This is a genomic window from Planotetraspora silvatica, from assembly GCF_016863315.1.
Classification (GTDB): domain Bacteria; phylum Actinomycetota; class Actinomycetes; order Streptosporangiales; family Streptosporangiaceae; genus Planotetraspora; species Planotetraspora silvatica.
Genome location: NZ_BOOQ01000002.1, coordinates 115,344 through 173,014, shown reverse-complemented (window position 1 = coordinate 173,014; position 57,671 = coordinate 115,344). Strand labels below are relative to the sequence as shown.

Sequence of the window (57,671 nt, the reverse complement as noted above, 5' to 3'; positions counted from 1 at the left end):
GTGATCGCGTCCGACGGATGGGAACGCGGCTCCCCGGAGATCCTGGGCGCGCAGATGGCGCGGTTGTCGCGGCTGGCCCACCGGGTGGTCTGGGTGAACCCGCACAAGGGAGATCCGGCGTACCGGCCGCTCACCGCGGGAATCATGGCCGCGTTGCCGTACATCACGGACTTCGTGGCCGGCCACAGCCTGGCCGCGTTCGAGGATCTGTCCGCCCTGCTGGCGGCCGGGCCCCGCGGATCGACCCGCAGAGGGAGGCGTAGTCATGCGTGACGTCCTGTCGCAGATCGTGCGCTGGTGGGAGGCGGGAGAGCGGTTCGGGCTGGCCACGGTCGTCGGCACCTTCCGCAGCGCGCCCCGGCCTCCGGGCGCCTCCATGGCCGTCCTCGGCACCGAGGCCGTCGGCAGTGTGTCGGGGGGGTGCGTCGAGGGAGCCGTCTACGAGCTCGCCCACGAGGTCGTCGACGCGGGGGGGCCGGTCCTCCAGCGATACGGCGTGAGCGACGATGACGCCTACTCGGTCGGCCTGACCTGCGGTGGGATCATCGACGTGTTCGTCGAGGACGTCTCCCGGGAGACCTATCCCGAGCTGGGGGAGATCGCCGCGTCGATCGAGCGGCGCCGCCCGGTCGCCGTGGCCACGATCCTGTCCGGGCCGGGGACGGTGGGGGCGCGCCGCGTCATCTGGCCGGACCGGCCCCCGGGTTCCGCTTCCGGGTCACTGGGCTCGGCCCGGCTCGACGCGGCGGTGGACGACGACGTCCGGGGGATGCTGGCCCAGGGGATCACGGGCATCCGCCGTTACGGGGCCCGGGGAGAAAGGCGGCTGGACGACCTCCAGGTGTTCGTCCAGTCCTTCGCGCCCGCCCCGCGCATGCTGGTGTTCGGCGCCATCGACTTCGCGGCGGCCGTCGCGCGGATCGGCAAGTTCCTCGGCTACCACGTCGTCGTCTGCGACGCGCGCCCGGTTTTCGCCACGACCAAGCGCTTCCCGGACGCGGACGAGGTCGTCGTCAAGTGGCCGCACGACTATCTGTCGACGGTGCAGGTCGACGAGCGGACGGTCATCTGCGTCCTCACGCACGACCCCAAGTTCGACGTCCCCCTGCTGGAGGTGGCCCTGCGCACCCCGGCCGCGTACGTGGGGGCGATGGGGTCGCGCCGCACGCACGAGGACCGGCTGGCGCGGCTGCGCGAGGCCGGCCTGAAGGACGAGGACCTCGCCCGGCTGAGGTCGCCGATCGGCCTCGACCTCGGCGCCCGTACGCCGGAGGAGACCGCCGTGTCGATCGCCGCCGAGCTGATCCAGCTCCGGTGGGGCGGCACCGGGCGCTCGCTGACGGACACCAGCGGCCGCATCCACGGCGACTCCATCACATGACCACGGACACGCGGGTCGCGGGGGTCCTGCTCGCCGCCGGCGCGGGGAGCCGCTTCGGGGCGCCCAAGGCCCTGGTCGAGTTCGGGGGAGAGCGGCTGGTCGATCGGGGTGTGCGCCTGCTTCGCGACGGCGGTTGCGATCCCGTCGTCGTCGTCCTGGGCGCGGCCGCGGCCGACGTTCCCGATGTCACGGTGGTCCACAACCCCGACTGGGCCGGTGGGATGGGGTCCTCGTTGCGCGTGGGGCTGGGCGCGCTGCCCGCCTCCGCGCAAGCCGTGGTGATCGCCCTGGTCGACCAGCCGCTGATCACGCCGGAGGCCGTACGACGGCTCGCCGGGGCGTTCGAGGCGGGCGCGGCCGTCGCCGTGGCGACCTACGGCGATGCGCCGAGGAATCCCGTCCTCATCGCGCGGGCCCACTTCGCGGAGGTCGTCCGGATGGCCGAGGGTGACGTCGGGGCGCGGCCGTTCCTCCGGGCGCATCCCGATCTCGTCACCGCGGTGCCCTGCGACGACGTGGGCGACCCCGCCGACATCGACGTCCCCGCCGACCTGAGGTCGCTCGACGGCCGATGATCCCTCCCGCGCGGGTGGAGTAACCTCTCAATGCCGCATGAAACGGAACAACATTCGGTATTCGGTCCGGGAAGGATGTCGGGATGCGCATCGGGATGGCACTCAACTATGCCGGGGGCTTCAAGGAGACCGTCGCCGAGCTCGGCGACTACGAGAAGGCCGGGCTCGACATCGTGTTCGTCGCCGAGGCGTACAGCTTCGACGCGGTCAGCCAGATGGGCTACATCGCCGCCCGCACCGAGCGCCTCCAGATCGCCTCGGGCATCCTGCCGATCTACTCGCGCACGCCCACGCTGCTCGCCATGACCGCGGCGGGCATGGACTACGTCTCCGACGGCCGGTTCACGTTGGGGCTCGGGGCCAGCGGACCGCAGGTCGTCGAGGGTTTCCACGGCGTCCCCTACACCGCTCCGCTGGGCCGTACCCGCGAGATCATCGAGATCTGCCGCAAGGTGTGGAGACGGGAGAGGCTGGAGTACGCGGGCAAGCACTACACGATGCCCCTCCCGGGCGGAACAGGTCTGGGCAAGCCGCTCAAGCTGATCAACCACCCGGTCCGGGAGCGGATCCCGATCGTGGTCGCGGCCATCGGCCCGCAGAACGTCGAGCTCACCGCGGAGCTGGCGGAGGGCTGGGAGCCGATCTTCTTCATGCCGGAGAAGGCGGGCGAGGTGTGGGGCCCCTCGCTGGCGGCCGGCCGGGCGCGCAGGGACCCCGAGCTGGGCGAGCTGGACGTCATCGCCCAGGCCGTGCTGGCGATCGGCGACGACGTCGGCGACGTCATGGAGCTGGGCCGCCCGATGGCCGCCCTCTACATCGGGGGCATGGGCGCCAAGGGCAAGAACTTCTACAACGACCTCGCCCGCCGCTACGGCTACGAGAAGGAGGCCGAGCGGATCCAGGACCTCTACCTCGAGGGCAGGAAGGACGAGGCGGCCGCCCTGGTGCCGCGGGAACTGCTGGAGAAGATGTCGCTGGTCGGGCCGGAGGGCCATGTCAGGGAGCGGCTCGCGGCCATGCGGGAGGCCGGGGTGACGACGCTCAACGTGACCCCCTTCGCCCGCACGCACGAGGAGCGGCTGAAACTCATCGAGAAGATCAAGACACTCACCGCCTGACCCGGTGTCACGGCCCGGGCCGGCGGAGGGTCACCCGCCGGCGGGGGCCAGGCAGGCCCGGAACGCCGTCTCGAGCCGCGCCTCCAGCACGGTGAGGTCGGCGTCGTGGAGACCCTCGGGGCCCAGCAGCCGGCGGAGCGACCCCGCGCCGAGGATGATCACCGTTGCGAGCAGTGCCCGTTCCCGTGCCTGCGGCCCCGGCAGCCGGGCGCTGATCGCGTCGACGAGCCCGGTCTCGACCCGTGCGGCCAGGACGGCCCGGATCTCCGGGCTGGTCCCGGCCCGATCGAGCATCCGCACGAGCGGTTCGGAGGCGCCGGTGCGCAGCCGGTGGGCGACGTGCTCCGCCAGCCGGGACGGCATCTCCGCTGGGTCGCCCTCGATCGCGGCCGTCACCGTGGACGCCGTGATCAGCACCGTCGCGAAGAGGTTCGCCTTCGACCCGAAGTAACGGTTCACCAGGGCGACGTTGGCCCCGGCCGCCGACGCGATCATCCGGACGGTCACCTGGTCGTAGCCGTGCTCCGCGAACAACTCCGCGGCGGCGGCCAGGATCCGCTCGCCGGTCGCCTCACGGTCTCGTGTCACGAGCCGCACACTAGCGTGACACGATAGTAAACAAGCGTATACTTGAAAAGGAAACTAAAGGGCAATCCGGACGAATGCGTCTCGGTGGAACCAGTGATTGAGGGGAATCCGTGGCGCAGGAGACCGTCCGCGAGGACGCGCGGCGCACCTACACGCACCGCGAGATCTTGAAGATCCTTTCCGGGTTGCTGCTCGCCCTGCTCACCTCGATGATCTCGACCTCCGTGGTCGGCACGGCCCTGCCGACGATCGTGGGGGACCTCGGGGGCCAGGAGCAGTTGTCGTGGGTCGCGAGCGCGACCCTCCTGACGCTGACCGTCTCCACCCCTCTGTGGGGCAAGCTCTCCGACATCTTCGGGCGCAAGCTGATGTTCCAGGTCGCGCTCGGCCTGTTCGTGGCGGCCTCGATGCTCGCCGGCCTGTCGCAGAACATCGGCATGCTCATCGCCGCGAGAGCCGTACAGGGTCTGGGGACCGGAGGTCTGTCCGCGCTGGTCCAGGTCATCCTGGGCGACGTGGTCCAGCCCCGCGAGCGCGGCCGCTACTCCGGCTACGTGGGCGCGGTCTTCGGCGTGTCCACCGTCGCGGGGCCGCTCCTCGGCGGGTTCCTGGTGGACGCCGACGGGCTCGGCTGGCGCTGGTGCTTCTACGTGTGCGTGCCGCTCGCGATCGTGGCGTTCGCCGTCATCCAGAGGGTGCTGAGGCTGGAGCACGTGAAGCGGGACACGCGCATCGACTGGTGGGGCGCCGCCACCCTGACCGGCGGAGCGACCTCGCTCATGCTCCTGCTGTCGCTCGGCGGGCACGAGTTCGACTGGAACTCGTCCTGGACGTACGTCCTGGGCGCCCTCACGGTGGCGTTCTGCGGTCTCGCCGTCGTGGCGGAGCGGAAGGCCGCCGAACCGATCCTCCCGCCACGCCTGTTCCGCGACCGCACGTTCCTCCTGGCCAGTACGGCCTCGCTCTTCGTCGGCCTCGCACTGTACGGCGTGCTGATCTACCTGCCGCAGTTCCTGCAGATCGTCAAGGGGCTCATGCCGGCCAGGTCGGGCCTCATGACGCTGCCCCTGGTGCTCGGCCTCTTCGTGGCCTCGATCATCTCCGGGCGCGTCGTCAGCCGTACGGGCAAGTGGAAGCTCTTCCCCCTCGTCGGCATGCTCCTCGTGGCCGCGGGCCTCGGCCTGCTCTCGCGGCTCCAGCCGGACTCCACCTTCCCGGTGATCGGCGTGGACATCGCGATCCTCGGCGTCGGGCTCGGCATGAGCATGCAGATGCTGATCCTCGCGGTGCAGAACTCGGCCGAGCGCAGGGACCTGGCGGTGAGCACCTCGGGCGTGTCCTTCTTCCGCAGCCTCGGCGGCGCGGTGGGCGTGGCCGCCTTCGGCGCCATCCTCACCAACGGGGTCAAGTCGGAGATCTCCGCGAAGCTCGGGACCACGACCGCTCCGGCCGCGAAGCTCGACCTGGGCACGCCGGAGGCCATCCGCGCCCTGCCGGCAGCGGTGCACGACATCGTGATCCAGGCGTACTCGTCGGCGATGCACACGGTGTTCCTCGTCGGCGTGCCCGTGGCCGTCCTCGGCTTCGTCGCGGTGATCTTCCTGCGCGAGGTCCCGCTGCGCTCGGCCGACCGGCTCCCGGCGGCCGGCGGCCAGGACCGCCACGACCATCACGACGGCCACCCCCGGCACGCCAAGACCTCCTGACCGTCGCGTCGTCCCGCGGGCGCGCCCCGGAGGCCCGCCCCGGGCGGCGGACCGCGGCCGCGGGGCGGGGCGGCGGCCGGATCCGGCGTAGGCTCCATGCGTGCCTCATGCCTCCCGCCGCGCCCGCCTGGCCGCGGAGCTCCCCGAACACGGCGCCTCGGCGATCCTCGTCACGTGGCCCGTCAACGTCCGCTACCTGACCGGCCTGTCGAGCTCCAACGCCGCCGTGCTCGTGGACTCCTCGGGCGGCGCCGTCCTCGCCACCGACTCCCGGTACATCGAGACCGCCCGGCGCCGGTGCCCCGACATCGAGCTGATCCAGGACCGCGACGTGGCCGGAGTCCTGGCCGCGCGGGCCGGAGGCTCCCCGGGCGGCCTGCTCGTCGAGGCCGACCACATGCCGGTCGCGCAGTTCAGGGCACTCGGCGGCGACGACCGCCTGACGCCGGTCAGCGGCGTCGTCGAATCCGTGCGCCGGATCAAGGACGACGGGGAGATCGAGTCGCTCCGGCGCGCCTGCGCGATCACCGACGAGGCGTTCTCCCTGGTGATCGGCCGTATCCGGCCAGGTGTGACCGAGCGGGAGATCGCCCGCTGGCTGGAGTTCCGCATGATGGAGCTCGGGGCGGAGAAGCCGGCCTTCGACTCGATCGTCGCCTCAGGCCCCAACGGCTCCATCCCGCATCATTCGCCCTCGGACCGCCCGATCGAGGTCGGCGACCTCGTCACGATGGACTTCGGCGCGCTCTTCGACGGCTACCACGCGGACATGACCCGCACGGTCGCCGTCGGCGAGCCCGCCGGCTGGCAGCGGGACCTCTACGAGCTCGTACGGCAGGCCCAGCGCGCCGGCCGCCACGCCCTGCGGCCGGGGGCCACGGCACACGATGTGGACGCGGCCGCACGCGAGCTGATCACCGAAGCGGGCCACGGTGGACATTTCGGGCATGGGCTCGGTCACGGAGTGGGACTGGAGATCCACGAGCTCCCGTTCCTCGGCCCGGACAAGACCGGTAGACTAGAGGATCGAGTTCCGATCACCGTCGAGCCCGGGGTCTATCTGCCGGGCAGGGGCGGGGTGCGCATCGAGGACACGCTGGTGACGCGTGACGATGGGCCGGAGCTCCTCACACTGACGACCAAGGAGCTGCTCGTCCTGTAAGGGCAGCCGCACGCGGGAGAGACCACACGTGGCGACGACGAACGACCTGAAGAACGGTCTGGTGCTCAAACTCGACGGCGGTGACCTCTGGACCGTCGTGGAGTTCCAGCACGTCAAGCCCGGCAAGGGCGGAGCGTTCGTCCGCACCAAGCTGAAGAACATCATGTCCGGCAAGGTCGTGGACAAGACCTTCAACGCCGGCGTCAAGGTCGACGTGGCCAACGTCGACAAGCGGGAGATGCAGTACTCGTATCTCGACGGTGAGGACTACGTCTTCATGGACACCGAGACCTACGACATGCTGCACGTCTCCCCGGCTGCCGTCGGCGACACCGCCAACTACCTGCTCGAGAACATGACGGCCACGATCGCGATCAATGAGGGCAACGTCCTCTACATCGAACTGCCCGCGGCCGTCGAGCTCACCATCGCGGAGACCGAGCCCGGTCTCCAGGGCGACCGGTCCACCGGCGGCACCAAGCCCGCCAAGCTGGAGACCGGCGCGGAGATCAAGGTCCCGCTCTTCATCACCACCGGCGAAAAGGTCAAGGTCGACACTCGCAGCGGCGAGTACCTCGGTCGGGCCTGAGGTGTCGGCTCGGGGCAAAGCCCGACGGCGTGCGCTGGACATCCTGTTCGAGGCCGAGGCCCGGAGCGAGAACCCGCTCAGCGTGCTCGCCGAGCGGGTCGAACGATCGGATCCACCGGTCAACGAGTACACCTCAGCCCTGGTCGAGGGTGTGACCAGGCACCAGGGCCGGATCGACGAGCTGATCTCCACCTACTCCGAGGGCTGGACGCTCGAGCGCATGCCGGCGGTCGACCGGAACATCCTGCGAGGGGGCACCTTCGAGATGCTCTCCTCGGAGGAGGTGCCCGAGGGCGTGGTCATCAGCGAATGGGTGCACCTGGCGGCCGAGTTGTCGACCGACGAGTCGCCGCAGTTCGTCAACGGCCTGCTCGCCCGGTTCAAGCAGCTCAAACCGTCGCTCTCGCTCTGAGGGCGCTCCGGACGTCGTGCCATGGCCGGGCCGTCGGCGCGGCCCGGCACGGCGCACGCGACAATGCGAGTAACAAGGGCACTGCTGGAGTAGGGAGGGCCGGGCGTGCGTGACGCACCACGGCAGACCGTCGCGTGGAGGGCGCTCCGCGCGGTCCTGGCGGACCGGGTGGCGGCGACCGGGCGCGAGTCGCTCGACATCGTGGACGCCGGGGGCGGCACGGGCGGCTTCGCCGTACCGCTCGCGAAGCTCGGGCACGCCGTCACGGTGGTGGACCCGACCCTCGACTCGCTGGCCGCTCTGGAGCGCCGCGCCGCCGAGACCGGCGTGGGCGTCAAGGGCCTGCAGGGGGACGCGGCCGATCTCGGCGAGATCCTGAAGCCGGACAGCGCCGACCTCGTGCTGTGCCACAGCGTCCTCGAGTACGTCGAGGACCCGGCGGGCGCGCTCCGTGCGGTCAGGGGCATCCTGCGCGCGGGCGGCGTGGTGAGCGTGCTCGCGGCCAACCCGTTCGCGACGGCGATCCATCGCTCGCTGGCGGGCCACTTCGACGAGGCCCGCCAGGTGCTCGCCGACCCCTCGGGCCGCTGGGGGGACCGCGACCCGACTCCCCGGAGGTTCTCCCGCGACGCCCTGTCGGGCCTGCTCGCCGAGGCCGGGTTCACCGTGGGCGAGGTCCACGGCGTGAGGATCTTCGCCGACCTCGTGCCGGGGATGCTGGCCGAGAACGACCAGGAGGCGCTGATCGCGCTGGAGCAGGCGGCGGCCACCCACCCCGTGCTGCGCGACATCGCCACCCAGCTCCACGCCATCGCCTACCGGTGAGGCGCCTGCGGCGATCATTGCCGCATATCGAACCGGCTCACACGAACCCGAGTTGTCGCAACAATGTTCGGGTATGGTGGCGGGGTGTCCCGGAACCAGCTGCTACCTCGGGAGCCCTCACCCCGGGGTCCCGCCGACGACAGCGGCTGCCCGATCCTCCATGTGGACATGGACGCCTTCTTCGCCAGCGTGGAGCTGCTCGACCGTCCTGAGCTGAAGGGCACCCCGGTCATCGTCGGCGCGCCCGGCGCCCGTGGCGTGGTCCTCAGCGCCACCTACGAGGCCAGGCGGTTCGGCGTCCACTCGGCGATGCCGATGACGCGGGCCCGCCGCATCTGCCCGCAGGCGACGATCATCCCGCCCAGCCACGGGAAGTACTCTGAGGTCTCCAAGGGAGTCATGGAGATCTTTCAGACGATCACCCCCGAGGTGGAGCCGATCTCCTCCGACGAGGCGTTCCTCGACGTCAGCGGCGCCCGACGCAGGCTCGGCACGTCCACGGCCATCGCCGAGCTGATCCGCGGGCAGGTGGCGGAGCGCTACGGCATCACCTGCTCGGTCGGGGTCGCGAGCAGCAAGTTCGTGGCCAAGCTCGCCTCCCGCCAGTGCAAGCCCGACGGCCTGCTGGTCGTCCCGGCCTCGGCGGTGGTGGAGTTCCTCCACCCGCTTCCCGTCGCCGCCCTGTGGGGTGTGGGGGAGCGCACGGAGCAGGCCCTGGTACGGCTCGGCATCAGGACGGTGGGGGATCTGGCCCAGGTGCCGGTTTCCACGCTCCAGCGCGAGTTCGGGGCCGCCGGGGCCCATCTGGCGGCGCTCTCCTGGGGGCGTGACGAGCGTCCCGTGGTGCCCCATTCGCCCGACAAGAGCATCGGCAACGAGGAGACGTTCTCCCATGACGTGGACGACCCCGAGGCGATCAAGCGGGAGTTGCTGCGGCTGTCCGAGCGGGTCGCGGCCCGGCTCAGGGCGGCCGGCCACGTCGGCCGCACGGTCAGCGTGAAGCTGCGCCGCTCCGACTTCACCACCATCACCCGGTCGCGCACGCTCCGTGAGCCGACGGACGTCGCGAAGGAGATTTACGCCACATCTTGTGAGCTCTACGAGGCCGCCGGCCTGGATCGCGTGCGTCTCAGACTGGTCGGAGTCCGGATGGAGAACCTCCGGCCGGCGGCCACGGCGACCCGTCAGCTGGGTCTCGGAGACAGGGAGACGGGCTGGCGTGAGGCCGAACAGGCGATGGACAAGGCGATTCGGAGATTCGGGCCAGAAGCAGTCCGCCCGGCCTCGCTAGTTCAGCGCCCGTTTGGTCCAATGGATCTATGACGTCACCTCCGGTTTGGACCGCGTTGGACGTTTTCTTTCGCCTACGTCTACAGCCTCGTATTCTGGGGATAACCGACCGCGAGGTTCGGACACCCCGTGTCGTCCGTTGCCGTCTTCCCCTAACTGGGGCTGTCCTTGGGAGGCGCCGTGCCGCTGTCTGAGCACGAGCAGCGCTTGCTCGACCAGATCGAGCAGGCCCTCTATGCCGAGGACCCGAAGTGGGCCAATACCGTCCGGATCAGTGACCCGCGCAGCCATTACAAGCGGCGCCTGGTGAAGGCCTCCGTCGGCTTCGCACTGGGTGTCGTCCTGCTGATGGTGGGCGCCGTGGCGAACCAGATCCCGCTCGGCGTGGCCGGGTTCGTGGTCATGCTCGCCACCTGCTTGTGGGGCCTGTCCGCCTGGAAGCGCATGAGCGGGTTCGGAGGCGATGGCGCGGCCGCGACGCAGAACCGCGGCCGTCGTCCTCAACGTCAGGGCTTCATGGAGCGCATGGAGGAACGCTGGCGCCGTCGTCACGACGAACGCTGAGCGCTCCCCCCGCACTCCGGGCGCGCCCCTGTCCGGGGGCCGCGCCCGCGGGCCCCGGACAGACCGGGTGTCCGGTCCGGGACCCGGCCAGGCGCCCCCGCTAGCTCCGGGACCCGGTGAGGCTCCGCTCCTGGCTTGAGCCATTCTCCTGAACGTCTCGCACCGTCACCGCGCGATTCCCCGCCGTGTCGTCCGCCATATCGCCCGCCCCGCCCCGCGACCTTCCCGCCACGAGCCGGATGTTCTCCAGCCGGTCGAAACCGTCCAGCGCCTTCTCTCCGAGCGCCCGCAGACGCAGCAGCGTGGACAGCGGCGCGAGGGCCGCGCCCAGACGCCGCTTCCTCGACGCGGCGGCCGCGAGCGCCTGCCTCACCCGCTTGAGATCGACGGCCACGGGGGCCGGTCCGTGAACCGTGCGGGCGTACCTCCGCCGCTCCTCGGCCGAGGTGATCGCGGTGATCGAGGCGGTGGTCCCGGGGTCCGGCCTCAGGGTCTCCGTCACCCGCCGCCCGAGGGCGCGCGGGCTCTCACCCGGTCTCCGCGCCCTGCCGAAGTCGATCAGCAGGTCGCACAGTTCGGCCCACGCCGCCTCCACCGCCGGGGCGACCCGCACCGGTGCGTCCGCGGTGACGGCCCGCCGCCTCTTCCTCGCGGAGGCCTCTCCGGACGCGATCAGGTCCGCGTCGGAATCGCCTACCCGGGGATCGGGTACGTCGGGATCGGGTACGGCGAAGGCGACCTTGTCCAGGATCCTGCGGCGCCGGTATCGGGACGAAAGCCGTACTGCGGCGGGGATCAGCAGGATCAGCAGCGCCGCCGCCACCCCGATGGCGATCTTGACCAGCAGGGGCATGCCAGGATCGGCGACGATCGGCACGCCGCCGAGGTCGCGGTCGATCTCCCGAGGGTTGCGCGGGGCGGGGGCGGCGTCGCCGGTGGCGTCGTCCGCGCCGGCCGACGCGCCCGGCGAGGCGCCGGGGGACGGGCTCGCCGTGGGGGTCACCGGCAGGGTGTACTGCGGCACCTGGGCCGTTCCCTGACCGGCGCCGCCTCCCGGAGTCGGCTCGAAGCGGAGCCAGCCGACTCCCGCGAAGTAGAGTTCCGGCCACGCGTGGGCGTCATGGGTGCGCACCGTCCACACGTCACCGATCTTCGTGCCGCCGGTGAAGCCGATCGACACCTTGGCCGGGATGCCGAGCATCCGCGCCATGACCGCCATCGCGCTCGCGAACTGCTCGCAGTACCCCGAGCGGTCGGTCAGGATGAACTGCGACAGGGCGTCGCCGCCCGAACCGCTCGCCTTCAGGCTGTAGGTGAACGCGCCGCTCTTGGTGAACCACTCCTGGAGCTTCACGGCCTGCTGGTAGTGGGTCTCCGCTCCCTCCGTGACCCGCTGAGCCAGGCCGGCCACCCGGGGGTCGAGCCCGGGAGGCAGGTCGAGGTAGCGCCGGCCGCTCGAATCAGGTGCCGCCAGGTCCAACTGCTGGGGTGTCGGCTCCGGCTCGCCCGTCACGACGCGGTAGTCGAGCCCGGCCGCCTCGTCGTCGGTGGAGAAGACCATGAGGGAGTTGCGGTCGGCCCGCCAGTCCCCGTCGGCGGCGACCTGCGTCGCCGGGTAGGGCAGCGGCAGGAACCTCAGCGTGCGGATGTCGTCACTGATCGCGATGTGCGTCTCGGCCCGTTTCACCGGCATCGTCGGGTCGAGTCCCGGGGCGGGGGGCAACGGCCCCTCCGACACCCGGTCCTCCGGGCGTCCCCTGAGCGGGTTGACCGTCCACTTCGTCCCGTCGAAGACGTCGAGCGAGTAGATCCGCAGGTAGCGGGGCAGGTCGTCGCTGCTGGTGTACGTCAGGACGGTGTCGTTGGCCTCCTGCCGCAGCTCGCCTCCGAGCTCGGCGATCGCGTCGGGGATGCCGATGTTGCCGCCGCCCGGGCCCAGGCCGTTGCCCACGCCGAAGCTGAACAGGGGAGCGGGGGCCAGGTTCGGCAGCAGCGCCGGCACCAGGACGGCGAGTCCGATGGCCGTCACACCGATCCGCCGGCCCGACAGCGCCAGCCTCCCGGTGTCGGGCGCCGCGTCCGCGGTCACGGTCCTCGCCCGGCGCACGAACACGGCCCGGCCCCACTTGCCGAGCCGTTCGCGCCCGTCCGCGACCAGGAGGCCGATGTATCCGAAGGCCCCGATCACGAAGGCGGGCCAGCTGATCGGGTCAGTCAGCACCGCCGCCGGCACGGTGAACAGCGCCAGCAGCGGGAGTCCCGCGAGCGCGGCCCGGCGCAGCCGTACGGTGAAGAGATCGACGAGGATCGCCATCAGCCCCACGCCGCCGGCCGTGAGGAGGGTGATCCCCGTGTTGGCCGGCACGGGCGGGGCGAACCGCTGGATGTCGTCGAACCCGCCGCCGAGCAGCTCGCCGAGCAGCGCCACCGAGTCCTTCGTGGGGATGAACCCGATCCACGCCTTGCTCCCCGTGAACGCGGCCGTCAGATAGACGCCGAGTGCGAGGACCATGGCGGGCGGCGCGGCCCACGGTGGCGCCGCGAGGCGGGAGGCGCCCATTCCGATGGCGGCGGTGACGACGATCGCCCCCATGCTCGCCCAGAACCAGGCGCCCCCCTCGAACAGCGGGTAGAGCGTGAGCGAAACCGCGGCCGTGGCCAGCCCGGCGGCGATCGGGAGTCTCATGCCGCACTCCTCTTGTAGGCCGCCTCCGGCCAGACGGTGGCGAGCGACGTGCCCGCGGGAAGGTTGAGGACCCGCCATCCCGCACCGGAGAGCAGGGCGCGTGCGGACTCCGCCGCCTCGTCGGGGAACTGGTCCCACGTGGCCACGTCGAGCATGACCGCGACGCCGGTCACTCCGGGATGCCTCAGCCTGGCGAGCGCGCGGGCCTCCTCCGCGTCGATCGAGCCCAGGACCGCCACGATCAGCCCGTCGCCCGCACCCTGGCGGAGCGCCGTGACCCCGTGCTCGAGAGAACGCGTGGAGCTCTGCCGTACGACGGAGAGGGTGTCGACCAGCGACCAGGAGGCCCCCGAGTCGGCGAGATGTTGCGCGCCCTGGTCGGTGACCAGGCGCAGGCCCAGCCCCTCACGGGACAGGTGCACCCCGATCGAGGCCGCCGCGGAGACCGCGACCTCGAAGGACGACGACGGTCCCGTTCCGCGGTGGGCGTGCCTGCGCGTGTCGAGCAGGAGCGCGCCCCTGCTCTGCCACTGCTGCTCCTCGCGCCGGACCATCAGCTCGCCGTGCCGCGCGGTGGAGCGCCAGTGCACACGTCGCAGATCGTCGCCCTGGCGGTACTCGCGTGGCGCCACGTCGTCGTCGCCCGCCGCGGCCACCGACCGTGTACGGCTGTCGCCTCCGCCCGTCCACTCTCCCGAGAGGCGTACGGCCGGCAGCGGAATCACCTGGGGGGTCACGACCAGTGTGTCGGTGACCGTGAACGACCGGGCGAGCTCCACCAGCCCGAAGGGGTCGGTGATCCGCACAGAGAGGGGGCCGATCGGGAAGCGCCCGCGCAGATCGGACCGCACCCTGTAGTCGATCTCCCGGATGCCGCGGGACTCCATCCGGTCCAGGACGAACCGCTGCCGGCTGCCCAGCGTGTACTGCAGGTTGTCCTCGACCAGCAGCAGACCCGTCGGCAGGCGCGTGACGTTCTCCAGCCGCAGGGTCACGATGCTGTCGTTGCCCACCTCCACGCGCGAAGGACTGAGCCGCCTCGTGCTCCGCAGCCGGTAGCGAGTCCGCGACACGACCATCGAGGCGAGCAGCGGCATCGCGATGATCAGGACGGCGACCCGTAGCAGGTCGCTCTCGCCCAGAATGAAGGCGCACAGCAGTGCCGCGACGCCCGACGCGAGGAACGAACGCCCCCGCGAGGTCAGAGCCTTCAACCCCGTCATCGGGCCTCCGTTACTTGATGTCCGGCACCGGGACGCGGCGGATCAGTTCGTCGATCACCTGCTCGGGGCGGCGATGCTGACCCTGGGCCTCCATGCTCGGCAGCAGTCGGTGCGCGAGGACGGGCACCGCCAGATCCTGCAGGTCGTCCGGGATCACGTAATCGCGGCCGGAGAGCGCGGCGTGCGCCCGGGCACTGCGCACCAGGTGGAGAGTGGCGCGGGGGGAGGCGCCGAGCAGCAGGTCGGGGGACTGCCGGGTCGCCGCGACGACGTCGATGGCGTATTTCTTGACCGGCTGCGACACGTACACGGCGCGGATCGCCTCGATCAGCGCGCGGACCTCGGCCGTCGTGGCGACGGGATCGAGCTTGTCGAGCGGCTGGGAGGCCCCGTGGACGTCGAGCATCTCCAGTTCGGCGGCCGGCTCGGGGTATCCCATCGCGATCTTCGCGGTGAAGCGGTCACGCTGCGCCTCCGGCAACGCGTAGGTGCCCTCCATCTCGATCGGGTTCTGCGTCGCGATGACCATGAAGGGCGATTCCAGCCGGTAGGTCTCGCCGTCGACGGTGACCTGGCGCTCTTCCATGCACTCCAGGAGGGCGGACTGCGTTTTGGGCGAGGCCCGGTTGATCTCGTCGCCGACCACGATGTTGGCGAAGACGGGGCCGGGCTTGAACTCGAACTCACCGGTCTGCTGGTTGTAGGCGCTCACGCCGGTGATGTCGCTCGGTAACAGGTCGGGGGTGAACTGCACACGTCTGACGGGGCAGTCGATGGAGCGCGCCAGCGCCTTGGCGAGCATGGTCTTTCCGACACCTGGCACGTCCTCGATCAAGAGGTGGCCTTCGGCGAGGAGAACGGTGACGGTGAGGCGGATGACGTCGCTCTTGCCTTCGATCACGGATTCGATCGCGTTGCGGATCCGGTCGGCCGTGTCGACCAGAGTCTCGAGCCGGGTTTCCGCGTCGGTGACGTCGGGGGTTGCTGCCACCAGGCCTCCATGAAAGGTGCGTCCCTGAGAATGGGCGTTAAAGGTTGCTATTCCATTCTGTGTACTGACCTTATGACTGCTGGGGTTCCCGGTCGACTTTGTCTAGAAATCCGGATGAACCGGTGACGGGGCGTCGGTGCGAGTTCTCCTTCTTGGCCGACTTTCGTGTGAATCCCCGGACAATGGCGCGCTCCACTTTCCTCCACCGAACTCGCGCGGGCGCGCGAAATCGGCTTCCGGGGAGCCGCTTCCGGGATGTGGACACGCCCACGGCGGGGTGAGGGGCGTCCAGGGTGCCCCACTTCGCACCACCCTCCCTGAACTGCGGAAACGCGGCGCGAAACCGATGCCGACACGGTCTGAATCTGTTGACGGTGGGGAGAAGTGGAGTATGGTGGTGCGCAGTGGAGGGCAGGGGCTACAGCGCTGAGCGCTCCGCAAGGCACGGGAGGTGGGTCCGGTGTTCCTCGGCACCCATCAACCGCGCCTCGACGACAAAGGACGGCTGTTCCTGCCGGCGAAGTATCGTGAGGAGCTGGCGGAGGGTCTTGTGATCACCAAAGGCCAGGAGCGCTGCCTCTACGTCTTCCCCGTAGAGGAGTTCCAGCGCATCACCGAAGCCCTGCGCACCGCGCCGGTGACCGCCAAGGCGGTTCGTGACTACAGCCGTGTCTTCTTCGCCAGTGCCTCCGACGAGACTCCTGACAAGCAGGGGCGCATCACCATCCCGCCGAGCCTGCGGCAGTACGCGGGGCTGGAGCGCGACTGCGTGGTGATCGGAGCCAACACCAGGCTGGAGATCTGGGACTCCCAGGCATGGGACACCTACCTGGAAGCCCAGGAGCAGGCCTTCTCCGATCTGTCCGAGGAGGTGTTGCCCGGGATCCTGTGACCGTTTGACGTCAGACCCGTCGGTGACGTTCGGCGAGGTCTCCACCCGCTCCCCGCGGCAGCTGATGCACCTTCCCCGGTGTCAGATGTCCCGGCAGGCGATGCGGATGGGGACCTGGCCGGACGGGTCGGTCCCGCGAGGGGGGACCGGCATGGGTGGGGACCCTGAGGGTGATTCACCGGCGGCAGCCGCATATCCGCGAGCATCGAAGCGGCCAAGTTGGGGGTGGAAACGTTGTCGGCAGAACTCGGGCACACGGGCGGTCACGTTCCGGTCATGCTCGATCGCGTGCTGGAGTTGCTGGCTCCGGCATTCACCGGGCCCGACCCGGTCGTTGTCGACGCCAACCTCGGCCTCGGCGGTCACGCCGAGGCGTTGCTCGCCGCTCATCCGGACCTCCACCTCGTGGGGATCGACCGCGACCCGACCGCCATCGAGCGGTCCACGCGGCGGCTCGCGCCGTACGCCGGGCGCGTGACCATCGTTCGCGCCGTCTCGGACGAGTTGCCGGCCGTGCTGGCGGCCGCGGGGCGCCCGCGGATCAACGGCGTCCTCTTCGACCTCGGCGTCTCCTCTCCTCAGCTCGACGAGGCGGAGCGCGGTTTCGCGTACTCCTACGACGCCCCGCTGGACATGCGGATGGACCCCGAACAGGAGCTGACGGCGGAGCGCGTCGTCAACACCTACTCCGTGGCCGAGCTGACCCGCATCCTGCGCGACTACGGCGAGGAGCGGTTCGCCTCGCGCGTGGCGGGCTTCATCGCCAAGGAACGTGTCGCCAACCCGATCGACACCACCAAACGACTTGCCGATCTCGTCCGCACGGCGATCCCCGCCGCGACGAGACGGACCGGGGGGAACCCCGCCAAGAGAACGTTCCAGGCACTGCGCATCGAGGTGAACGGAGAGCTCACGGCGCTGGAGGAGGCCCTCCCCGCCGCACTCGACGCACTGGTGCTGGGCGGGCGGGCCGTCGTGCTCGCCTACCACTCTTTGGAGGACCGGCTCGCCAAGCAGGTTCTCGCGGCGCGAACCAAGGACACCGGCCCCCCGGGGCTGCCCGTCCCGCTGGAGGCATACCAGCCACGGTTCCGCCTTCTGACGAGGGGAGCCGAGCTCCCGGACGACGACGAGGTGGCCCGCAACCCGCGGGCGGCCTCGGCCCGTTTGCGGGCGGCAGAGAGGATCCGCCAGGGATGAGGACGACAGAGCAGGACAGCAGGACGCCCCGGCGGGTTCCCGCCTCACCGAGGCGGACCGGCCGGCCGGTCGGCGGCGGCGCGTCCGCCCCGGAGGCACCGAGCCAGCGGCGCGGGCAGACCGAGGCTCCGGCCCCGGCGAGCGCGCGGCGCGGGCAGGTCCCGGCATCGGCTCCGGCTCCGGCGAGCGCGCGTCGTGGTCAGGCCGCGGCTGCGGCTCCGGCGACCCCGCGTCGGGGTCAGGCCACGCGTCCCGACCCCGCATGGGCGCCGGACGCCGCCACTCCCGTGGGCGGCACCAGGACCCTCACCCCCGACGCTCCCGTGCGGGTCAGCCCGGCCGGCGCGGAGGCGCCGGAGGTCCAGGCGACCTCGCGTGTGCGGTCGGCCCGCTCCGCGTTCCGGCGCCCGCCGAGGGCGCCGTTCGTGCTGCTCGTCGTCGGTCTGATGTGCGGCGGCCTGGTGACCCTGCTGCTGCTGAACACCGTCCTCGCCCAGGACTCGTTCAAGCTGACCGATCTGCGGTCCAGCACGGACCAGCTCCATGAGCAGGCGGCGACCCTGGAGGGCGAACTGCGGGTCTGGGACCAGCCGGGCGCGATCGAGGAGGCCGCCAAGCCGCTCGGCGTCGAGAAGGACACCACGGCTCCGCGCTTCGTCAAGGCGGGTCCCTCGGTCGGGGCGGCCGACGCCGCCACGCCACGTGAAGAGGGCATGGTCAAGTGAAGGACGGCGGCCGGAGCCCGGGTCCCGGCCGCGGCGGTCCCAGCGGGCGCGGCGGCCCGGGCGGAGGGGGTCCGAGCGGACGCGGCGGCCAGGGGCCGGGTGGCGGCAGGAAGGCGCCCGGTTCCCCGGCGAGGCCCGCTGACGGGCCGTCCGGCCGTCCTCGTCCCGACGTTCCCGGCCGCCCGGGCCGCTCTCAGCGGCTCGGGCCTCACGACGAGCCCACGGAGGAGCGGGGGACTCGGAGGGGCGGCAGGCCACCCGGTGCCGACGACCCGGCCCCGCCCTCGCGGGCGGGCCGATCGTCCTCGGGGCAGTCCGCCAAGCCGGGCGGATCCGGCAAGGGCGCGACGGCCGGTAATCCGGCGTCCGACGCGAAGGCAGGCGGCAAGCCTGCGGCGAACGGCAAGGGGACCGGCACGGGGAAGCCCCCGGCCAACGGCAAGTCAGGTCCGTCCGGTCGCTCCGGGCAGCCCGGCCGTACCGGCCAGTCCGGCGGTACGGGGCAGCAGGCGCAGTCCGCCCGGTCGAGCCAGTCCGGCGGTGCCGGGCAGCAGGGACAGTCCGCCCGATCGGGTCAGTCCTCGCGTGCCGGGCAGCCGGGAGCGCAGCAGCATGGACAGGCCGGCCGTGCGGGCCAGGCGCCCACGCGTGGCGCGCAGACCACTCGCCCGGGCCAGGTTCCGCGGCCCGGTCAGACCGGGCCGGGCCGTACCGGTCAGAGCACCCAGCCGGGCAGGACGGGTCTCGCCGGACAGGCCACATCGACGCGCGCCCAGGGATCGGGCGACGGCCGTCCGCCGCGCCCGCCACGACCTCCCGCGCCGCCGCCGCGCCCGCCGGCCGTTCTGCGGCTGGGCAATCCCGGCCGCCGGCTGAACGCCGCGCTCGTCGTCATGGCGTTCGTGTTGTCGCTCTTCGCCGGACGGCTCATCCAGCTCCAGGGGCTGGACTCGAAGGTGCTCCAGGCCAAGGCGGCGCTGCAGCGCGTCCAACCGGAGACGCTGCCGGCGCGGCGCGGTTCGATCACGGACGTCTCCGGTAAGCAACTCGCCGTGACGGACGACGCCCGGGAGATCTACGTCGACCCGGCGGACGTCACGCCCGCGGCCCGCGACGAGATCGCGACCACGCTGGCCCTGGAGCTCAATCTCCGCAAAGAGGACATCGCGGCCAAGCTGGCCAAGACCACGCAGCGGTACATCGTGGTCGCCCGCAACATCGACCCGCCGCGCGCCAACAAGATCATGAACTACCAGTTCAAGGGCGTGGGCACCAAGGCGACCTACCGCCGCAGTTACCCCGGAGACACGCTGGCCGGCGGGCTGATCGGCTTCGTCGGGTTCGACGGGCACGGCCTGTCGGGGATCGAGCAGACCTACGACAAGGTGCTCGCCGGGCAGGACGGCAAGCAGAGCGTCGAGATCGGCGGAGACGGCCAGCGCATCCCGATGACGCGGACCAGTCGCCAGGCGCCCGTGCCGGGCAGGGACGTGCGGCTGACGATCGACAGGGACATCCAGTACGCCGCCCAGGAGGCCATCGCCAAACAGGTCAGGGCCAGCGACGCGCGCAGCGGCAGCGTGATCGTCATGGACATCAAGACCGGGCAGATCGTGGCCATGGCCAACGCGCCCGAGGTCGACCTGAACGACTGGCAGTCGGCCCCCGAGGCCGACTGGGGGAACCGGGCCGTGTCCGAGGTGTTCGAGCCGGGGAGCACCAACAAGGTGATCACGGCCGCGGGCGCCATCGAGTCGGGCGCGGTCACCCCCGAGACCGTCTTCCGGGTGCCCGACCACATCACCTGCGCGGACCGGGAGATCAGCGACGCGCACCCGCACGCGCCCGAGCCGCTGACGTTCACCGGCATCATCGCCGAATCCAGCAACGTCGGAACGATCATGGCCGCGCGCCAGATCACCGACCAGCGGCTCTACAACATGTTCCGGTCCTTCGGGTTCGGCGCCAAGAGCGGCGCCGGGGTCCCGGGGGAGGAGGAGGGCCTCCTGCCCGCCTACCAGGACTGGTCGGGAAGCCAGCGCTGCACGATCGCGTACGGCCAGGGCATCTCGGTCACCGCCCTGCAGATGGCGAGCGTCTACCAGACGATCGCCAACGGCGGTGTCCGGATCACGCCGTCGATCATCGCGGGGACCACCGACGAGCAGGGGCATTTCGTGGCCGCGGCCGCGCCCAAGCAGACGAGGGTCGTCAGCCAGACCACGGCGGAGGGGATCGCGGGCATGCTGGAGGCCGCCGTCGGGCACGACGGCACCGGTACGGCCGCGTCGATCGACGGCTACCGGGTCGCGGGCAAGACCGGGACCGCCATGCGGTATGACGAGAAGTGCAAGGGATACTGCGGCTACACTGCGACATTCGTCGGGTTCACCCCGGCGGATGCCCCCCGGCTCGTGGCGCTCGCCGTCATCCAGGATCCCAAGAACGGTCATTACGGCGGCGAGGTGGCCGCCCCCGTATTCAAGGACGTCATGACCTTCGCGTTGAAGAGCAGGAAGATTCCCCCGACCGGGACGAAGGCGCCGCATGTCGTCCTTCGCGCCGGTGGGTGACGAGGAAAGGTACGCTCTCGCCGTGCGTCCCCCGTCCTCTATGCGTCCTGTGGCTGCTCCTGCCCGCCCGCTGTCCGGGCTGGCCACCCTGCTCGGCGCCTCCTCTCCTGGAACAAGGCCGGCTCGTGGAGCCGTCACCGGCCTGACCATCGACTCGCGCCGCGTCCAGCGCGGTGACCTGTACGTGGCGCTTCCCGGCAAGACCGCCCACGGCGCCGCCTTCGCCGCCGACGCCCTCGCGGCGGGAGCGGTGGCGGTCCTCACCGACGAGGCCGGGCGCGAGAGCGCCGCGGCCACGGGCCTGCCCGTGCTGGTCGTGCCCGACCCCCGGGCACTGCTCGGACAGGTCGCCGCCTGGGTGTACGGCAGGCCGGCGTCCGGCATCACGATCATCGGAGTCACCGGGACGAGCGGTAAGTCGACCTCGACGTTCCTGCTCGAAGCGGGTCTGCGGGCCGCGGGCCACCGCACCGGGCTCGTCGGCGGGGTCGAGATTCGGGCGGGAGACGTGCGGTTCGTCCCCGAACTGACCACTCCGGAGGCGAGCGATCTGCAGGGCCTGTTCGCGCTGATGCGGGAGCAGGACGTGACCGCCGCGGCGATGGAGGTCTCCAGCCACGCCCTCGCGCTCGGCCGGGTCGACGGCGTCTTCTACGATGTCGCGATATTCACCAACCTGTCGCAGGACCATCTCGACTTCCACCGCGACCTCGACGACTACTTCGCGACCAAGGCCCGGCTGTTCACCCCCGAGTTCGCCCGAATCGGCGTCGTCAACATCGACGACGCCCACGGCCGCGAACTGGTCGGCCTGGCCGGCATCCCGATGATCACCTTCTCCGCCTCGGGCGCGCCGGAGGCGGAGTGGCGGGCGGAGAACGTGCGCCTGGGCTCCGACGGGAGCGCCTTCCGCGTCGTCGGGCCCGGCGGGATCGAGGCCGACGCGTCGGTGGCGCTGCCCGGGCCGTTCAACGTGGCCAACACCCTCGGCGTGCTCGTGGCGCTCGTGGAGGCGGGGATCTCCCTGCAGACCGCGGTGGCCGGAGTCGCCGCGTTCGCCGGTGTGCCGGGCCGCATGGAGCGGGTGCGGGGAACCGACGGCTACCAGGTGATCGTGGACTACGCCCACAAGCCGGGCGCGGTCGGGTCGGTGCTGACCTCGCTGCGTTCGGTCCTGGACGAGGGTCCCGGCGGCCGCCTCACCATCGTCCTCGGCTGCGGGGGCGACCGTGACAAGGGCAAACGGCCCATGATGGGTGAACTGGCGGCCAGGCTGGCCGACGTCGTGATCCTCACGAGCGACAACCCCAGGACCGAGGACCCGCTCGGGATCCTCGCGGCCATGTTCGACGGCGTGCGGGAAGTCCCGCAGGCCGAGCGCGGCCATGTGATCATGGAGCCCGACCGTGCGGCCGCCATCGATCTCGCGATCTCCCGTGCGGAGCCCGGAGACGTGGTCGTGGTCGCCGGCAAGGGGCATGAGCAGGGTCAGTACATCGGAGACCAGGTCATCCCGTTCGACGACCGCGACGTGGCGGCGGAGGCCGTCCGCCGGAAACAGGGCGGGCCGCCGGGTGGAGGAGCCGTCGGTGGGTGAGCGCGGACTCGGCGGGAGCCCCGGTCGTCCCCAGGCGGCCTTCCGGTACCTGGTCTCACGATCTCGGGCCGACTTCTAAGATTGCTGAACTCGACTGATCACGCGAAAGAGAGCAGGAAAGACGCATGATCCCGTTGCCGCTGGCCAGGATCGCCGAGATCACCTCGGGCGCCCTGACCGGCATGGCCGACCCCCGGGCCGTGGTGCACGGTCCCGTCGTGATCGACTCTCGCGCCGCCGAACCGGGGTCGCTGTTCGTGGCGATCAAGGGTGAGCGTGTGGACGGGCACGACTTCGCCCAGCGGGCCCATGAGGCGGGGGCGGCGGCCGTCCTGGCCGCCAGGCCCGTCGAGGCGCCCGCCGTGATCGTGGGCGACGTGCTGACGGCACTGGCCGATCTGGCCAGGGCCGTGATATCCGATATGCCCGCGGTGACTGTGGTCGGTGTGACCGGGTCGGCGGGAAAGACGACGACGAAGGACCTGATGGCCCGGCTCGCCGCGCGCATCGGCGTCACCGTCGCCCCCGTCGGCTCGTACAACAACGAGATCGGCCACCCGCTGACCGTGCTGAAGGTGGACCGGACCACGCGTTTCCTGGTCCTCGAGCTCAGCGCGAGGAACATCGGCCACATCGCCCACCTGGCGAGCGTCGCGCCGCCCCGCATCGGGGTGGTGCTCAACGTCGGCACCGCCCACCTCGGCGTGTTCGGCGGCAAGGAGGCGATCGCCCAGGCGAAGGGCGAACTCGTCGAGGCGCTGCCCGCGGACGGCGTCGCCGTGCTCAACGCCGACGACCCCCTGGTCCGCGCGATGGCCGGCCGTACGGAGGCCAGGGTCACCTACTTCGGGCGGTCGCCGGACGCGCACGTCCGCGCGGAGGACGAGGTGATCGACGAGCGCGGCCGCGCGTCCTTCACGTTGCGCGCGCCGACCGGCGCCGCGCCGGTGCGCCTGCGCCTGTACGGCGCGCACGCGGTGGAGAACGCGCTGGCCGCCGCGGCCGCGGCCTACGAACTCGGCCTGCCGGTGGCCACGATCGCCGAGGAGCTCTCGGCGGCCGAGCCGCGAAGCCGGTGGCGCATGGAGGTCACCGACCGGCAGGACGGCGTCACTGTGATCAACGACGCGTACAACGCCAATCCGGACTCGATGCGGGCGGCCTTCGAGAGCCTCGCGACGATCGGCGGGGCACGGCGGCGCTTCGCCGTGATCGCGTCCCTGCGCGAACTCGGCGAGGACAGCGCCGCCCTGAACGAGGATCTCGGGCGGCTCGCCGCGGGCTCCGGGCTCGAGGCTCTGATCGTCGTGGGCGAGGACGCCGGGCCGGTCCTCGCCGGCGCCCCGGGCGCGTTGCACGTCCCCGACGCGCACGCCGCGACGGCGGAACTGTCCGCACGGCTGGCGCCCGGCGACGTGGTGCTGGTGAAAGGGCCGCGCGCGGCCGGGCTCGAACGGGTCGCCGAGGCGATCCTCGGAGGTGACGCCCGATGAGGAACATCCTCATCGCGGCTGCGATTTCGCTGCTGCTCTCGATGGCCGGCACCCCCCTGGCCATCCGGCTGTTCGCCAGACGGGGGTATGGCCAGAACATCCGCGAGGAGGGTCCCTCCGGGCACTACGACAAGCGGGGCACGCCCACCATGGGCGGCACCGTCATCGTGATCGCGTCGCTGATCGGCTACTTCACGGCCCATCTCTCGACGGCCCTGGGCGGCCGGGTCGAGCCGCCCACCGCCTCGGCCCTGCTCGTGCTGTTCCTCATGACGGGGCTCGGACTGGTCGGCTTCCTCGACGACTTCATCAAGATCTACAAGCAGCGCAGCCTCGGTCTGCGCAGCGGCGCGAAGGCGGCCGGCCAGCTCATCGTCGGCGCGATCTTCGCGGTGCTCGTCGTCCGGTTCCCCAACGGGTACGACATCACCCCGGCCGAGACGCGGCTGTCGTTCCTGCGTGACTTCGGCCCGTCCATCGGCCTGCTTGGCTTCACGATCTGGGTGCTGTTCTTCATCGTGGGCTTCTCCAACGCGGTGAACCTCACCGACGGCCTCGACGGCCTGGCCTCGGGCGCGACCTGTCTGGTCCTCGCGGCGTACGTGCTGATCGGCAACTGGCAGCTGCGCAACAGCTGCACGGTGTTCTTCGGCCCCAACTGCTACTGGGTGCGCGATCCGCTCGACCTGGCCGTGGTCGCCGCGGCGGTGCTCGGCGCCTGCTTCGGCTTCCTGTGGTGGAACGCCCCGCCGGCCAAGATCTTCATGGGGGACACCGGCTCCCTGGCGCTCGGCGGCGTGATCGCGGGTCTCGCCTTCACCACCCGCACGCAGTTACTGCTCGTCATCCTGGGCGGCCTGTTCGCGATCATCACCATGTCGGTGATCATCCAGGTGGGCTTCTTCAAGATGACCAGGAGACGTGTCTTCCGGATGGCTCCGCTCCAGCACCACTTCGAGTTGTCGGGCTGGGCGGAGACGACGATCGTGGTCCGGTTCTGGCTGATCGCCGCGCTCTGCGTGGCCGCCGGGCTCGGCCTGTTCTACCTCGAATGGATGCCCAAACAGTGAGTGTCGTCGTCGCCGGGCTGGGAGTGTCCGGCACGGCCGCCGCCCGCGGCCTCGCCGGGAGCGGTGAGCGGGTGATCGTCCTGGAGGCGATCGACGGCGAGCGGCAGCGGGCCGCGGCCGCCGAACTGGCCGCCTCCGGGATCGAGGTGCGCTTCGGCGAGCCGGTCCTGCCCGAGGGCACGTCGCTCGTCATCACCTCGCCGGGGTGGCGTCCCGACCATCCCCTGCTGGTCGCCGCGGCCGAGGCCGGGATCGCCGTGATCGGCGAGGTCGAGCTGGCCTGGCACCTGCGCGCGTCGGACGGCTCCGCCGCCCCCTGGCTCGCGCTCACCGGCACCAACGGCAAGACCACCGCGGTCCGGATGCTCACCTCCATCCTCTCGGCGGCCGGGCACAGGGCTCTCGCGGCGGGGAACGTCGGCCTTCCGATCGTGGAGGCGGTCCGCGGGCCGTACGACGTGCTCGCCGTCGAGTTGTCCAGCTTCCAGCTCCACTGGTCCTCCAGCCTCGAGCCGATGGCCGCCGCCGTCCTCAACGTGGCGCCCGACCACATCGACTGGCACGGCTCAATGGAGGAGTACGCCGCGGCGAAGGCCCGGATCTTCGAGAACGCCGGGATCGTCATCTACAACGCCGACGATGACGCGTCGGCCCGGCTGGCCGAGCCGTACGGGCAGGGGCGGCGCCGGGTGAGCTTCACCCTCGGCGTGCCGAGGCCGGGACAGCTCGGCGTCGTGGAGGACCTCCTGGTCGACCGGGCGTTCGTGCCCGACCCCGTCAACGAGGGGGAGGAACTCGCCTCGCTCGCCGACGTCCGTCCCTTCGCGCCGCACAACGTGGCCAACGCGCTCGCCGCGGCCGCGCTGGCCCGCGCCTACGGCGTGCCCCCCGAGGCGGTACGGCAAGGCCTCGCCGACTTCGTCCCCGACCCCCACCGGATCGCGCACGTGGCACGGGTCGCCGACGTCGACTACGTGGACGACTCCAAGGCCACCAACCCGCACGCCGCGGCCGCGTCCCTGGCGTCCTACCCGTCGATCGTCTGGATCGCGGGCGGCCAGCTCAAGGGCGCGGACGTCGACGACCTCGTACGGCAGGCCGCCCCGCGCCTGAAGGGGGCGGTGCTCCTGGGGGCCGACATGGAGCGAATCCGCGAGGCATTGGCGCGACACGCCGTGGATGTCCCTGTGGTGGAGGTGCCAGGGCAAGACACTGGGGTCATGGACCGTGTCGTCACCGAAGCCGCCCGGCTCGCCTCCCCCGGAGACACCGTGCTGCTCGCCCCCGCCGGGGCGTCGCTGGACATGTTCGTTAGCTACGGAGCGCGTGGGGAGGCATTCGCGCGAGCCGTGCGTCGCCTGGCGGAACGGTGACGGCGCAGCAGGCGGAGCAGGCTCCCGCCACCTGGTCGCGCGCGCATCTCGCGGGGGTCAGGGAACTGCTGAGCCGCCCGCTGACGTCCTATTACCTGGTGCTCGGCTGCAGCGCCCTGCTGCTGGCCCTGGGTCTCGCGATGGTCCTGTCCGCGTCGAGCATCGAGGCGCTGCAGAAGACCGGCAACCCCTTCTACTGGTTCATCAAGCAGTCGATGTCGGTCGCGATCGGCATCCCGCTGATGTGGATCTGCTCCCGGTTGCCGCAGCGGTTCTTCCGGCTGGCCGGATACCCGCTGATGGGCATCTCGATCATCGGTCTGCTGATGGTCATCTTCATCGGTGAGGAGCTGCTCGGCGCCCAGCGGTGGATCGCGATCGGGCCCCTGTCGATCCAGCCCTCGGAGCCGGCCAAGCTCGGTCTGGTGTTGTGGGGGGCCGACCTCCTCGCGCGGAAGGCGCGCGCCGGCCGGATCGAGTGGCGGCACCTGCTGATCCCGCTGATGCCCGGCACGGCGATCATCGCCGTGCTCGTCATGCTGGGCCGCGACCTGGGCACGACCATCGTGCTCATGCTGATCTTCCTGGCCCTGTTGTGGGTGGTCGGCGCGCCGGTGCGGCTGTTCGGCGGAATCCTGGGGCTCCTCGTGCTCGCCACGGTCATCATGATCATGGTCGAGCCGTACCGGATGGACCGCCTGACGGGTTTCCTGAAGGTCTGGGAGAACGCGCAGGGCTCCGGGTTCCAGGCGGCGCAGGGACAGATCGCGATGGGCTCGGGGGGCTGGTTCGGGCTCGGCCTCGGCAGCAGCCGGCAGAAGTGGGACTGGGTGCCCCACGCCGAGAGCGACTTCATCTTCTCGATTCTGGGCGAGGAACTCGGCCTCATGGGCACCCTCGTCGTCGTCGCGCTGTTCGGGTTGCTCGGATACGCCGGGCTGCGGATCGCCTCGCGGACCACCGAGCCGTTCATCCGTCTCGCGGCCGCCGCCTGCGTGGCATGGATCGCAGGTCAGGCGATCGTGAACATCGGCGCGGTCATCGGGGTCTTCCCGATCACGGGTATCCCCCTTCCATTGGTGTCGTACGGAGGATCGGCCCTGTTGCCGACCCTGGCGGCACTCGGCATGTTGTTGTCGTTCGCCAAACGGGAGCCCGGCGCCGCCGAGGCCCTTGCCGTCCGTGGACCCGGACCCTTCGCCAGGGCTCTAAGCTGGCTTGGCCTGGGTGGCCGCCCGAGGCGTTGACAGGGAACGAGGAGTGACATGAGGGTGGTCCTCGCCGGCGGCGGAACGGCCGGCCATATCGAGCCGGCACTCGCTCTGGCCGACGCGCTTCGCCAGCAGGACCCGGCGATCGGGATCACCTGCCTCGGCACCGAAAGGGGCCTGGAGACGAGACTCGTCCCCGCCCGCGGCTATGAGCTCGAGCTGGTGCCGGCTGTGCCGTTGCCCCGATCGATCACGCCGAAGCTGCTCGCCGTCCCCGGCCGTCTGGCGGGTGCGATCAACACCGCCGCCGGGATCCTCGACCGGGTCAAGGCCGACGTGCTCGTCGGGTTCGGCGGATACGTCGCGACGCCCGCCTATCTCGCCGCGCGGCGCCGGGGCGTCCCGATGGTGGTGCACGAGGCCAACCCGCGTCCCGGCCTGGCCAACAGACTGGGCGCCCGCATGACCGACCACGTCTTCACCGGTCATCCCGACGCCTCGCTGCCCAACGCGGAGTACATCGGCATCCCGCTGCGCCGCGAGGTCGCGACCATGGACCGCCTGTCCCTGGGGGACAAGGCGAGGTCGTACTTCGGGCTCGAGTCCGACCGGCCGACCCTGCTGGTGTTCGGCGGCTCGCAGGGCGCGCGTTCGGTCAACCAGGCGGCGCTGGAGGCCGCGCCCTATCTGCGCAGGGCCGGCATCCAGGTGCTGCACGTGATCGGGCCGAAGAACGCGGTCGAGGTGGAGCCGCCTCCCGGCGACCCGCAGTACGTGATCCTGCCCTACGTCGACCGGATGGACTACGCCTACGCCGCGGCCGACCTCGCGCTGTGCCGCAGCGGCGCCATGACCTGTGCGGAGCTCACCGCCGTCGGCCTGCCCGCCGCGTATGTCCCGCTGCCGCACGGCAACGGCGAGCAGCGCCTCAACGCCGAGCCCATCGTCGCGGGCGGCGGCGGCATAATGATCGACGACGCCCAGCTGTCCGCCCGCTGGATCGTCGAGACCCTGCTTCCCATCCTGAACGACCCGGAGCGCGTCATGACCATGTCCGAGGCCGCGTCCCGACTGGGCCGCAAGGACGCCGACGTGACGCTCGCCCGCAAGGTGCTGGAGATCGCTTCCCGATGATCGTGTACATGAGCGCGGCCCCGGCGGGACGGGGAGAGGTGATCGGGCGATGAGCCTCGTCAAGCTTGTGGAGCCCATTCCCGCGGCCGACCTCGGCCGCGTGCACTTCATCGGCATCGGCGGCGCCGGCATGTCGGGCATCGCGCGGATCCTGCTGAAGCGCGGAGTGGCGGTGTCGGGCAGCGACGCCCGCACCTCCGAGATGCTGAACGAGCTGCGCGAGCTCGGCGCCACCGTCCACGTGGGGCACGCCGCCTCTCATATCAGGGACGTCAACACGGTCGTGGTGTCCACCGCGATCCGCGACTCCAACCCCGAGCTGGGGGAGGCGCTGCGGCAGAACCTCCGGGTCATCCCGCGAGCGGCCGCCCTCGCCGCCGTGATGGCCGGCCGCAACGGCATCGCCATCGCCGGCACCCACGGGAAGACCACCACCACCTCGATGCTGACGGTCGCACTGCAGAAGTGCGGCGCCGACCCGTCGTACTGCGTCGGCGGCCAGCTCGTCACCACCGGTCTCGGTGCGGACGAGGGCGCCGGCGAGGTCTTCGTGGCCGAGGCCGACGAGAGCGACGGGTCGTTCCTCATGCTCGCGCCGCGCATCGCGGTCGTGACCAACGTGGAGGCCGACCACCTCGACAACTACGGGGATCCGCAGGCGGTCTACGACAGCTTCGCCCGCTTCGTCGAGCGGGTCGGCTCGGTGCTGGTCCTGTGCGCGGACGACCCGGGCTCGGCGGACCTCGCGCCCATCGCGAGGGCGCGCGGCCTCAAGGTCGTCACGTACGGCGAGGCCGCCGGCGCGGACTACCGGATCGCCGACGTGGTGCCGCACGGCCTGGGCCTGGAGTTCACCGTCGCCGGGCACGGCGCCGTACGGCTGGCCGTCCCCGGGCGGCACAACGCGCTGAACGCGACCGCGGTGATCGCGGTGGCGCTGGAGCTCGGCCTGCCGTTCGACGAGATCAAGGAGGGCCTGTCGGCCTTCACCGGCGCCAAGCGCCGGTTCGAGGCCAAGGGCGAGGCCCGCGGCGTCACGGTGTTCGACAGCTACGCCCATCACCCGACGGAGCTGGCCGCCGATCTGCGCGCCGCACGCGACGTGGTGAAGGGCGAGGGCCGGGTCATCGCCGTGTTCCAGCCGCATCTCTACTCGCGCACCAGGTTCTTCGCGACCGAGTTCGGCGAGGCGCTGGGGCTGGCCGACGAGGCCATCGTCCTGGACGTGTACGGCGCCCGCGAGGATCCGGAGCCGGGCGTGTCCGGCGCGCTGGTCGCCGGCAAGGTGCCGCTGCCGTCCGAGCATGTCGCCTACGCGCCGGACCGCGACGCGGTGCCCGCCCTCGTGGCGGCCCGGGCGCGGCAGGGAGACATCGTCCTCACGATGGGCGCGGGCGACGTGACGGAACTCGGCCCCCGCATCGTCGCGGAGCTGGCCGCACGGTGAGGCTCGCCACCCGGCGCACGATCCTGGCCACCCTGCTCACCGGCGGGGTGGTGGGTGTGGCCACCTGGGTGGTGTTCTTCTCGCCGGTGCTGGGTGTGCGGTCGATCGAGGTCACCGGGGACGTCACCGTGCCCGCTGAGCAGCTCAGGCAGGCCGCGGGCGTTCGGCTCGGCACGCCGCTCGCCACCGTCGACCTCGGACTGGTCGAGCAGCGGGTGCGCGCGGTCCGCGAGGTCGAGTCGGCCCGGGTGGACCGGGCCTGGCCGGGGACCTTGCGGGTGGCCGTCGTCGAGCGAACGGCGATCGCGGTCGCGCTCCTCGGCCCGGGCAGGTCGGCGGTGCTCGACCGCTTCGGCGTGGTCCTGCGGGAAGTGGCCGTGGCACCGCCGCGGTTGCCGCTGCTGCGTGTCCAGCGCCTCGCCGCGGACGATCCCTCGACCCGTTCCGCCCTCACCGTGCTGAGCGTGCTGCCCGAGGACGTGTCGCGCCTGGTCAGCCAGGTGCGCGCGCCGTCGCCCAAGTCGGTCACGCTCAAGCTGACCGACGGCCGGACCGTCATCTGGGGCGACGCCGGCCGCGCGGCGGAGAAGGGACGCCTGCTGACGTCCCTGCTCACCAGGCCCGCGACCAGCTACGACATCAGCTCGCCCAAGGTGGTGACCGTCAGATGAGATATCTCACCTGCGGTTCGGCGGGCCCGCGACCGAAAAGGACAGCGCGCGACACGCCGGACGGCCGTGCGGCGCGGTTAGTTGACCCTGGGGGAGGGGCAACCCTACTGTCCGTATCAATCTCAGGTTGACATAACTCTAAATCTCAACTTGAGGGTGAGAGTTAGAGAGCGCGGGCGCCGCCCGCACGAAACGTAAACGAGCGGAAAGGCCCCTCGTCGTGGCAGCACCGCAGAACTACCTCGCGGTCATCAAGGTCGTCGGCATCGGCGGCGGCGGAGTGAACGCCGTAAACCGGATGATCGAGGAGGGACTCAAGGGCGTCGAGTTCATCGCCATCAATACCGACGCCCAGGCGCTGCTGATGAGTGACGCCGATGTGAAGCTCGACGTCGGGCGTGAGCTCACCCGGGGTCTCGGAGCCGGGGCGAACCCGGACGTCGGCCGCAAGGCCGCCGAGGACCACCGCGAGGAGATCGAGGAAGTCCTCAAGGGCGCCGACATGGTCTTCGTCACCGCGGGCGAGGGTGGCGGCACCGGCACCGGCGGCGCGCCGGTCGTGGCCGGCATCGCCCGGTCCCTCGGTGCTCTGACCATAGGTGTGGTCACCCGGCCCTTCAGCTTCGAGGGCAAGCGCCGGGCCATGCAGGCCGAGGCCGGCATCGAGACCCTCCGCGAGGACGTCGACACCCTGATCGTCATCCCGAACGACCGGCTGCTGTCGATCTCCGACCGTCAGGTCAGCGTGCTCGACGCGTTCAAGGCCGCCGACCAGGTCCTGCTGTCCGGTGTCCAGGGCATCACCGACCTGATCACCACACCCGGCCTGATCAACCTGGACTTCGCCGACGTGAAGTCGGTCATGTCCGGCGCCGGTTCCGCGCTCATGGGCATCGGTCACGCCAGGGGAGACGACCGCTCCGTCGCGGCGGCCGAGATGGCGGTGTCCAGCCCGCTGCTCGAGGCCAGCATCGACGGTGCGCACGGCGTGCTCCTGTCGATCGCCGGCGGATCCGACCTCGGTCTCTTCGAGATCAACGAGGCGGCGCAGCTCGTGTCCAGCGCGGCCGCGTCCGACGCCAACATCATCTTCGGCACGGTCATCGACGACGCGCTCGGCGACGAGGTCCGTGTGACGGTCATCGCCGCGGGTTTCGACGAGCCGGCCGTGACCAAGCCGGCGGCCGCGCCGCTGTCGAGGCCCCAGCAGACCCGCCCGGCTACGCCGGCGCCCTCGTCGCGGCCCGCGCCGCCGCCCGCCCCGGCCAAGCCCGAGGTCCGGGCCGACCAGCCGCTGAACCGGCCGGTCGCCTCTCCGGTCCCGCCGGTCGCTCCGTCGGCGGGACCCGCGGCGCCTCCCGCCCCGCCCGTGAGCCAGCCGGTCGCACCGGCGGCGCAGCCCGCCGCGGCGTCCGAGGGATCGGCGCAGTTCGGCAGGGACGCGGCGGCCGAGGGGGGCGCCCGTTCCGAGCAGGGACAGGCGAGCACCTCGGGACCGCTGTCGATTCCGCGGCCCACGCCGGAGCCGCCCACTCCCATCACCTCGCGCGTCACCCAGCCGGCCCCGCGCCGTCCGGTGGTGTTCGAGGAGCAGGAGGAGGAGCTCGACGTGCCGGACTTCCTCAAGTGAGCACCGCACCACGTGGATGACGCACGGCGCGATGAGATCGCGGCGGGTCTGGCGGAAGTCGAACGGCGTGTCGAACAGGCCTGCCGGACGGCCGGGCGGGCCCGCTCGGACATCACGATCATCGCGGTGACCAAGACGTACCCGGCCTCCGACGTGCGCGTGCTCGCGGGGCTCGGAGTGACCGACATCGGCGAGAACCGGGACCAGGAGGCGGCCGACAAGGCCGCCGAATGCGGTGATCTGGGTCTCACCTGGCATTTCATCGGCCAGTTACAGACCAACAAGGTCCGCTCGGTCGTCTCCTATGCGGACGTCGTCCACTCGGTCGACCGTTCCAGGCTGGTGGACGCGCTGAGCCGCGAGGCCGTACGGCAGGAGCGCGAGGTGGGCTGCCTCATCCAGGTCGCCTTGGGCGGCGGGGAAGACGGCGGCCCAGCGGGGCGGGGCGGGGTGGCACCGGGCGAGATCCTTCCCCTGGCCGAGGCCGTGACCAGGGCGGACGGCCTCCGGTTGCGGGGCGTCATGGCGGTCGCGCCGCTCGGCGGGGACCCGGGAGAAGCCTTTGCCCGGCTTTACTCGGTGGCTCAAGCCGTACAGAAGGAACACCCGGCGGCAGACGTCATATCCGCGGGTATGAGCGGAGATCTGGCCCAGGCGATAGCGAACGGCGCGACACACCTGCGTGTCGGTACGGCGTTGCTCGGTCGCCGGAAGCCCTTCGTCAGGTAATGTCCCCCAAGTGGACCTTGGTGTCCGCGACAGGCAGAGGTCGATCAGCGGTGAGCTCCACGGGGGGTACGCCTACCGCCCTGGCCTTCCCATAGGGACCTTGAAGGCACCAGTAACGCGGAGGACGACGAGCGATGGCCGGCGCGATGCGCAAGATGGCGGTCTACCTCGGTCTCGTGGAGGACGACCACTACGAAGACAGGTACGGGACCGAGTACGGCACCGACGAGGAATACGGCGACGAGTACGACCTGCAGCGGCGGGGCTTCGCCGCGGGGCCGCAGGGAACGCACCAGGCGCCCCACGAGCGTGACGAGGACGGCGAGACCGTCGTCCCGGCCACCCGGCCTCCGACGGCGGTGCTCGAGCGTCGTACGACCGATCTGGCGCGGATCACGACCCTCCACCCCCGCACGTACAACGAGGCGCGCACCATCGGGGAGCACTTCCGTGAGGGCACGCCGGTCATCATGAATCTGACCGAGATGGTCGACAGTGACGCCAAGCGCCTTGTCGATTTCGCGGCAGGTCTCGTCTTTGGCCTACACGGCAGCATCGAACGTGTTACCAACAAGGTGTTCCTGTTGTCCCCCGCCAACGTTGAGGTGACCGCCGAAGACAAGGCCCGAATCGCGGAACGCGGCTTCTTCAACCAGAGCTAGAGTTCCATCATGAACAGTGACCGGCTGAGCGGTGCCCCCTGGGACCGGATGCGGCGGAACCAGAGGGAGGCGGGGTCGGACCATGGGGATCGTTAGCGAGATCTTGTCCATCGCCCTCACTCTCTATCTGATTCTGCTGATCGGCAGAATGATCTTTGAGACGGTGCAGGCTTTCGCCCGCTCCTGGCGGCCTTCCGGGGTCGTTCTGGTGCTGGCGGAGGCGATCTACACGGTGACAGACCCTCCTCTCAAATTCCTCCGCCGTTTCATTCCGCCCCTCAGGTTGGGTACGGTGGCCTTTGACCTGAGCTTCACTGTGCTGTTCATTGTGGTTTTGGTCTTGATCCAAGTCGTGAACGCGTTTCGTTGATCGGGTACCGTCCCCGCGGACAAGACTCCGAGCGCGCCAAGGAGACCCAAAATGCCGTTGACGCCCGCTGATGTGCGGAACAAGCAGTTCAGTACCACCCGGCTTCGGCCGGGGTACGACGAGGAGGAGGTAGACGCTTTCCTCGATGAGGTGGAGGCCGAGCTCGACCGCCTCATTCAGGAGAACGAGGAGCTCCGTGCGAAGCTGGCCGAATGCCTGAGGGGCAAGGTCCCCGGTGGCATGGGCATGGGCATGGGAGGTCCCATGCAGATGGCGGCCCCCATCGCCGAGCCCAAGCCGGAGATGATGATCCCTCAGCCTGAGCCGATCAAGCCCCCGGAGCCCGCGCGTCCCGAGCCCGTCCCCGTCGGCATGGGCCTGCCGCCCGCCGAGGACAACATGGACACCGCGGCCCGCGTCCTCGCCCTCGCGCAGCAGACCGCCGACCAGGCCATCGCCGACGCCCGCCGGGAGGCGGACGAGACGGTGACCCGCGCCCGCCGCGAGGCCGACGACATCCTCGGCAAGGCGCGCCGCCAGGCCGAGCAGATCATCGGCGACGCCCGCGCCCGGGCCGAGACGCTGGAGCGCGACGCGCAGGAGCGGCACCGCCAGGCCATGGGCTCGCTGGTGCAGACCCGCGACGAGCTCGAGCGCAAGGTCGAGGAACTGCGCAGCTTCGAGCGTGAGTACCGCAGCCGGTTGAAGCTCTACCTGGAGAACCAGCTCGCGGAGCTCACCGTCGCGGCGGAGGGCAGCGGTGGTTTCCCCATGGTGGGCGGAGCACCGGCGATGGCGCACGCCGTCGCTCAGGGCGGCCAGCCGATGCAGGCGGCTCCCAACCCGTTCGGTCAGGAGCCCTCGCAGCACACGGGCGCGTTCCCCGGACCTGACGGGCAGCACACCGACCGCAGGTAGGCCGCGGGTCACCCCCTGGCCTTCCCGCGACCCGCAAGCTCGGAGAACCCCCTGTGATCCTCTTCAGCGCCGCTTTGGCGTTCGCCATCGCCGCCCTCCTCATCCTCATCGCGGGGTGGGCGCTGGCGAAGGTGTACCTGGTGATGTGGTCGATGGTGATCGCGGTCTTGGCCGCCGTCTTCCTGCTCATCGGGGCGCTGGTGAAGCGTCATCTGCTGTTCCCCGCCGGTGGGCGTGCCGCCGACGGGCCGGATCTCACCCCCCAGGGTTCCTCCTCCGTCTCCCAGCTCGCGCATGCCGGAGCCCCCGCCGCCCTCAGCGGGGCGCCGGGACACCCGGTGGACACGCCGACACAGGCACCGCCGGGAGCACACCACGGGGCGCTGCCACCGACGCCATTCCCGCCCCGTCACGCCGAAGCGACTGCCCCCCTCCGGCGTTCGCCGGCTCACACAGGTCGTCCGCTCGGTCCCGAGGACATCGTGCTGGTCGTCCCGGGCCGTAAACGTTTCCATGTGGCGAACTGCCGTCAGCTCATGGGGCGCGAGGTCGAAGAGCTGACCTACGAGGAAGCCCGCGAGGAGGGCTTCAGCCCCTGCACCACCTGCCTGCCCGAGCTGTCCCCCCGCGCGGTGGACGAGACTCCGCAGCCCAGGCCGACCCGTCGGCAGGGCTCGCGTGCCGAGGCGGGACCCACCCGCCCGGCGGGTGCGACGGGTGGCAGGGACACGACAGACCCCAAGGTCGGCAAGGATCCCGTGCCGGCCGACGACACGGTGACCGTCCACCGCTCGGCCTCCGCCCGTGACACCGCCCCGGCCAAGGACTCCGCGACCGGTGGCAACGTTCCCGGCTCTTCCGCGGGATCGGACACCGCCAGGCAGAGGACCGCTTCCGAGCAGGCCTGGCCCGAGCAACCCCGGCCGGAGCAGTCCCGTACGGACAAGACCCGGTCGGAGACCCCCGCATCAGGGACGGGCGGCACCGAGAAACCGCAGCTCGACTGGTTCCAGCGCAACATGTTGTCGCCCACGCCCACGCCCACGCGCACAGGCACGCCCACGCCGACGGGCACCGGCTCCCGGCCGGCACCTGCGGAGGAGAAGGCGGCGGGCTCGCCCACCTTGCCTGAGCAGGACAAGGGCGACTGGTTCAGCGCGGCGAGAAGCAGGCCGGCGCCGGCGCAGCCGGGATCCTCCTCGTCCGAGTCCTCCCCGGCCGGTTCCGGTCGCGCGGAGAAGGCCACGACGGCCGAGCCGGAGAACGACGCGACCAGGGGCGCCGAAACCGGCAGCCCGCGGCCGGGGACCGCCGAGCCCGAGAGCGCGAAGAAAGCGGCCGCGAAGACCGAGGGCGTCGCACCGAAGAGCGCTGAGCCGAAGAGTGCTGAGGCAAAGAGTCCTGAGCCTGCGGGCGCCGGGTCGAAGGCCGCCGAGGTGACCGGGGTCGAGTCCGAAAGCGAGAGCCCGAAGAGCGCCGGGCGCGAGGCCGTCCGGCCTGAGAGCGGCACGGCCAGGACAGCCGGCACCCCGAGCACCGGGAAGTCCCGACCGGACACGGCCAACCGCGGGGACGCCGTGACCGGGACCACCGACGCGGAGCCGGAGACGGCGGCGGAGATCACGCAACCCGGGCGCGCCGGGTTCCGACCCATCCCCGCCTCTCCTGGTTCCGTTCCGGGTTCCGCTTCCCGGGGCTCGTCAGTCGCGGGATCCACTGACACGCCGGCCGCCGCCTCCGCTGACAGGCATGCCTCCGCTTCTTCCAAGGCGGGCACCGGATCCGGATCCCCGTCCGGCCCGGTACGGCCGGCAGGAGATGCCGCAGGCCGCGTGTCCGGTGACACGAAGGACGGAGCCTCCACGGAGGACAGGGCCAAGGGCGAGGACAGGGCCAAGATCGACGACAAGGCCAAGATCGACGACAAGGCCAAGGGCGAGGACAGGGCCGTGAACACGGTCAAGGCCACGCAGAAGGACTCCGGCACCGAAGGTCCGGCGAAGGACACGGTCAAGGTCGCGGCGAAGGACTCCGGCGCCGAAGGTCCGGCCAAGGACACGGCGAAGGACACGACCGGGGACACGGCGAAGGATCCCGGCGAGGACACGGTCGAGAAGGCCGCCGTGGGCCGCGGCGAGCAGGGGCCTCGCAACGTGGACGCGGGCGACACCCGTTCCGAGGAGCCGGAGGACGACGACAACACCAACACCTTCGCAGCCATCCGTACCGGCACCGCGCGACGCGTCACGCCGGGGTCGGTGAAGGTGATGGTCGGCACTCGCCGCTACCACAGCTCGGAGTGCCCTCTCATCAGCGGGATCGACGACGACAGCATCGAGGTCATGACCAAGGAGGAGGCCGAGCAGGCGGGCCTCACCCACTGCTCGGTCTGCCAGGCCCGGTAACCCGCCCCTCCGCGTTTCACAGCGTGGAGGCGGAGGGTGCATGGAACGTTCCGTGCCCGGAGCGCGGGAAGATCAGTTCGACGGCAGGGCCTGGGCGTTCAAGTATCCGAGCCAGCGGTTTTCGATCTCGGTGTAGCGTCCGCCGGTGATGGCGTCCAGTGCCGACAATTGGGTGACGTGCAACGAGTGGTACCCCCATCGCGCCGGATTGGGGGGAGTGGCCGGGGTCCGCGTGTACTGGAGCAGGTCGTAGCTGGTCCGGGACGAGAGGTCGTACAGCGGCAGGACCCGGTCCAGCGTGGTCAGGCCCCTCGTGAACATCTTCTTCGCTGTTTTGTCGTGGAGGAGTTCCCCCACGTCGTAGACGCCGATCAGCGCGAACATGTACCCGTTGAGCACGTGGCTGGGCGTGGGCGTCGGGTATTCCTCGAACCAGTCGTATCGCCCCTCGAAGCGGCGCAGGACGCCGCCCTTCTCCACCGGGGTTCGCATCGGCCGCAGAGCGCGCAGCGCCGCGGCGCCGTACCGCTTGTCACCGGTTGCGACCGTCATCTTCGCGAGGAACGAGGCGCCGATACCCTGCGCCATCCCGGAGTACCAGCCCTTGTGGAGTTCGCCGGCGAGCCCGTCCCGGTACTGGTAGTCGAACGGGATCGGCCAGCCCCCCTTGACGTCCTGCTCCTTCAGCAACCACGCGGCCACGGCCTTCGCCTTGCCGAGGTAGGCACCCTCGCCGGTCGTGACCCACTTGCTGTAGTTCTCCATGCCGTACTGCACGATCGTGACGGGATAGGCGAAGGTGCCGAACAGGTAGCTGCTCAAGGGGACCCCGTCGGCTCCGATGACGGTCCGGGGCCAGCCGGCGACGCTCTCCCCGGCGAATTTCAGCCAGGGGCCGAGGGGGTCGTAGCGCTGGATGATGAGGGTCTCGCCCTGGAGGTACCCGGCGTGCGGGACGCCGTCCCGCCCTGGGGAGACCGTGAGGCCGAAGTCCTTCTTCAGCCAGGTGAACGGGACGTAGAGCTCCTTGCCCGCTCGGAGCGCCGGAACCTGGTGGTGGAAAAGGTCGAGTGACATCCGGGTGATCGCCGTCCTCGGCCGCGGTTTCGCGAGCGGCTGGGAAGAGGTGCAGACGACCAGGCAGACGGGAGTGATCATCAGGGCGGCGGCGGCACGTGTCGCGCGCATCTCGAACACCGTTCTACAAGGCAGTGAGGAGAGATCGTAGCGGCACCCGTCCGCAGGGTGAGCCCGGGGCACTGAAACGGCGGAGCCCCCGGGCGGACGCGGCAGGCGCGCCGCCCGGGGGCTCGGTGGTCAGGCGTCGATCAGGCGTGGATCACGCCTTGCGGAGCTGGAAGACCAGGCCGAGATCGGCGTCCTCGTGCCGGGGCAGATCTTCAGCGGAGCCGCCCTCGGTGAGGTTCGCCGCGAGCACTTCATCGGCCACGGTCCCGCCGCCTTCGCGCAGTGCCGTCGCAAGATCGCCCTCGGCCGACCACCACAGGTCGATCCGGTCGCTGATGGACAGCCCGGTCGCCTTGCGTGCCTCCTGGACCAGCCGGATGACCTCGCGGACCAGGCCCGCCCTGCGTAGTTCGTCGGTGATCGCGAGGTCCAGGGCCACGGTCTCACCCGTTCCGGTGTCGACCGCGCCGGTCTCCACGGCCCATCCCGTCTTGGGCTGCTCCGTGATGATCACATCGTCCGGGCCGAGCTCGACCGTTCCCAGCTCTCCCGCCTCGACGGCGGCGGCCGTTCCGGATCGGACGGCCTGAGCCAGCAAGGCCGGGTCGGCGGCGCCGACGGCGGCGGCGACCAGCTTGGTCTGCGACCCGAATCGCTTCCCGAGGGCACGGAAGTTCGGCTTCACGGTGAAGGTCACCAGGTCGGCCGAGAACCCGGACATGTCCTCCAGGCTCTGCACGTTCAGTTCATCGGCGATCAGCTCGCGCAGCTCGCCGGGGAGCGTCGCCCACCCGGGTGCGCCGATCAGTGCCCGGCCGAGCGGCTGGCGGGTCTTGACCGACGACGAGACGCGGGCCGAGCGGCCCAGCTCGACGAGGCGCCGGACGAGCGCCATCCGCTCGGTCAACGCCGGGTCGAGCAGCGAGGCGTCCACCTCGGGCCAGGTGGTGAGGTGGACCGACGGCGGGGCGTCGGGGCCGCGGAGCACGTCCCACAGGTAGTCGGTCAGGAACGGAACGAGCGGCGCCATCAGCCGGCTCACGGTCTCCAGGCACTCGTAGAGCGTGGCGAACGCCGACTCCTCGCCGGACCAGAACCGGCGGCGCGAGCGGCGGACGTACCAGTTCGACAGGTCGTCCAGGAAGTCCGTCAGGCGGCGTCCGGCCCGGGCGGTGTCGAACTCCTCGAGGGAGGAGGTGACGTCGGCGACCGTCCGGTGCAGCTCGGCGAGGGCCCACCGGTCGATCAGCGGACGCTCGGCGTGCGGCGGCGCGGAGGCCAGCCGGGCCGGCGACCACGACTCGGCGTTGGCGTAGAGCGTGAAGAACGACGCGGTGTTCCAGTAGGTGAGCAGGACCTTCCGGACGATCTCCTCCAGCGCGGCATGGCTGATCCGGCGGGGAGCCCACGGCGAACCCGAGGTGGCCATGTACCAGCGGAGGGAGTCGGCACCGTGGTCGTCCATCAGCGGCATCGGCTGCAGCACGTTGCCCAGGTGCTTGCTCATCTTGCGCCCGTCCTCGGCGAGGATCAGGCCGAGGCACAGGACGTTCTCGTACGACGAGCGGTCGAAGACCAGGGTCCCGACCGTCATCATCGAGTAGAACCACCCGCGGGTCTGGTCGATGGCCTCACAGATGAACTGGCCGGGGTAGGACGCGTCGAAGACGTCCTGGTTCACGTGCGGTGCGCCCCACTGGGCGAACGGCATGGCACCCGAGTCGTACCAGACGTCGATGACGTCGGGAACGCGCCGTGCCTCGGCGCCGCAGACCGCGTCTCCCTCGCCGTGCCGGCAGGGGAAGGTCACGTCGTCGACGTACGGCCGGTGCGGGTCGAGCCCCGACAGCTCACGGCCGGCGTACTCGCCGAGCTCCTTGAGCGAGCCGACGCAGGTGACGTGGGAGTCGTCCTCGGAGCAGACCCACAGCGGCAGGGGCGTGCCCCAGTAGCGCGAGCGGGACAACGCCCAGTCGACGTTGTTGCGGAGCCACTCGCCGTAGCGGCCGTTCTTGATCGTCTCGGGGAACCAGTTGGTCCCCTCGTTCTCGGCGAGCAGACGATCCTTGATCTTGGTGGTCCGGATGTACCACGACGGGAGCGCGTAGTAGAGCAGCGGCGTGTGGCAGCGCCAGCAGTGCGGGTAGCTGTGCTCGAAGTGGTCGCCCCAGAACAGCAGGCCGCGGCTGCGCAGGTCCTCGGTGAGCGGCTCGTCGGCGTCCTTGAAGAACGTGCCGCCGACGAACGGCACGTCGGGCAGGAACCGGCCGTCGGGTCCGATGGGGTTGACCACCGGCATGCCGTACCGCTTGCAGACGGTCATGTCGTCCGCGCCGAACGCGGGCGCCTGGTGGACCAGGCCGGTGCCGTCCTCGACGGTGACGTAGTCGCCCAGCACCACGTAGTGCGCGCCGGGGATCTCGACCAGTTCGAAGGGGCGGGAGTAGCGGGTGTGCTCCAGCTCGGTCCCCGTGAACCTGGCGAGCACCTCGGCGTCCTCACCGAGGACCTTGGTCATCAGCGGCTCGGCGATGACCAGCACCTCGTCGCCGCGGCGGGCCGCGACGTAGGTGACGTCCGGGTGGACGGCCACCGCGGTGTTGGACACCAGGGTCCACGGGGTGGTGGTCCAGATCAGCAGCGAGGCGCCGAGGTCGGCCAGGGGGCCGGAGGTGACGGGCATCCGCACGTAGACCGACGGGCTGGACACGGTCTCGTAGCCGCCCGGCTGGCCCAGCTCGTGATCGGACAGCCCGGTGCCGCAACGCGGGCAGTAGGGCGTGATCCGGAAGTCGCGGAACAGCAGGTCCTTGTCCCAGATGGTCTTGAGCGACCACCAGACGGCCTCGACGTACTGGGGGTCCATCGTGCGGTAGGCCTGGGACATGTCGACCCAGTAGCCCATCCGCTCGGTCATCTCCTCGAAGGCGTCGACGTGCCGGAGCACCGACTCACGGCAGCGGTCGTTGAACGCCGCGATGCCGTACTCCTCGATCTGGGGCTTGCCGGAGAGGCCGAGCTCCTTCTCGACGGCGACCTCGACGGGCAGCCCGTGGCAGTCCCAGCCGGCCTTGCGGGGGACGTGGTACCCGCGCATGGACTTGTACCGGGGGAAGACGTCCTTGAACACGCGGGCCTCGACGTGGTGGACGCCGGGCATGCCGTTCGCGGTGGGAGGGCCCTCGTAAAAGATCCAGGAAGGGCCGTCCGCGTTCTGCTCCAGGGACCGCTCGAAGATCTTCCCGTCCCGCCAGCGTTCGAGGACCTCGTGTTCGAGGGCGGGCAGGTCGACCTGCCCGGGAAGGGAGCGGAAGTAATTGGCGGACATCGTCGGGCGGAACCTCCACGCATCGCTGGGATCGGCGTGAAGGGACGAAGCCGGAGCGGCTCCGCGGTACCACCCTTCTTGACGCCCGCTGAGGGACGCCCTCTTCTTTACGTGCCCGCTGCCGGGTCTACTCGGCCGGGAAGGCCTTTCTTCCGGCGGCTCCGGGGTGATCTTCTCCCCGCGACCCGCCCCGGGCTCACACCGTCCCCGGGTCGCTCGTGCGAGTGGATGCGGAGGTACTCGTCCCCATCGAACGCCTTGCAGACTTAGACGATAACGCAGACGGCGCGCAAGGGCTTCCCGATATGCGGTGCGGCGAGACCCGGGCGGCCGCGGGCGGAACATACGGAGGGGTGGCGATGTTGTCACGGTGTGTGCCCCGGCGGTCGACGGAGGGGTGACGGAAGGCGGCCCTGTGGGCCGTCGTCTCCGTTTCCGCCGTACGGCGGGACGCTGTACGTCTTGTCTCGGGCATCACGAGCCGCGACAGAAGTGGTCGACATCCAGGGGGACGAGGAGGAACCGGCCGAATGTGCCGCCCGGCTCAGGGCGGGGTAAAACCGTCGGCGAGTCGTTTGCCGGGCCGTTATCAGAGACCTATGCTGCCCGGACTGCTCATATGTTGATCATCGTTCCTGACTAATGGGAGGCCTCATGGCCACGCGCGCGGCCAGAACCGCTACCAGCGAAGACACCTGGTCCGGCGAGGAGCTCGCCGAGGTCCGCAGCCGGTTGCTGCATGAGATCGAGGAGCTCAACGCCGACATCACGCGTGCCGAGGCGGAACTCGCACAGGGAGACGCCAGCGAGGGTGCCGGCGACGATCCGGCTGACGCCGGGGCCAAGACCTATGAGCGTGAGCGTGAGATCGCCCTTACCCTGAATGCGCGCGACCTGCTCGCGCAGAACGAGCGGGCGATCGCCCGCGTCGACGCAGGGACTTACGGAGAGTGCGAATCGTGCCACAAGCCGATCGGGAAGGAACGTCTGCGAGCGTTCCCGAGGGCGACGCTGTGCGTAGCGTGCAAGACGCGGGAGGAGCGCCGCTGAGCGGTGAAGCCGGAACACGGCCCGCCGGCGCACGGAGGATCGCCCTCCTGGGCGTCGTCGCGGCGTTCGTGTACGCGCTCGACGTGGTGAGCAAGCTGCTCGTGGTCCAGTTCCTCGAGCACAAGGCGCCCACGACCGTCATTCCCGGCGTGCTGGTGCTGAACGTGATCCGCAATCCCGGTGCCGCGTTCAGCATCGGCACCGGGATGACGATCATCTTCACCGTGATCGCGCTCGGAGTGGTCGTCGCCATCCTGCGGACGGCCCGGCAGCTCAGAAGCCTTCCCTGGGCGATCACGCTGGGCCTGCTGCTGGGCGGCGCGGTGGGCAACCTGACGGACCGGATCTTCCGGTCACCCGCCCCTCTGCAGGGGCACGTGGTGGACTTCCTCCAGGCGTTCCCGGTCACGAGGTTCCCCGTGTTCAACCTCGCCGACTCCGCCATCGTCTGCGGCGGCATCCTCGCGGTCTTCCTGGCGTGGCGCGGCTACCAGATCGACGGGTCGCGCCAGACGGGGGAGACCGCCGATGGGTGACCAGCGCAGTCTCCCCGTCCCCGACGGCCTGGAGGGCGAGCGTCTCGACGCGGCCCTGGCCCGGCTGTTCGGCTTCTCCCGCACCCGCGCCGCCGAGCTGATCGCCTCGGGCGAGGTGCTGGTGGACGGCTCCGTCCCGGCGAAGTCCGACCGGGTGCACGCCGGAGCCTGGCTGGACGTGACCGTCCCGCCGCCCCCCTCCGCGCCGATGCCGGTCGCGGAACCGGTGCCCGGCATGGCGATCATCTATGAGGACGACGACATCGTCGTGGTGAACAAGCCGATCGGCGTGGCCGCGCACCCGACCGTCGGCTGGACCGGGCCGACCGTGATCGGTGGCCTGCTGGGCACCGGCCACCGCGTCTCCACCAGCGGGGCGGCCGAACGCCAGGGCATCGTCCACCGGCTCGACGCCAACACCACGGGAGCGATGGTGGTGGCCAAGAGCGAGGCGGCGTACACCCACCTCAAGCGGGCCTTCAAGGAGCGGACGGTCGACAAGCGCTACCACGCGCTGGTGCAGGGCCACATGGACCCGCTCCGGGGGACCGTGGACGCCCCGATCGACCGGCACCCGTCCGGCGACGGCCGCTTCGCCGTCGTCGCGGGCGGCAAGGACTCGGTCACCCACTACGACACCATCGAGGCCTTCCGGTCGGCGTCGCTGCTCGACATCAAGCTGGAGACCGGCAGGACCCACCAGATCCGGGTCCACATGTCCGCGCTCAGGCATCCCTGCGTCGGCGATCTCATGTACGGCGCGGACCCCACGCTGTCGGCCCGGCTGGGCCTGTCCCGGCAGTGGCTGCACGCCGTCTCCCTGGCCTTCGAGCACCCGGCCACGGGGGAGTGGGTCTCGTTCACCACCGAATACCCGGAGGACCTGGCGCGGGCGCTGAGCGTCGTCAGCGACGAGAGCTAGGCGGCGAAGAGCCGAGGTTCTGCCCGCCGTCGTCGTGCCTGTTCCAGTAACCGTTCCCGAAGCCGCCCCGGCCTCCCGTGCCGTCGCCGCGGCGCGGCTCGTCGATCCGGGGCTTCGGCTGCGACTTGGGCGTGGAGCGGGCGTCGGCCGGGGTGGTTGACGGCTTACGGGTCGTCTGCGGGGCGGGCTCGCCCGACCCGGTGCCGGCGTTCGTCATCGACTGCGCCGCCTCCTGCTTCCCGTCCGGCAGGGGCTGCGCCGTACGGGTGGTGAACACGGTCACGGTGGGCGTGCTGACCGGCGTGTATCCGGCGCCGGGATCCCGTGTGGTCACGTAGGCGACGCCGCCCACCACCACACCGGCGACGGCGATCATGGAAGCGGCGACCGCGGCGAACACCCAGGGAACGCGCCGGTAACGGGACCGGGGAGGCCGCGACGGCATCGGAGGTGCGGCGGCCGGCCGTCCAGCGGTCCTCCGGTGAGAGTGCACGGGGGAGCCGGTGCGCGCCCCCGGAGCGGGTGCGCCGCCCGGCAGGGTGGCGGGAAGCTCGGAGACGGGAAGTTCGGAGACGGGAAGCTCGGCCACGGCCCGCAGCAGCGGCGCGGCCTGCTCGGCCGTCATCCGCTGGGCGGGGTCCTTGGCCAGCAGTCCCGTGATGATCGGAGCGAGAGGACCGGCCTGCGGCATGGGCCCGGGCTCCTCGTAGGCGACCGCCGCCAGCGTCGCGAGCGCGTGACCACGCTGGAACGGGGATCGGCCCTCGGCGGCCAGGAACAGGGTCACGCCGAGCGACCACAGATCCGACGCGCGCCGTGCCGTGGCTCCGCTGGCCCGCTCCGGGGCCATGAAGGCCGGGGTGCCGATGAGCATGCCGGTGCGGGTCACCGGGGAGTCGTCCTCCAGCGCCGCGATCCCGAAGTCGGTCAGCACCACGCGTCCGTCGTGGGCGATCAGCACGTTCTCGGGCTTGACATCCCGGTGGAGCACGCCCGCCGCGTGGGCGGCGCCGAGAGCGGCCAGCACCTGGCCGCCGATCTCCGCCACCCGCCGGGGAGGCAGTGGCCCCTCGTCGCGGACGATGGAGCCGAGCGTCCGGGAGGGGACGAGTTCCAGGACGATCCAGAGGCGGTCGTCCTCCTCGAAGACATCGTAGACGGTGGCCACGCCCGGATGGCTGAGCCGTCCCGCGGCCCGCGCCTCCCGGAAGGTGCGTGTGATGAACGTCTCCCGGTCCTGACCGGAGAGCCCCGCCGAAGCCGTGAGCTCCTTGACGGCGACCTCCCGGCGCAGCACGTCGTCGAGGGCGCGCCAGACGATCCCCATGCCGCCGCGCCCGAGAGGCTCGATCAGCCGGTAGCGTCCGGCGACCACTCGATCGGAGGTCTGCGCATCAGCCATGGCCCGTGGCGCTGCCCTTCTCGAACACGCTCATGCCGCGGAACCAGGCCGCTACGGCCGATTCCCCCCGCGATCAGGCGCCTTTGCTTTTACTCATTAGGCACGAATGTGGTCAAGAATACCCTAAAATAGGACATAGTGGTCGTCCAAGTTCGGTCGGTCGTCTGCCAGTAGAGGGCGGCGTATCTGCCGTCGGGCAGCCGGAACGCCCGGTCGAGGACCCTGACCCTGCCGTACGACGGGATGTAGGTGAATTCCCACTCGGCGGCAGGCGCTCCGCGCTGGCGGATGGCCGCGAGCCGGATGCGCTGGTAGCCGGGAAGAAGCCCCTTCTTCCTCGATGCGGCTTCGACGGCGGTCAACGCGGGCACGGGATCGGCCGCCGCCCACTTCGTGAAGTCGACCAGCAGGTATCCGCTGCGGCTGGAGTCGTGGAAGCTCACGCGAGCCGCCTGCCGGTCGAAGGCGGTCCAGCCCTTAGGCAGGGCGACCGAGAAGCCCAGCGGGTCCTTGTGGATCGTCCAGCCGGCGGGCAGGGCGGCGCCGGGACGAGCCGCGAGCGGGGACGGCGCCGTGGCCGCCCGAGTGACCTTCGCGGGCGTGACCGGAGACGCCACGGAGCCGGAGGCGGTTGCGTCCGCGAGCCGGCGATAGCCGTACCAGCCGCCGGTGGCCAGCACGACGCAGAGCAGGCCGGCCAGTGCGACACGGGCACCGGTACGTCCCCGCCCGCGCGGGCCGGATAGCGCAGCCGACGTCACGTGCGGGTTGGAGGGCGGCGCCGAGGTCATGTGCGGGCCGGGCGGCAGCGCCGACGTCATGTGCGGGAGAGGCCCGGCGGCGACGTCTGCGGTCGAGGGCGGGTCGAGGCCCCTGCCGTCCACCCCCGCCGACACGGCCTTCAGTAGCCCGGCGGCGGTCTCGGCGGTCATCCGCTGGGCGGGGTCCTTGGCCAGCAGGCCTTCGATGACGGGGCTGAGGGAGCCCGCGTGCCGGGGCGGATCGAGCTCCGTGTGGATCACGGCCGCCATGGTCGCGATGACCGAGTCGCGTTCGAACGGCGCCCGGCCCTCGACGGCCGTGTACATCGTCGCGCCCAGTGACCACAGGTCCGACTCGGGCGTGGCGAACCGCCCGTTGAGCCGTTCGGGCGGCAGGAACGCCGGGGTCCCCGTCACCGAGCCCGTGGTGGTGAGCCCGGTCTCGTCCGGCATGGTGGCGATGCCGAAGTCGGTGAGCACCACCCTGCCGTCGGGCTGGAGCAGGACGTTCTCCGGTTTGACGTCACGGTGGAGGATTCCTGCGGCGTGTGCCGTACGGAGGGCGTCGAGCACCTGGAGGCCGATGTCCGCGACCCGTCGCGGCGGCAGCGCGCCCGACTCGCGAAGCACCGCGCCGAGCGACCGTCCCTGGACGAACTGCATGACGATCCAGGGCCTGCCGTCCGCCTCGATCACGTCATGGACGACGACCACGCCGGGATGGGACAGGCGGCCGGCCGCCCGTGCCTCGCGGACGGTCCGCTGGTTGAACGCCGCGCGCTCCTGCTCGTCAGCCGTGCGGTGGAGCACCTCTTTGACGACCACCGTACGGTCGAGCACCTCGTCGTGGGCACGCCAGACGATCCCCATGCCGCCGCGCCCGATGGCTTCGAGCAGGTGATACCTGCCCGCGATGCGACGTCCGTCGTTCACCTGACCCCTTCCGGAAACTCCTGAATCGTCCCACAAGACCTGCGGACGGGCCGGAAAGGGCACTTGATCATGCCCGAAAACCGCACATTTCATTCTGCGACTTTGTTAAGTTCTGCCCCTCTTGCCCGTTTTATTACCTCCGAATACGATCACTATCGGCTCTCTCCGGCACCACAGCGGTGTCATTTCTCCGAGGATGGCGGGTTCTCGCCTGAGGATGCGCCGTCCCCCGCCCCTCCAGGAGGCATAGGTGCGGCCGAGTACGGCGTCGTACAGAAGATTTCCTTTCGGCAAGGCCACAAGTGTCGCGGTCATCGCGCTGACGGCGTTCACACTGCCGTTCATCCCGTCGGCAAGCGCGAATACACACGGGCCGAAATGCAGCCAGGATCCGAACGCCCATCTGGCCTCCGTGCCGAGCCCCGAGTCGTTCTTCGGGTTCCCCCTGGGCAAGGGCCAGTCCCGGGTGGTCACGACAGGCGAGATCAGGGCGTACGTCGACGCGGTGGGACGCGCCTCCGACCGCGTGGTCACCGGGACGATCGCGCACAGCTTCACCGGCCAGGCACTGCCGTACGCCATCGTGTCCGGCAAGGACCACATGGGCCGCAAGGAACTGGCCGAGATCGCCGAGCAGGTCAAGTCGCTGCGCGACCCGCGTTCCCTGCGGCCCGACAAGGCGGCCCGCATCGCCAAGGACACCCCGGCGATCGTCTGGGTGGCCGGGAACGTTCACGGCGGTGAGACGAGCGGCGCCGACGCCGCGCTCAAGACGCTGTACGAGTTGTCGTCCGGTCTGTCCTGCGACGTGACCAAGCGCAACGACAACCTCGTCACGGTCATCGTGCCGACCCAGAACCCCGACGGGCGCGACGCCAACCGCAGGACGAACGACCGCGGCTTCGACCTCAACCGCGACTGGTTCGCCCGGACGCAGCCGGAGACCGACGGCAAGGTCGCGATGTTGCGCGACTACCCGCCGCAGATCTTCGTCGACGCCCACGAGATGGGCGGGCGGCAGTACTTCTTCCCGCCGAACGCCGACCCGATCCACCACGAGATCGCCGACCAGCCGGTCGACTGGATCAACCGCATCGGGGCGGCCAACGCCGCGGGCTTCGGGTACAACGGCGCGTGCGCGGGCGCGGTCACCACGGAGTGCTACTTCAACTACGCGACGTACGACCTGTTCTACATGGGTTACGGCGACACCGCGCCGGCCACGGGCTTCGGCGCCGCGGGCATGACCTTCGAAAAGGGCAGCTCCTCGGCCGTCGAGGACCGGGTCCAGCAGCAGTTCAACACCCAGTGGGCCACCACCGGCTGGGCCGCGGACAACAAGCGGGAGATCCTCGGCGGGTACTACGACATCTGGCAGACCGCGCTCAAGGAGGGCGCCGCGGGCACGCTCGAGCCCAACGAGGTCGTGCAGCCCACGAACACCGTCCAGTTCCCGGTGCCCGACGTCAAGATCAAGTCGTACTTCCTGCTGCCCGACCGTCAGCTCGGTGACGTGCGCAAGCTCGTGGAACGGCTTCGCGGCATGGACGTCGAGGTCTACAAGGTCGAGCGCTCGCTGAAGGTCCCGAACGCGCGGGTCTTCGGAGGCCGGTCCGCCAAGAACCTGACGGTTCCCGAGGGCGCGTACTGGATCCCGATGAACCAGCCGCAGAAGCACTGGATTCAGGCGCTGCTCGCCGAGGACCCCTACGTTCCCTTCCCGTACTTCTACGACGTCTCCTCGTGGAGCAACCCGCTGCTGATGGGGATCGACACCATCGCCACCGGAGACACGCTGTCCCCGAAGGCGGAGCGGGTCAAGCGCATCGACGGCGGCACGGACGGCCGGGCCCACAAGGACGGCTCCTACACCTACCCGATGGACTCGGCCGCCGCGTCCGAGCTCACCTTCCGGCTGCTCGGCTCGGGAGTCCCGGTCTCGCGTGACCTCACGACCGGGCGGGTCAGCCTGTCCGCCCGCGAGATCAGCGAGCACGATCTGGACGACCTGGCCCGGCCGCTCGGCGTGACCGTCGGCGCGAGCTCCAAGCCGGTCTCCGGCACCCCGCTGAGCCTGCCCGACACCGGCCTGTTCGCCGGCACCGGCATCTCCACGACCTCCGGCTCGTACGGCGAGGCGCGCTACGTGCTGGGCGACCACTGGGGCCTCAACCTCACGCAGGTGACCGCGGCGGACATCAACGGCAACACCCCCGCCTTCACCGGGCGCACCGCCCTGGTGGTCCCGGACGGCAACAGCTCGACCGGCGGCCTGACGGCCGAAGGCCTGGCCAACCTCAAGGCGTGGGTGGCCGCGGGCGGCACCTACGTCGGGCTCCGCAACGAGGGCACCCGGCTCGCCCGATCCGCCGGCCTCACCTCCACCACGGAGAAGGCCAAGCCGACCGGCTACCAGGTGATCGGCTCGCACTTCCGGGTCGACGTGGCGAACGGCACTCCGGTTGCGCTCGGCCGCCCGGCCGAGGACTTCCAGTTCAACAACAGCGACCCGATCCTGAACCCGAGCCAGACCGGCACGAACGTCCTGTCCTACCCGGCGGACGACACGTTCTGGTCCAACGGCTACACGGTCGGGGCCGACGTCCTCAAGGGCACGGTCTCGCTCGTCGACGAGCCGACCGGCACCGGGCACGCCGTGCTGTTCGCATACAATCCGCTTTTCCGCGCCTACAACGAGAACGGCATCCACCTCGTGGCCAACGCGCTGCTCGAGCCCGAGGCTCCGGCGGCCGCGGCGGCGCAGCGCACCGTTGCTCCGCTGGCCGGTGTGGAGGCTCTGCGGTCGGCGGCCGCCGAGGCTCCCGAGCCGGCCGATCTCGGCGGGCAGTGGCGGCCGATCAGCATCGAGGTCGCCGGCTCCGACCTGGCCAGGACCGAGGCCGTCGTCAGGCGGTACACGGACACCGCGCAGACGGCGGAGGCGAACGGCTCGGCCTACATCACCATCCCGAACCCGGAGGGACTCGCGGCCGACGAGCACCCGTTCCTCCGCGACCTCGTCAGCGCCCTGCGCACCGAGCAGATCCCGCTGCGTTCCGTCGTCGGCTGACACAGCCGCCGACAGAAGATCCACCCTCTCGAGAACACACGCACGACGGGTCCGGCCGGGCCTTCCCCGGCCGGACCCGATGGAAGGAACCGCATGACATCGCGACGTCTCGGCGCCGCGGCCTCCTCGGCCGCGCTGCTCGGCCTGCTGATCGCCCAGGGGGCGCAGCCGGCCTTCGCCTCGTCCGGAGACCACGGGGATCACCGGGATCACGGAGGGCCTGGCAAGCCGCACTATTCGGCGGGCGCCGCCGGCGTCGGGGACCCTTACTTCCCCGACGCCGGCAACGGCGGCTACGACGTGAAGCACTACGACATCGCCTTCACCTACGACCCCGCCACCCGGATCATGGACGCGACGACGACGATCACCGCGGTCGCGACCCAGGGCCTGAACCGGTTCGACCTCGACTTCCGCGGGCCGGAGATCACGTCCCTCACCGTGGACGGGCACCGGTCGGCGTTCGAGCGCAGCGGCCAGGAACTCGTCGTGACCCCCCGGCACGACCTGGGCAAGGGGCGCCACTTCACGGTGGTCGTGAAGTACAAGGGCACGCCTCCGGTCGTCACGGACCCCGACGAGTCCATCGAGGGCTGGGTGCCCACCGACGACGGCGTGTTCGTGCCGGGCGAGCCGCAGGGCTCTCCCGCGTGGTTCCCGGGCAACGACCACCCGACGGACAAGGCCACCTTCACCTTCCACGCGACCGTCCCCGAGGGCGTCACCGCGGTCGGCAACGGCCGGCTGGAGTCGCAGAAGACGAAGAAGGGCTGGACGACGTTCGTGTGGGACTCGCGCGAGCCCATGGCGACGTACCTGTCCACGGTGACGATCGGGAACTTCACCGTCACCAAGTCGAAGACGTCCGGCGGCCTGCCGATCTACACGGCGGTGGACCCGCGGCTCGTCACCCAGTCGGCCGCCGCCGTCGCCCAGATCCCGGACATCGTCGAGTACTTCTCCTCGATCTTCGGCCCCTATCCCTTCGACACGGCGGGCGCGATCATCGACCGGGCCCCCGACGTCGGCTACGCCCTGGAGAGCCAGACCAAGCCGATCTTCTCCAGCGCCCCGGGCGTCGGCACGATGGCACACGAGCTCGCCCACCAGTGGTTCGGCGACAGCGTGTCGCTCAGCCGCTGGTCCGACATCTGGCTCAACGAGGGCTTCGCGACGTACTCCCAGTGGATGTACACCGAGCACACCGGTGGCGCCACCGTGGACCAGACGTTCAACAGCACGAGCAACTACGGGCGTGCGGCGACGTCGTCGTTCTGGCAGACCGTCACGACCGACCCCGGTCCTGTCGACATGTTCGGCAACGTCCCCTACAACCGCGGCGCGATGACGCTGCACGCGCTCCGCGGCAAGATCGGCGACGACGCCTTCTTCAAGCTCGTCAAGAAGTGGGCCGCCACCAACCGGTACGGCAACACCAGCACCGCCGAGTTCATCAGCAGCGCGGAGAAGGTCTCCGGCATGGACCTGACGAACTTCTTCGACGTGTGGCTCTTCCAGAAGGGCAAGCCCACCACCTGGTAGGCGCGCAGGCCAGCCTCTTGGCAGGACCGACACGTACGGCGACCCCCGTCTCGATCGAGGCGGGGGTTCGTCATGGGGTCGTCCGCCCGTTTCGCCGGGTGGGATAGGGTTCGTGACCAGCAAGAATGCCCGGGCATCGCCGTACGGTGAGCCCGGCGACGATCGCCCTTCGCGCGGGAGCCTCCATGGGTGCCATCGAGATCGAACTGCTGCCCGCCTCGTCGGGCGCCGACGAGACGCTCGTCGAGCGGATCACCTCACTCGTCAACGAGGTCTACACCGTCGCCGAGGAGGGCATGTGGGCCGAGCGCTCGGCCCGGACGACCGCGGACGAGGTCGTGGAGCTGATCGGCGCCGGTGAGATCGCCGTGGCCCGCCTGAACGGCGAGATCGTGGGTTCGGTGCGCATTCAGCGTCTCGAGGGCGGCGTGGGCGAGTTCGGAATGCTCGCCGCCGATCCCCGGCACCGGGGCGTCGGCATCGGCAGGGAATTGGTCCGCTTCGCCGAGCGGACGAGCAGGGAACGCGGGCTCGCCACCATGCAACTGGAACTGCTGGTCCCGCGCGAGTGGAGCCATCCGTCGAAGGAGTTCCTCGCTAGCTGGTACCCCAGGATCGGGTACCGGCGCGTGCGCGCCGGAAACCTCGACGAGGACTACCCGGGTCTCGCACCCTTGCTCGCGACCCCCTGCGACTACTTCATCTACCACAAGGACCTCACGGCCTGACGGCCGTCCGGTTCAGGTGGCGGGCTGGAACGTCGCGGCGAACGTCGTGAAGTCGTGCAGGTCCTTCTGCCAGCGGCTGTCGGGGGTCTGCCAGAAGAGGGCGTATCCGTGGTGCTTGTCGGTGACGAAGCCGCGGTTGATCGCGTGGGTCTTCCCGCTGCCGGCCCGCCAGGTGAACTCCAGGTCGGCGGCCTCCTTGAAGTAGTCAACGGACTTGAGGCTCACGCGCCGGTAGCCCGGGAATCGCGAGGGATAGTACTTCTCCTGGGCCTTCCAGTCCTTCACCGCGTCGGACTTGGGCGTGCTGGTCATGCCGATCTGCAGGGTGGAGGCACGGTCGGGGCCGCGGAACCAGACGTTGGAACCGTCGCGACGGTCGACCTTCCAACCCTTGGGCAGGGCGATCGAGAAGCCCGTCTTGTCCTTGTAGCGATGCCAGCCGGCCGGGACGCCCGTGGGCTGTGAGGTCGTCGGCTTCGGCGAGGCCGGGGGTTTGCCGGACGCGGAGGTCGTGGCCGGAGGCGACGGCGGCGGTGTGGCGCTCCCGCTCGCCGCGGGGGCGGCCTTGCGCCCGTCGCCCTCGGGCCGGCCCGAGGTGCGCTCGCCTTCCCGGAGTCCGAGGTATCCCGCGATGGCGGCGATGATCACCAGCACCGGGATCACCACGAGGGCCCATTTGACCAGAGGAGAGGGCCGCCACCGCTCCGCGGAGGCGGGAGGCTCGGCCTGCCACGCCGTTCCGCGCTGGGTGGGGGCGGACACGGGCTGACCCCAGCCGGGCCGCCCACCCCAGTCGGAGACCGGCTCGGTCCGCTGCCTCGGGGGTGCCTGGTTCAGCCGGCTCTCGACGGTCTCCCGTGGAGGTACGCCCACGGGGGCGGGGTCGTGGGTGAGAAGGGGGAACGACGAGGGTGACCCCGGTGGCGGGGGAGTGCCGCGAGAGGGGGACGCCCCGGGCGGAGCGGAACGAGGCGCGGCCGGCCCCTCCGGATCGGGCGAGGGCGAGGGCGCGGACCCGGCGGGGGCCGCGGGACGCGCCGAGGGTGCGGGGTGCTCCGGCGGTGTGGGGTGAGCCGAGGGTGTGGCGCGCTCCGGCGGAGTGGGGTGAACCGATGGCGTGGGACGCGCGGGGGCGGGGGCCCGGCTCCCGGTCGCCGGGGTCCCGCGCGGAACGGCCCGTGTCATCGGCATCTCCTCGGACGCCGGCGTGTCCTCCGCCTCCGGGGGAGAGCCCGCGGAGGAGGCCTTGCCGGGGCCCGGGGCACTCTCCGGCTCCCCGTCCACCTGCGCCGCCCGCTCGCCCGGAGCCGGAGTGCGGACCGCGCCGGAAGCGGGCGGTTCCGCAGGGGCCGTGCCCGCCTCCTCGTCCGCGGGAGGGCCGTCAGGGGGCGCCGCAGGGTCCGATGCCGCTTCCGGCGGCGAGGTGTTCTTCACAGATGGCCGAGGCGGCGCGGGTACGGCTTCCGCGACGGGCCCACTGGGAGGGACGACCTCGGGAAGGGCGGGAGACGGCGTGACGGGGGCGGGGCGCGACGCCGCCTTGAGCAGCCGGACGATCTCGTCGTAGCCGGGCCGGTCGGCCGGTTCCCTGGCGAGCAGGCGGATCAGCACCGGCCCGAGCCGCCCGGCCCGGATCGCGGGGGTGGGGTCGTCGGTGAGGACGGCGTGCATGGTGGCCATGGCCATGCCCCGGTCGTGGGGCGGCTTGCCCTCGACGGCGGTGTAGAGCGTCGCCCCGAGCGACCACAGGTCGGACTCCCGCTGCGCGGGTCCGCCGCGAAGCCGCTCCGGGGGGATGAATGCGGGAGTGCCGATGATCCCGGTGCGCGTCATGGTGGAGTCGGCCTCGAGGCGCGCGATGCCGAAGTCGGTCAGGACGACCCGCCCGTCCTCGGTGAGCAGCACGTTCTCCGGCTTGACGTCTCGGTGGAGCACACCCTGGGCGTGGGCGGCCCGCAACGCGTCCAGGATCTGCAGCCCGATCTCGGCCGTCCGCTCGGGGGAGAGCGGCCCGTCCTCGCGGATCGTCTGCCCGAGGGACCGGGAGATCACGAGCTGCATGATGATCCAGGGGCGGCCGTCCTCCTCGATCACGTCGTGGACGACGACCACGTTCGGGTGGGTCAGGCGGCCCGCGGCCCGCGCCTCGCGCATGGTCCGCCGGTTGAGATCGCTGAGCTCGTCGCCCATCGCGCTGTCGTAGCGGACCTCCTTGACCGCGACGGCACGATCGAGCAGCTGGTCATGGGCCCGCCAGACGATTCCCATGCCCCCGCGGCCGATCGGCTCCTCGAGGTGATACCGGCCTCCGACGAGCCGGCCTTCCGCTTGCGGCATCTGATCTCCTCCCGAACCCCAAATCGTCCCACGGATGGCAAATGGTTCGACCAGACCACGCGGTGTCATCTATCCGGATTTCGATATATGAGACAGATCATTTCAATCTCGTGGAGACCGGCTGGTAGGGTCGTACGCATGGTCAGGTATCACGTGTTTACGCAGCCGGCTCCGGGAGGGCCGGTCGCGCGTTCGTGAGCTAGCGATCACCTGGAGCCGGCTGAAGGCAGAGACGCCACGTCTCTGCCTTTTTCGTTGTCGACGAGCCGGTGCGAACGGCCGGCCCACCAAGGAGCGGACATGTCGCAGGCGACACAACTCGGCCGCCGTGCCGTACGGATCGGGACTCTGTCCATCGGGGACGGCACGCCCGTCGCGGTGATCGGCGGTGACGACGCCAGATGGGTGAGCCTGCGCGGTCATCACGGCCGCAGCAGCGCGGACGAGGTGATCGGGAAGGCCAGGGCCGGATGGCCGGGGCCGCTGCTCGTGGAGCCGTTCTCGGCCGCCGACCTGGGCGCGGTGGCCGGGCACGCCGACGGGGTCGTGATCGGCGCCGCGTGGATGCAGGACTTCCGCCTGGTTCAGGCGGTGGCGCGGGTCGGCCTGCCGGTCGTGGTGCAGCGCGGGCAGGCGGCGACGCTGGAGGAGTGGCTGGCCATCGCGGACTACTGCGCGGCGGAGGGCAACGACCAGGTGGTGCTCTGCGAGAGCGGGAGCCGTACCCACCTGGGCGGCACCACGCTGGACCTCGCGCTCATGCGGGCGGCGGCGGAACGCTCCGGCCGGCCCGTGCTCGCCGACCTGGGGGACGACCCGGCGCTCGCACCGGCGGCGGTCGCCGCCGGCGCCGACGGGCTGCTCCTGTCCTGCGGCGCCACGTCCGAGGTGGCGGAAGCGGCGCACGAGGCCGCCTCCGTCGTCGGAGCACTGGTACGGCCGGAGGCCCCTGGAAGCGTCAGTGCCGCGCGGGCGGCGATCGACCGGGTGGACGCGGCCCTGGCGACCCTGCTGGAGCGCAGGATCGCCCTGGCGGGGACCGTCCAGCGGCTCAAGCCGGTCGGCGGCTTCCGGGGACGGGACATGGACCGCGAGCGCCGCCTCGTCGCCGCGATGGCGCGGCGGGCGCCGAGCCTCGGTGAGGCGCGGCTGGCTCCCGTGATGAACGCGGTGATCGAGGCGGGACTGCGGGTCGCGGAGGAGGATTCACGTCGCTGACCTGGCATCTTCCGGCTGCGGATAGGATCTGAATCACCTGAGTCCCACGGGTTCGCGATCACGCGCAGGCTCTGATCGGCAGGGCGCACGGCGTGCCGAGCGACCCGGACAGTGCGTCGGAGTGGGGGGTCTCATGGGCGATTCGTTTGTCCATCTGCACGTCCACACCGAGTATTCGATGCTCGACGGGTCGACCCGGCTGACGCAGATGTTCAAACACGTGGGCGACCAGGGCATGCCCGCGATCGCGATCACCGACCACGGCAACATGCACGGGGCCTACGACTTCTACAAGCAGGCACTCGCCGCCGGGGTCAAGCCGATCCTCGGCATCGAGGCGTACGTCGCGCCGGAGTCCCGGTTCCAGAAGAAGCCGGTCATGTGGGGCGAGCCGCACCAGAAGGGCGACGACGTCTCCGCCGGCGGCCACTACACCCACATGACGATCTGGGCCAAGAACCGGGTCGGCCTGGGCAACCTCATGCGCGTCAGTTCCCGGGCGTACACCGAGGGGTTCGTCCGCAAGTGGGCCCGGATGGACCGCGATCTCCTGGCGGAGAACTCCGAGGGCTTGATGGCCACCACCGGCTGCCCGTCCGGCGAGGTGCAGACGCGCCTTCGCCTGGGGCAGTACGACGAGGCGGTCAAGGCCGCCGCCGAGTTCCAGGAGCTCTTCGGGAAGGACGACTACTTCCTGGAGATCATGGACCACGGGCTCGACATCGAGCGGCGGGTCAGGGACGGCCTGATCCGGATCGGCCGCGAGCTGAACATCCCCCCGCTGGTCACCAACGACTCGCACTACACCTACGAGCAGGACTCGGCGAGCCACGACGCCCTCCTGTGCGTCCAGACCGGCAGGCGACTGGCCGACCCGGATCGGTTCAGGTTCGACGGCAGCGGCTACTCCATCAAGTCGGCCGACGAGATGCGGGCCGTCGACTCCTCCGACCTGTGGCAGGAAGGCTGCCGCAACACCCTGGTGGTCGCCGAGAAGGTCGACCCGTCGGACATGTTCGGCCACAAGAACCTGATGCCGCGCTTCCCGGCTCCCGAAGGGAAGACCGAGGAGGAGTTCTTCCGCGAGACGGTGTGGGCGGGTATGCGGCGCCGCTACCCGGAGGGCTTCGACGAGGAGCGCCGGGTCCGCGCCGAGTACGAGATGGGCGTCATCCTCCAGATGGGGTGGCCGTCCTACTTCCTCGTGGTCGCTGACTTCGTCATGTGGGCCAAGGAGAACGGCATCCGGGTGGGGCCGGGACGTGGCTCCGCGGCCGGCTCGCTGGTGGCCTACGCCATGGGCATCACCGACCTCGACCCGATCCCGCACGCCCTGCTGTTCGAGCGGTTCCTCAACCCCGAGCGCGTGTCCATGCCCGACGTCGACATCGACTTCGACGAGCGCAGGCGCGCCGACGTGATCAGGTACGTCACGGAGAAGTGGGG

Annotated in this window: 46 protein-coding genes (2 of these 46 cut by a window edge); 37 read left to right on the top strand and 9 right to left on the bottom strand. The window is 70.8% G+C overall.

The genetic code is table 11. The features are described from left to right. The 4 genes from Psi02_RS01085 to Psi02_RS01070 all read left to right on the top strand — a co-directional run. Positions 1–273, top strand: the 3' end of a protein-coding gene (locus Psi02_RS01085) for a vWA domain-containing protein (protein WP_203970799.1). Its footprint begins 879 nt before the window's first position; only the last 273 of its 1,152 coding nucleotides appear in the window; its start codon lies off the left edge, out of view; its stop codon occupies positions 271–273. Further along, complete coding sequence (locus tag Psi02_RS01080) at positions 266–1,381, top strand: XdhC family protein (protein ID WP_203970797.1); 1,116 nt, start codon at positions 266–268, stop codon at positions 1,379–1,381. Before Psi02_RS01085 ends, Psi02_RS01080 begins: the two co-directional genes overlap by 8 nt. Next, entirely contained in the window at positions 1,378–1,956 is a 579-nt protein-coding gene (locus Psi02_RS01075; protein WP_203970795.1) for a nucleotidyltransferase family protein, read from the top strand. The genes Psi02_RS01080 and Psi02_RS01075 overlap by 4 nt, the downstream gene beginning before the upstream one ends. 83 nt (positions 1,957–2,039) lie before the next feature. Continuing rightward, a complete protein-coding gene (locus tag Psi02_RS01070; protein WP_203970793.1) occupies positions 2,040–3,074 on the top strand; it encodes an LLM class F420-dependent oxidoreductase in 1,035 nt (344 codons plus the stop codon). 30 nt (positions 3,075–3,104) lie between these two features. On the opposite strand, the gene Psi02_RS01065 is transcribed toward Psi02_RS01070, so the two are convergent. After that, positions 3,105–3,662, bottom strand: a complete 558-nt coding sequence (locus Psi02_RS01065; RefSeq protein WP_203970791.1) for a TetR/AcrR family transcriptional regulator — start codon at positions 3,660–3,662, stop codon at positions 3,105–3,107. Between the two features lie 110 nt (positions 3,663–3,772). Between Psi02_RS01065 and Psi02_RS01060 the strand changes: the two genes are divergently transcribed. The 7 genes from Psi02_RS01060 to Psi02_RS01030 all read left to right on the top strand — a co-directional run bounded on the left by Psi02_RS01060 (position 3,773) and on the right by Psi02_RS01030 (position 10,210). After that, entirely contained in the window at positions 3,773–5,368 is a 1,596-nt protein-coding gene (locus Psi02_RS01060) for an MDR family MFS transporter (RefSeq protein ID WP_203970789.1), read from the top strand. Positions 5,369–5,468: 100 nt separating this feature from the next. After that, positions 5,469–6,530 (top strand): M24 family metallopeptidase, encoded by a 1,062-nt coding sequence (locus Psi02_RS01055; RefSeq protein ID WP_203970787.1) that lies wholly within the window; start codon positions 5,469–5,471, stop codon positions 6,528–6,530. Positions 6,531–6,558: 28 nt separating this feature from the next. Continuing rightward, positions 6,559–7,119 carry an elongation factor P gene (efp, locus tag Psi02_RS01050; RefSeq protein WP_203970785.1) on the top strand — a complete coding sequence of 187 codons (561 nt, stop codon included), beginning with the start codon at positions 6,559–6,561 and terminating at the stop codon, positions 7,117–7,119. Between the two features lies 1 nt (position 7,120). Further along, a complete protein-coding gene (gene nusB / locus Psi02_RS01045; protein ID WP_203950829.1) occupies positions 7,121–7,531 on the top strand; it encodes a transcription antitermination factor NusB in 411 nt (136 codons plus the stop codon). 105 nt (positions 7,532–7,636) lie between these two features. Then, on the top strand, positions 7,637–8,356 hold the full coding sequence (locus Psi02_RS01040; protein WP_203970783.1) for a methyltransferase domain-containing protein: 720 nt from the start codon (positions 7,637–7,639) through the stop codon (positions 8,354–8,356). Positions 8,357–8,440: 84 nt separating this feature from the next. Then, entirely contained in the window at positions 8,441–9,679 is a 1,239-nt protein-coding gene (locus Psi02_RS01035) for a DNA polymerase IV (RefSeq protein ID WP_239094497.1), read from the top strand. Positions 9,680–9,826: 147 nt separating this feature from the next. Then, on the top strand, positions 9,827–10,210 hold the full coding sequence (locus Psi02_RS01030; protein ID WP_203950826.1) for an SCO2097 family morphological protein: 384 nt from the start codon (positions 9,827–9,829) through the stop codon (positions 10,208–10,210). Positions 10,211–10,310: 100 nt separating this feature from the next. Here the strand turns inward: Psi02_RS01030 and Psi02_RS01025 are convergent, their stop codons facing one another. Genes Psi02_RS01025 through Psi02_RS01015 form a run of 3 tightly spaced genes read right to left on the bottom strand, consistent with a single transcriptional unit; the run spans position 10,311 to position 15,110 of the window. Beyond that, a complete protein-coding gene (locus tag Psi02_RS01025) occupies positions 10,311–12,896 on the bottom strand; it encodes a transglutaminase TgpA family protein (RefSeq protein WP_203970779.1) in 2,586 nt (861 codons plus the stop codon). Continuing rightward, complete coding sequence (locus Psi02_RS01020; protein ID WP_203970778.1) at positions 12,893–14,119, bottom strand: DUF58 domain-containing protein; 1,227 nt, start codon at positions 14,117–14,119, stop codon at positions 12,893–12,895. The genes Psi02_RS01025 and Psi02_RS01020 overlap by 4 nt, the downstream gene beginning before the upstream one ends. A gap of 10 nt (positions 14,120–14,129) precedes the next feature. Further along, entirely contained in the window at positions 14,130–15,110 is a 981-nt protein-coding gene (locus Psi02_RS01015) for an AAA family ATPase (RefSeq protein ID WP_203970776.1), read from the bottom strand. Between the two features lie 460 nt (positions 15,111–15,570). Here Psi02_RS01015 and mraZ point away from each other — a divergent pair, with 460 nt between their 5' ends. From mraZ to Psi02_RS00925, 18 genes are all read left to right on the top strand, one after another. Further along, positions 15,571–16,002 carry a division/cell wall cluster transcriptional repressor MraZ gene (mraZ, locus tag Psi02_RS01010; protein ID WP_203950822.1) on the top strand — a complete coding sequence of 144 codons (432 nt, stop codon included), beginning with the start codon at positions 15,571–15,573 and terminating at the stop codon, positions 16,000–16,002. A gap of 219 nt (positions 16,003–16,221) precedes the next feature. Next, positions 16,222–17,202 (top strand): 16S rRNA (cytosine(1402)-N(4))-methyltransferase RsmH, encoded by a 981-nt coding sequence (gene rsmH / locus Psi02_RS01005; protein WP_275415121.1) that lies wholly within the window; start codon positions 16,222–16,224, stop codon positions 17,200–17,202. Beyond that, the gene (gene ftsL, locus Psi02_RS01000; protein WP_203970771.1) at positions 17,199–17,927 is read left to right on the top strand and encodes a cell division protein FtsL; all 729 of its coding nucleotides are present in this window, start codon (positions 17,199–17,201) and stop codon (positions 17,925–17,927) included. Before rsmH ends, ftsL begins: the two co-directional genes overlap by 4 nt. An 893-nt stretch (positions 17,928–18,820) precedes the next feature. Next, positions 18,821–20,500 carry a peptidoglycan D,D-transpeptidase FtsI family protein gene (locus tag Psi02_RS00995; RefSeq protein ID WP_203971568.1) on the top strand — a complete coding sequence of 560 codons (1,680 nt, stop codon included), beginning with the start codon at positions 18,821–18,823 and terminating at the stop codon, positions 20,498–20,500. A 40-nt stretch (positions 20,501–20,540) separates the two neighbouring features. Continuing rightward, complete coding sequence (locus tag Psi02_RS00990; RefSeq protein ID WP_203970769.1) at positions 20,541–22,097, top strand: UDP-N-acetylmuramoyl-L-alanyl-D-glutamate--2,6-diaminopimelate ligase; 1,557 nt, start codon at positions 20,541–20,543, stop codon at positions 22,095–22,097. A 125-nt stretch (positions 22,098–22,222) separates the two neighbouring features. Further along, complete coding sequence (locus Psi02_RS00985; RefSeq protein ID WP_203970767.1) at positions 22,223–23,590, top strand: UDP-N-acetylmuramoyl-tripeptide--D-alanyl-D-alanine ligase; 1,368 nt, start codon at positions 22,223–22,225, stop codon at positions 23,588–23,590. After that, entirely contained in the window at positions 23,587–24,660 is a 1,074-nt protein-coding gene (gene mraY / locus Psi02_RS00980) for a phospho-N-acetylmuramoyl-pentapeptide-transferase (protein ID WP_203970765.1), read from the top strand. Before Psi02_RS00985 ends, mraY begins: the two co-directional genes overlap by 4 nt. Then, positions 24,642–26,033 carry a UDP-N-acetylmuramoyl-L-alanine--D-glutamate ligase gene (gene murD / locus Psi02_RS00975; RefSeq protein ID WP_203970763.1) on the top strand — a complete coding sequence of 464 codons (1,392 nt, stop codon included), beginning with the start codon at positions 24,642–24,644 and terminating at the stop codon, positions 26,031–26,033. Before mraY ends, murD begins: the two co-directional genes overlap by 19 nt. Next, on the top strand, positions 26,030–27,280 hold the full coding sequence (ftsW, locus tag Psi02_RS00970) for a putative lipid II flippase FtsW (RefSeq protein WP_203970762.1): 1,251 nt from the start codon (positions 26,030–26,032) through the stop codon (positions 27,278–27,280). The genes murD and ftsW overlap by 4 nt, the downstream gene beginning before the upstream one ends. Before the next feature lie 18 nt (positions 27,281–27,298). Next, positions 27,299–28,378 carry an undecaprenyldiphospho-muramoylpentapeptide beta-N-acetylglucosaminyltransferase gene (murG, locus tag Psi02_RS00965; RefSeq protein ID WP_203970760.1) on the top strand — a complete coding sequence of 360 codons (1,080 nt, stop codon included), beginning with the start codon at positions 27,299–27,301 and terminating at the stop codon, positions 28,376–28,378. A 49-nt stretch (positions 28,379–28,427) separates the two neighbouring features. Continuing rightward, positions 28,428–29,825, top strand: coding sequence for a UDP-N-acetylmuramate--L-alanine ligase (gene murC / locus Psi02_RS00960; RefSeq protein WP_203970758.1), 1,398 nt, complete (start codon positions 28,428–28,430; stop codon positions 29,823–29,825). Beyond that, on the top strand, positions 29,822–30,496 hold the full coding sequence (locus tag Psi02_RS00955; protein WP_239094495.1) for a cell division protein FtsQ/DivIB: 675 nt from the start codon (positions 29,822–29,824) through the stop codon (positions 30,494–30,496). Before murC ends, Psi02_RS00955 begins: the two co-directional genes overlap by 4 nt. Before the next feature lie 220 nt (positions 30,497–30,716). Further along, positions 30,717–32,126: a cell division protein FtsZ gene (gene ftsZ, locus Psi02_RS00950; RefSeq protein WP_203970756.1), complete on the top strand. Its 1,410-nt coding sequence runs from the start codon at positions 30,717–30,719 to the stop codon at positions 32,124–32,126. 12 nt (positions 32,127–32,138) lie between these two features. Next, a complete protein-coding gene (locus Psi02_RS00945; RefSeq protein WP_203970754.1) occupies positions 32,139–32,855 on the top strand; it encodes a YggS family pyridoxal phosphate-dependent enzyme in 717 nt (238 codons plus the stop codon). A gap of 134 nt (positions 32,856–32,989) precedes the next feature. Further along, positions 32,990–33,517, top strand: a complete 528-nt coding sequence (locus Psi02_RS00940; RefSeq protein ID WP_203950811.1) for a cell division protein SepF — start codon at positions 32,990–32,992, stop codon at positions 33,515–33,517. A gap of 82 nt (positions 33,518–33,599) precedes the next feature. After that, entirely contained in the window at positions 33,600–33,887 is a 288-nt protein-coding gene (locus Psi02_RS00935) for a YggT family protein (RefSeq protein ID WP_203950810.1), read from the top strand. A 51-nt stretch (positions 33,888–33,938) separates the two neighbouring features. Beyond that, a complete protein-coding gene (locus Psi02_RS00930) occupies positions 33,939–34,805 on the top strand; it encodes a DivIVA domain-containing protein (RefSeq protein ID WP_203970751.1) in 867 nt (288 codons plus the stop codon). A gap of 53 nt (positions 34,806–34,858) precedes the next feature. Then, positions 34,859–37,210 carry a hypothetical protein gene (locus Psi02_RS00925; protein WP_203970749.1) on the top strand — a complete coding sequence of 784 codons (2,352 nt, stop codon included), beginning with the start codon at positions 34,859–34,861 and terminating at the stop codon, positions 37,208–37,210. Positions 37,211–37,282: 72 nt separating this feature from the next. Here the strand turns inward: Psi02_RS00925 and Psi02_RS00920 are convergent, their stop codons facing one another. Together Psi02_RS00920 and ileS are read right to left on the bottom strand one after the other, a co-directional pair. Next, positions 37,283–38,398 (bottom strand): D-glucuronyl C5-epimerase family protein, encoded by a 1,116-nt coding sequence (locus Psi02_RS00920; RefSeq protein ID WP_203970747.1) that lies wholly within the window; start codon positions 38,396–38,398, stop codon positions 37,283–37,285. 151 nt (positions 38,399–38,549) lie between these two features. Next, positions 38,550–41,726: an isoleucine--tRNA ligase gene (gene ileS, locus Psi02_RS00915; protein WP_203970745.1), complete on the bottom strand. Its 3,177-nt coding sequence runs from the start codon at positions 41,724–41,726 to the stop codon at positions 38,550–38,552. Between the two features lie 654 nt (positions 41,727–42,380). Between ileS and Psi02_RS00910 the strand changes: the two genes are divergently transcribed. From Psi02_RS00910 to Psi02_RS00900, 3 genes are read left to right on the top strand one after another with little or no spacing between them, the layout of a single operon-like run. After that, on the top strand, positions 42,381–42,776 hold the full coding sequence (locus Psi02_RS00910; RefSeq protein WP_203970743.1) for a TraR/DksA family transcriptional regulator: 396 nt from the start codon (positions 42,381–42,383) through the stop codon (positions 42,774–42,776). Continuing rightward, positions 42,740–43,312 (top strand): signal peptidase II, encoded by a 573-nt coding sequence (lspA, locus tag Psi02_RS00905; protein ID WP_239094494.1) that lies wholly within the window; start codon positions 42,740–42,742, stop codon positions 43,310–43,312. Before Psi02_RS00910 ends, lspA begins: the two co-directional genes overlap by 37 nt. After that, entirely contained in the window at positions 43,305–44,234 is a 930-nt protein-coding gene (locus tag Psi02_RS00900) for an RluA family pseudouridine synthase (RefSeq protein ID WP_203970741.1), read from the top strand. The genes lspA and Psi02_RS00900 overlap by 8 nt, the downstream gene beginning before the upstream one ends. Here Psi02_RS00900 and Psi02_RS00895 read toward each other — a convergent pair. Both Psi02_RS00895 and Psi02_RS00890 read right to left on the bottom strand, forming a co-directional pair. Further along, positions 44,218–45,636: a serine/threonine-protein kinase gene (locus Psi02_RS00895; protein ID WP_203970739.1), complete on the bottom strand. Its 1,419-nt coding sequence runs from the start codon at positions 45,634–45,636 to the stop codon at positions 44,218–44,220. The genes Psi02_RS00900 and Psi02_RS00895 overlap by 17 nt on opposite strands. Before the next feature lie 89 nt (positions 45,637–45,725). Next, positions 45,726–47,330 carry a serine/threonine-protein kinase gene (locus tag Psi02_RS00890; protein ID WP_203970736.1) on the bottom strand — a complete coding sequence of 535 codons (1,605 nt, stop codon included), beginning with the start codon at positions 47,328–47,330 and terminating at the stop codon, positions 45,726–45,728. A 250-nt stretch (positions 47,331–47,580) separates the two neighbouring features. Here Psi02_RS00890 and Psi02_RS00885 point away from each other — a divergent pair, with 250 nt between their 5' ends. The 3 genes from Psi02_RS00885 to Psi02_RS00875 all read left to right on the top strand — a co-directional run bounded on the left by Psi02_RS00885 (position 47,581) and on the right by Psi02_RS00875 (position 52,670). Continuing rightward, entirely contained in the window at positions 47,581–50,400 is a 2,820-nt protein-coding gene (locus Psi02_RS00885; RefSeq protein WP_203970734.1) for a M14 family zinc carboxypeptidase, read from the top strand. Positions 50,401–50,493: 93 nt separating this feature from the next. Next, complete coding sequence (locus tag Psi02_RS00880) at positions 50,494–51,942, top strand: M1 family metallopeptidase (RefSeq protein ID WP_203970732.1); 1,449 nt, start codon at positions 50,494–50,496, stop codon at positions 51,940–51,942. A gap of 185 nt (positions 51,943–52,127) precedes the next feature. Continuing rightward, positions 52,128–52,670: a GNAT family N-acetyltransferase gene (locus Psi02_RS00875; RefSeq protein ID WP_203970730.1), complete on the top strand. Its 543-nt coding sequence runs from the start codon at positions 52,128–52,130 to the stop codon at positions 52,668–52,670. A 12-nt stretch (positions 52,671–52,682) separates the two neighbouring features. On the opposite strand, the gene Psi02_RS00870 is transcribed toward Psi02_RS00875, so the two are convergent. Continuing rightward, a complete protein-coding gene (locus tag Psi02_RS00870) occupies positions 52,683–55,007 on the bottom strand; it encodes a serine/threonine-protein kinase (RefSeq protein WP_203970728.1) in 2,325 nt (774 codons plus the stop codon). A 300-nt stretch (positions 55,008–55,307) separates the two neighbouring features. On the opposite strand from Psi02_RS00870, the gene Psi02_RS40950 reads away from it, so the two are divergent. Together Psi02_RS40950 and dnaE are read left to right on the top strand one after the other, a co-directional pair. Further along, positions 55,308–56,225 (top strand): chorismate mutase, encoded by a 918-nt coding sequence (locus Psi02_RS40950; RefSeq protein WP_203970726.1) that lies wholly within the window; start codon positions 55,308–55,310, stop codon positions 56,223–56,225. A 133-nt stretch (positions 56,226–56,358) separates the two neighbouring features. Beyond that, a protein-coding gene (gene dnaE / locus Psi02_RS00860; RefSeq protein ID WP_203970724.1) for a DNA polymerase III subunit alpha crosses the window boundary here: on the top strand, positions 56,359–57,671 show its beginning. It continues 2,032 nt past the right edge of the window; 1,313 of the gene's 3,345 nt are visible here — the first part of the coding sequence; its start codon is at positions 56,359–56,361; its stop codon lies off the right edge, out of view.

Bases quoted from the DNA above. Each gene is read 5' to 3' on its own strand.
- Psi02_RS00920 (WP_203970747.1), bottom strand. From the start codon at position 38,398: ATGCGCGCGACACGTGCCGCCGCCGCCCTGATGATCACTCCCGTCTGC.
- Psi02_RS00935 (WP_203950810.1), top strand. From the start codon at position 33,600: ATGGGGATCGTTAGCGAGATCTTGTCCATCGCCCTCACTCTCTATCTG.
- Psi02_RS00940 (WP_203950811.1), top strand. From the start codon at position 32,990: ATGGCCGGCGCGATGCGCAAGATGGCGGTCTACCTCGGTCTCGTGGAG.
- Psi02_RS00895 (WP_203970739.1), bottom strand. From the start codon at position 45,636: ATGGCTGATGCGCAGACCTCCGATCGAGTGGTCGCCGGACGCTACCGG.
- Psi02_RS01020 (WP_203970778.1), bottom strand. From the start codon at position 14,119: ATGACGGGGTTGAAGGCTCTGACCTCGCGGGGGCGTTCGTTCCTCGCG.
- Psi02_RS00985 (WP_203970767.1), top strand. From the start codon at position 22,223: ATGATCCCGTTGCCGCTGGCCAGGATCGCCGAGATCACCTCGGGCGCC.
- Psi02_RS01075 (WP_203970795.1), top strand. From the start codon at position 1,378: ATGACCACGGACACGCGGGTCGCGGGGGTCCTGCTCGCCGCCGGCGCG.
- Psi02_RS00875 (WP_203970730.1), top strand. From the start codon at position 52,128: ATGGGTGCCATCGAGATCGAACTGCTGCCCGCCTCGTCGGGCGCCGAC.
- Psi02_RS01080 (WP_203970797.1), top strand. From the start codon at position 266: ATGCGTGACGTCCTGTCGCAGATCGTGCGCTGGTGGGAGGCGGGAGAG.
- murD (WP_203970763.1), top strand. From the start codon at position 24,642: ATGGATGCCCAAACAGTGAGTGTCGTCGTCGCCGGGCTGGGAGTGTCC.
- ftsL (WP_203970771.1), top strand. From the start codon at position 17,199: ATGAGGACGACAGAGCAGGACAGCAGGACGCCCCGGCGGGTTCCCGCC.
- murC (WP_203970758.1), top strand. From the start codon at position 28,428: ATGAGCCTCGTCAAGCTTGTGGAGCCCATTCCCGCGGCCGACCTCGGC.
- mraY (WP_203970765.1), top strand. From the start codon at position 23,587: ATGAGGAACATCCTCATCGCGGCTGCGATTTCGCTGCTGCTCTCGATG.
- Psi02_RS00995 (WP_203971568.1), top strand. From the start codon at position 18,821: ATGGCGTTCGTGTTGTCGCTCTTCGCCGGACGGCTCATCCAGCTCCAG.
- Psi02_RS00930 (WP_203970751.1), top strand. From the start codon at position 33,939: ATGCCGTTGACGCCCGCTGATGTGCGGAACAAGCAGTTCAGTACCACC.
- Psi02_RS01070 (WP_203970793.1), top strand. From the start codon at position 2,040: ATGCGCATCGGGATGGCACTCAACTATGCCGGGGGCTTCAAGGAGACC.
- ileS (WP_203970745.1), bottom strand. From the start codon at position 41,726: ATGTCCGCCAATTACTTCCGCTCCCTTCCCGGGCAGGTCGACCTGCCC.
- Psi02_RS00900 (WP_203970741.1), top strand. From the start codon at position 43,305: ATGGGTGACCAGCGCAGTCTCCCCGTCCCCGACGGCCTGGAGGGCGAG.
- Psi02_RS01025 (WP_203970779.1), bottom strand. From the start codon at position 12,896: ATGAGACTCCCGATCGCCGCCGGGCTGGCCACGGCCGCGGTTTCGCTC.
- murG (WP_203970760.1), top strand. From the start codon at position 27,299: ATGAGGGTGGTCCTCGCCGGCGGCGGAACGGCCGGCCATATCGAGCCG.
- Psi02_RS00880 (WP_203970732.1), top strand. From the start codon at position 50,494: ATGACATCGCGACGTCTCGGCGCCGCGGCCTCCTCGGCCGCGCTGCTC.
- Psi02_RS00870 (WP_203970728.1), bottom strand. From the start codon at position 55,007: ATGCCGCAAGCGGAAGGCCGGCTCGTCGGAGGCCGGTATCACCTCGAG.
- Psi02_RS40950 (WP_203970726.1), top strand. From the start codon at position 55,308: ATGTCGCAGGCGACACAACTCGGCCGCCGTGCCGTACGGATCGGGACT.
- Psi02_RS00990 (WP_203970769.1), top strand. From the start codon at position 20,541: ATGCGTCCTGTGGCTGCTCCTGCCCGCCCGCTGTCCGGGCTGGCCACC.
- Psi02_RS00910 (WP_203970743.1), top strand. From the start codon at position 42,381: ATGGCCACGCGCGCGGCCAGAACCGCTACCAGCGAAGACACCTGGTCC.